Origin of the sequence: Pseudoalteromonas marina (assembly GCF_000238335.3) — a bacterium.
Lineage (GTDB): Bacteria > Pseudomonadota > Gammaproteobacteria > Enterobacterales > Alteromonadaceae > Pseudoalteromonas > Pseudoalteromonas marina.
Map to the genome: position 1 here is coordinate 1,557,130 of NZ_AHCB03000005.1, position 57,671 is coordinate 1,614,800.

At 39.6% G+C, this 57,671-nt stretch carries 44 protein-coding genes (1 of these 44 running past the window's edge); 13 read left to right on the top strand and 31 right to left on the bottom strand.

The genetic code is table 11. The features are described 5' to 3' along the window. The 4 genes from PMAN_RS07240 to PMAN_RS07255 form a co-directional block, all read right to left on the bottom strand. On the bottom strand, positions 1-1,020 hold the 5' portion of the coding sequence (locus PMAN_RS07240) for a lipoprotein-releasing ABC transporter permease subunit (RefSeq protein ID WP_010557436.1). Its footprint begins 225 nt before the window's first position; only the first 1,020 of its 1,245 coding nucleotides appear in the window; the start codon lies at positions 1,018-1,020; the stop codon falls past the left edge of the window. Then, positions 1,010-1,708 carry a lipoprotein-releasing ABC transporter ATP-binding protein LolD gene (lolD, locus tag PMAN_RS07245; protein ID WP_010557437.1) on the bottom strand — a complete coding sequence of 233 codons (699 nt, stop codon included), beginning with the start codon at positions 1,706-1,708 and terminating at the stop codon, positions 1,010-1,012. Before lolD ends, PMAN_RS07240 begins: the two co-directional genes overlap by 11 nt. After that, entirely contained in the window at positions 1,701-2,927 is a 1,227-nt protein-coding gene (locus PMAN_RS07250) for a lipoprotein-releasing ABC transporter permease subunit (RefSeq protein ID WP_010557438.1), read from the bottom strand. The genes lolD and PMAN_RS07250 overlap by 8 nt, the downstream gene beginning before the upstream one ends. 137 nt (positions 2,928-3,064) lie before the next feature. Next, complete coding sequence (locus PMAN_RS07255) at positions 3,065-3,937, bottom strand: LysR family transcriptional regulator (RefSeq protein WP_010557439.1); 873 nt, start codon at positions 3,935-3,937, stop codon at positions 3,065-3,067. 131 nt (positions 3,938-4,068) lie between these two features. Here PMAN_RS07255 and PMAN_RS07260 point away from each other — a divergent pair, with 131 nt between their 5' ends. Both PMAN_RS07260 and fghA read left to right on the top strand, forming a co-directional pair. After that, entirely contained in the window at positions 4,069-5,190 is a 1,122-nt protein-coding gene (locus PMAN_RS07260; RefSeq protein WP_006794756.1) for an S-(hydroxymethyl)glutathione dehydrogenase/class III alcohol dehydrogenase, read from the top strand. A gap of 68 nt (positions 5,191-5,258) precedes the next feature. Continuing rightward, complete coding sequence (fghA, locus tag PMAN_RS07265) at positions 5,259-6,101, top strand: S-formylglutathione hydrolase (protein ID WP_010557440.1); 843 nt, start codon at positions 5,259-5,261, stop codon at positions 6,099-6,101. Here fghA and PMAN_RS07270 read toward each other — a convergent pair. Beyond that, positions 6,055-6,432, bottom strand: coding sequence for a hypothetical protein (locus PMAN_RS07270; RefSeq protein WP_010557441.1), 378 nt, complete (start codon positions 6,430-6,432; stop codon positions 6,055-6,057). The two genes, fghA and PMAN_RS07270, sit on opposite strands and share 47 nt — an antisense overlap. 244 nt (positions 6,433-6,676) lie before the next feature. Between PMAN_RS07270 and PMAN_RS07275 the strand changes: the two genes are divergently transcribed. Continuing rightward, complete coding sequence (locus PMAN_RS07275) at positions 6,677-7,093, top strand: MgtC/SapB family protein (RefSeq protein WP_006794759.1); 417 nt, start codon at positions 6,677-6,679, stop codon at positions 7,091-7,093. 64 nt (positions 7,094-7,157) lie between these two features. Here PMAN_RS07275 and PMAN_RS07280 read toward each other — a convergent pair whose 3' ends face one another. Beyond that, positions 7,158-8,180 (bottom strand): energy transducer TonB, encoded by a 1,023-nt coding sequence (locus PMAN_RS07280; RefSeq protein WP_010557442.1) that lies wholly within the window; start codon positions 8,178-8,180, stop codon positions 7,158-7,160. A gap of 163 nt (positions 8,181-8,343) precedes the next feature. Continuing rightward, on the bottom strand, positions 8,344-10,251 hold the full coding sequence (locus PMAN_RS07285; RefSeq protein ID WP_010557443.1) for a beta-ketoacyl synthase: 1,908 nt from the start codon (positions 10,249-10,251) through the stop codon (positions 8,344-8,346). Between the two features lie 124 nt (positions 10,252-10,375). On the opposite strand from PMAN_RS07285, the gene PMAN_RS07290 reads away from it, so the two are divergent. Further along, on the top strand, positions 10,376-11,386 hold the full coding sequence (locus PMAN_RS07290; RefSeq protein ID WP_010557444.1) for a GlxA family transcriptional regulator: 1,011 nt from the start codon (positions 10,376-10,378) through the stop codon (positions 11,384-11,386). Positions 11,387-11,398: 12 nt separating this feature from the next. Here PMAN_RS07290 and PMAN_RS07295 read toward each other — a convergent pair whose 3' ends face one another. The 4 genes from PMAN_RS07295 to PMAN_RS07310 all read right to left on the bottom strand — a co-directional run bounded on the left by PMAN_RS07295 (position 11,399) and on the right by PMAN_RS07310 (position 15,652). Beyond that, positions 11,399-12,427 (bottom strand): GGDEF domain-containing protein, encoded by a 1,029-nt coding sequence (locus tag PMAN_RS07295; protein WP_010557445.1) that lies wholly within the window; start codon positions 12,425-12,427, stop codon positions 11,399-11,401. Positions 12,428-12,615: 188 nt separating this feature from the next. Further along, positions 12,616-13,128: an MgtC/SapB family protein gene (locus PMAN_RS07300; RefSeq protein WP_010557446.1), complete on the bottom strand. Its 513-nt coding sequence runs from the start codon at positions 13,126-13,128 to the stop codon at positions 12,616-12,618. Between the two features lie 16 nt (positions 13,129-13,144). Beyond that, positions 13,145-14,254 carry a GNAT family N-acetyltransferase/peptidase C39 family protein gene (locus PMAN_RS07305; RefSeq protein ID WP_010557447.1) on the bottom strand — a complete coding sequence of 370 codons (1,110 nt, stop codon included), beginning with the start codon at positions 14,252-14,254 and terminating at the stop codon, positions 13,145-13,147. 3 nt (positions 14,255-14,257) lie between these two features. Beyond that, positions 14,258-15,652, bottom strand: a complete 1,395-nt coding sequence (locus PMAN_RS07310) for a RimK family protein (protein WP_010557448.1) — start codon at positions 15,650-15,652, stop codon at positions 14,258-14,260. A 317-nt stretch (positions 15,653-15,969) separates the two neighbouring features. Here PMAN_RS07310 and PMAN_RS07315 point away from each other — a divergent pair, with 317 nt between their 5' ends. Next, positions 15,970-16,308, top strand: a complete 339-nt coding sequence (locus PMAN_RS07315) for a zinc ribbon domain-containing protein YjdM (protein WP_010557449.1) — start codon at positions 15,970-15,972, stop codon at positions 16,306-16,308. Between the two features lie 68 nt (positions 16,309-16,376). On the opposite strand, the gene PMAN_RS07320 is transcribed toward PMAN_RS07315, so the two are convergent. From PMAN_RS07320 to PMAN_RS07355, 8 genes are all read right to left on the bottom strand, one after another. After that, on the bottom strand, positions 16,377-16,778 hold the full coding sequence (locus PMAN_RS07320) for a hypothetical protein (protein ID WP_010557450.1): 402 nt from the start codon (positions 16,776-16,778) through the stop codon (positions 16,377-16,379). Positions 16,779-17,403: 625 nt separating this feature from the next. Next, the gene (locus PMAN_RS07325) at positions 17,404-17,937 is read right to left on the bottom strand and encodes a hypothetical protein (RefSeq protein WP_010557452.1); all 534 of its coding nucleotides are present in this window, start codon (positions 17,935-17,937) and stop codon (positions 17,404-17,406) included. A 76-nt stretch (positions 17,938-18,013) separates the two neighbouring features. Beyond that, positions 18,014-18,637, bottom strand: coding sequence for a hypothetical protein (locus PMAN_RS07330; RefSeq protein ID WP_033035007.1), 624 nt, complete (start codon positions 18,635-18,637; stop codon positions 18,014-18,016). Positions 18,638-18,687: 50 nt separating this feature from the next. Then, a complete protein-coding gene (locus tag PMAN_RS07335; protein WP_010557454.1) occupies positions 18,688-18,984 on the bottom strand; it encodes a hypothetical protein in 297 nt (98 codons plus the stop codon). Positions 18,985-19,223: 239 nt separating this feature from the next. Next, on the bottom strand, positions 19,224-19,700 hold the full coding sequence (locus PMAN_RS07340) for a GreA/GreB family elongation factor (RefSeq protein ID WP_010557455.1): 477 nt from the start codon (positions 19,698-19,700) through the stop codon (positions 19,224-19,226). A 117-nt stretch (positions 19,701-19,817) separates the two neighbouring features. Continuing rightward, positions 19,818-20,750: a protein translocase subunit SecF gene (secF, locus tag PMAN_RS07345; protein ID WP_010557456.1), complete on the bottom strand. Its 933-nt coding sequence runs from the start codon at positions 20,748-20,750 to the stop codon at positions 19,818-19,820. Further along, the gene (gene secD / locus PMAN_RS07350) at positions 20,743-22,581 is read right to left on the bottom strand and encodes a protein translocase subunit SecD (RefSeq protein ID WP_010557457.1); all 1,839 of its coding nucleotides are present in this window, start codon (positions 22,579-22,581) and stop codon (positions 20,743-20,745) included. The genes secF and secD overlap by 8 nt, the downstream gene beginning before the upstream one ends. A 111-nt stretch (positions 22,582-22,692) precedes the next feature. Further along, a complete protein-coding gene (locus tag PMAN_RS07355) occupies positions 22,693-23,154 on the bottom strand; it encodes a hypothetical protein (RefSeq protein ID WP_010557458.1) in 462 nt (153 codons plus the stop codon). Between the two features lie 94 nt (positions 23,155-23,248). On the opposite strand from PMAN_RS07355, the gene PMAN_RS07360 reads away from it, so the two are divergent. The 4 genes from PMAN_RS07360 (at position 23,249) to PMAN_RS07375 (ending at position 29,543) form a co-directional block, all read left to right on the top strand. Beyond that, positions 23,249-25,027: an ABCB family ABC transporter ATP-binding protein/permease gene (locus PMAN_RS07360; RefSeq protein ID WP_010557459.1), complete on the top strand. Its 1,779-nt coding sequence runs from the start codon at positions 23,249-23,251 to the stop codon at positions 25,025-25,027. Between the two features lie 170 nt (positions 25,028-25,197). Beyond that, positions 25,198-27,276 carry a M13 family metallopeptidase gene (locus PMAN_RS07365; RefSeq protein WP_010557460.1) on the top strand — a complete coding sequence of 693 codons (2,079 nt, stop codon included), beginning with the start codon at positions 25,198-25,200 and terminating at the stop codon, positions 27,274-27,276. 188 nt (positions 27,277-27,464) lie between these two features. Further along, a complete protein-coding gene (locus PMAN_RS07370) occupies positions 27,465-28,178 on the top strand; it encodes a YebC/PmpR family DNA-binding transcriptional regulator (RefSeq protein WP_006794578.1) in 714 nt (237 codons plus the stop codon). Positions 28,179-28,211: 33 nt separating this feature from the next. Next, positions 28,212-29,543 (top strand): leucine-rich repeat domain-containing protein, encoded by a 1,332-nt coding sequence (locus PMAN_RS07375; protein WP_010557461.1) that lies wholly within the window; start codon positions 28,212-28,214, stop codon positions 29,541-29,543. Between the two features lie 66 nt (positions 29,544-29,609). On the opposite strand, the gene gap is transcribed toward PMAN_RS07375, so the two are convergent. The 5 genes from gap to glk all read right to left on the bottom strand — a co-directional run bounded on the left by gap (position 29,610) and on the right by glk (position 35,498). After that, complete coding sequence (gene gap, locus PMAN_RS07380) at positions 29,610-30,614, bottom strand: type I glyceraldehyde-3-phosphate dehydrogenase (RefSeq protein ID WP_008131573.1); 1,005 nt, start codon at positions 30,612-30,614, stop codon at positions 29,610-29,612. Positions 30,615-30,623: 9 nt separating this feature from the next. Continuing rightward, entirely contained in the window at positions 30,624-31,244 is a 621-nt protein-coding gene (eda, locus tag PMAN_RS07385) for a bifunctional 4-hydroxy-2-oxoglutarate aldolase/2-dehydro-3-deoxy-phosphogluconate aldolase (RefSeq protein ID WP_008131571.1), read from the bottom strand. 33 nt (positions 31,245-31,277) lie between these two features. Continuing rightward, complete coding sequence (gene edd, locus PMAN_RS07390) at positions 31,278-33,128, bottom strand: phosphogluconate dehydratase (RefSeq protein ID WP_010557462.1); 1,851 nt, start codon at positions 33,126-33,128, stop codon at positions 31,278-31,280. 328 nt (positions 33,129-33,456) lie between these two features. Next, positions 33,457-34,473 (bottom strand): LacI family DNA-binding transcriptional regulator, encoded by a 1,017-nt coding sequence (locus tag PMAN_RS07395; RefSeq protein WP_010557463.1) that lies wholly within the window; start codon positions 34,471-34,473, stop codon positions 33,457-33,459. Positions 34,474-34,505: 32 nt separating this feature from the next. Continuing rightward, positions 34,506-35,498 carry a glucokinase gene (gene glk / locus PMAN_RS07400; RefSeq protein WP_006794584.1) on the bottom strand — a complete coding sequence of 331 codons (993 nt, stop codon included), beginning with the start codon at positions 35,496-35,498 and terminating at the stop codon, positions 34,506-34,508. Between the two features lie 291 nt (positions 35,499-35,789). Between glk and PMAN_RS07405 the strand changes: the two genes are divergently transcribed. From PMAN_RS07405 to PMAN_RS07415, 3 genes are all read left to right on the top strand, one after another. Then, positions 35,790-36,806 carry a LacI family DNA-binding transcriptional regulator gene (locus PMAN_RS07405; protein WP_010557464.1) on the top strand — a complete coding sequence of 339 codons (1,017 nt, stop codon included), beginning with the start codon at positions 35,790-35,792 and terminating at the stop codon, positions 36,804-36,806. Positions 36,807-37,107: 301 nt separating this feature from the next. Then, positions 37,108-40,290: a TonB-dependent receptor gene (locus PMAN_RS07410; RefSeq protein ID WP_006794586.1), complete on the top strand. Its 3,183-nt coding sequence runs from the start codon at positions 37,108-37,110 to the stop codon at positions 40,288-40,290. Between the two features lie 71 nt (positions 40,291-40,361). Then, a complete protein-coding gene (locus PMAN_RS07415; RefSeq protein WP_010557465.1) occupies positions 40,362-42,269 on the top strand; it encodes an alpha/beta hydrolase family protein in 1,908 nt (635 codons plus the stop codon). A gap of 287 nt (positions 42,270-42,556) precedes the next feature. On the opposite strand, the gene PMAN_RS07420 is transcribed toward PMAN_RS07415, so the two are convergent. The 6 genes from PMAN_RS07420 to PMAN_RS07445 all read right to left on the bottom strand — a co-directional run bounded on the left by PMAN_RS07420 (position 42,557) and on the right by PMAN_RS07445 (position 54,672). Continuing rightward, positions 42,557-44,971: a glycoside hydrolase family 15 protein gene (locus tag PMAN_RS07420; RefSeq protein WP_010557466.1), complete on the bottom strand. Its 2,415-nt coding sequence runs from the start codon at positions 44,969-44,971 to the stop codon at positions 42,557-42,559. 9 nt (positions 44,972-44,980) lie between these two features. Then, positions 44,981-46,480, bottom strand: a complete 1,500-nt coding sequence (locus PMAN_RS07425) for an MFS transporter (protein ID WP_010557467.1) — start codon at positions 46,478-46,480, stop codon at positions 44,981-44,983. Further along, on the bottom strand, positions 46,473-48,332 hold the full coding sequence (locus tag PMAN_RS07430; RefSeq protein WP_010557468.1) for an alpha-amylase family glycosyl hydrolase: 1,860 nt from the start codon (positions 48,330-48,332) through the stop codon (positions 46,473-46,475). Before PMAN_RS07430 ends, PMAN_RS07425 begins: the two co-directional genes overlap by 8 nt. 88 nt (positions 48,333-48,420) lie before the next feature. Next, the gene (locus PMAN_RS07435) at positions 48,421-50,277 is read right to left on the bottom strand and encodes a glycoside hydrolase family 13 protein (protein WP_010557469.1); all 1,857 of its coding nucleotides are present in this window, start codon (positions 50,275-50,277) and stop codon (positions 48,421-48,423) included. Beyond that, entirely contained in the window at positions 50,277-51,770 is a 1,494-nt protein-coding gene (locus PMAN_RS07440; protein WP_010557470.1) for a tryptophan halogenase family protein, read from the bottom strand. Before PMAN_RS07440 ends, PMAN_RS07435 begins: the two co-directional genes overlap by 1 nt. Positions 51,771-51,885: 115 nt before the next feature. After that, positions 51,886-54,672 carry a TonB-dependent receptor gene (locus PMAN_RS07445; RefSeq protein ID WP_010557471.1) on the bottom strand — a complete coding sequence of 929 codons (2,787 nt, stop codon included), beginning with the start codon at positions 54,670-54,672 and terminating at the stop codon, positions 51,886-51,888. Positions 54,673-55,332: 660 nt separating this feature from the next. On the opposite strand from PMAN_RS07445, the gene PMAN_RS07450 reads away from it, so the two are divergent. Beyond that, positions 55,333-56,955 (top strand): alpha-glucosidase family protein, encoded by a 1,623-nt coding sequence (locus PMAN_RS07450; RefSeq protein WP_010557472.1) that lies wholly within the window; start codon positions 55,333-55,335, stop codon positions 56,953-56,955. 68 nt (positions 56,956-57,023) lie between these two features. Here the strand turns inward: PMAN_RS07450 and PMAN_RS07455 are convergent, their stop codons facing one another. Beyond that, complete coding sequence (locus tag PMAN_RS07455) at positions 57,024-57,578, bottom strand: TIGR00645 family protein (protein ID WP_010557473.1); 555 nt, start codon at positions 57,576-57,578, stop codon at positions 57,024-57,026. Positions 57,579-57,671 lie beyond the last annotated feature (93 nt).

Sequence of the window (57,671 nt, forward strand, 5' to 3'; positions counted from 1 at the left end):
ACCAATGAACGAGCCAAGTAAGACACCCACAAACGCTTGCGTTAATCCCTGCATTACAAAGGTTGCTAAAATAGTGCTGTCTTTAGCGCCCATTGTTTTTAAAATTGCGATATTGCCTTCTTTTTCACGCACTTCCATTACAAGAGAAGACACAATATTAAAACTCGCAACAGCAATAATTAAAAACACAACAATATAAACAATGGTACGAACCATTTGTATATCTTGATATAAGCTACCTTGTGTTCTAAACCAACTAGAAATATAGACATAATCGCTAATGGTTTGACCTACATTAAGCGCTATTTGATGCGCTGAAAACACATCATCAACACTTAACCTTAAACCTGTAACTTGGGTTTCGTCGTAGCCAAGTGTTTGCTGCGCTTTGCTTAAATGTATAAAAGCAGCCGTGCTGTCAATTGGGCCGCCCATTTCAATAACACCTGCAAGGCTCAGGGTAACGCGTTTAGGTGCTAATAACTGACCACCTGCTTGCCCAACCTGAGGAATTAGCAAAGTAATATTGTCGCCCACTTTTGCGTCAAGTTGCTTTACTATTTGTTGGCCTAAAATAACCTCTTCAGAAGATAATTGGCTCACTAATTTACCTGTTCCAAACTGGTTAACTGCAGAAACATTGCCCTCATAAGAAGGGCTAACACCGCGTATTTCGACCGCTTTTAATTGGCTTTTATACTGCGCCATACCATTAACCGCGATAAATGGGGCTGCTCCCGTTACATGCGGCTGACTTTCTATATTAGCTACTTTTAGCTGCCAATTAGCAATAGGTCTGCTTGGTGCAACATATTCAACCTGAGGTACTACGCTTAGTAAACGATGGACTAATTGTTGTTCAAAGCCGTTAATTACTGAAAGGGCAACAATTAAAACAGCGACCCCCAATAAAATACCTATAGTAGACGCTTTAGCTATAAAACTAACAAACCCGTTTTTTTCGTCTTTATGACCTGAGTATGCTCTAAAACGTTTACTTAAAAATGCACTAAGCAACATATTGTGACTCTTTTACCGATAGTTTACCGTCATCTAAGTAAGCTATTTTACCTAGTTTATCAGCAAGCTCTAAATCATGAGTTACCACTACAAAGCTCGTGTTTAAACTCTGGTTTAGCTCATTTATTAAATCATAAATTTTAATCGCATTTTGCTTGTCTAAATTACCTGTTGGCTCATCAGCAAGAACCAACGCAGGTTTAGTAACCAAAGCACGGGCAATAGCAACTCGTTGACGTTCTCCTCCTGAAAGTGCAGAAGGTTTATGATCACTTCGATGTGCAAGACCCACTTTTTCAAGCATGTCGAGCGCCTGTACTTTTGCTTCTTTTGCCGTTAAGCCCTTTATTAACAAAGGCATTGCTACATTTTCTACAGCACTAAACTCCATCAATAAATGGTGAAACTGATAAATAAAACCTAAATTTTGGTTTCTAAAAGCTGCTTGTTCAGTACGAGATAACTTAGCAACTTCTTGGTTTTTAATTTTAGCAACACCTGCAGTGGCAGTATCAAGCGTACCGAGTATATGCAAAAGCGTACTTTTACCAGAACCAGAACTACCTACAATAGCAAGCATTTCACCTTGCTGTAGCGCTAAATCTACGCCCTTTAGCACTTCAACTTGGTTGTTGCCATCTTGGTATACTTTGCTTAAATTTTCACAACTAATTACTAAATTATTCATAACGCAACACCTCTGCTGGTTTTACTTTTGCGGCTTTGCGCGCAGGATATAAGGTAGCTAAAAAGCTCATAGCAATACTGGCAAACGCAATTATTACTAAACTAAGCACATCAAATTTCACAGGTAGTTCAATGCCAGCAAGTAGACTCAGGCCAACTAATTCAAGAAGCTCATTTATGTATAAACTCAGTAGCACCCCAAAAAAAGCGCCAATTAATGTTCCAATAACGCCATTGTAAAGACCTTGAACCATAAATACTTTTTGAACCTGCGATGGTGTAAGCCCAAGTGTTTGAAGTATCGCAACTTCCCCTTGTTTTTCACTCACCATCATTGTTAAGGCAGATACAATATTAAACACAGCCACCAGCACAATAAGTGCAAGTAACATGGACATGATCCGCTTTTCCATTGCTACTGCGGCAAATAACGTGCCCTGGCTGCTTCGCCAGTCTGAATAGTTGTAACCTTTTAATATAAGTTGGCTTGCGTCCGTAAATTCGTCCAATTCAAAGGGTTCAAAAAGTGACACACTTAAATTTGGGGCAACATTTTTATTTAACTTTAAAACACGCTGAAGCGATGGCCCACTTGTGAAAGCGAGTGCCATGTCTATTTCAGAGCCCGTTTCGTATATTGCTGCAACTTTAAATAAACGCTGGCTAGGCACACGCCCCAAAGGAGTATAAGTAGATGCATTTGGCATGATCACACGAAGTTTATCACCTAAACCAACACCTAACTTCCGACTCAAATAGCGGCTTATAGCAATGTTATAATTACTATTAAGTACTGTTTGCCAATTGCCTTGTACTATTTTCTCAGTAACTTTGTATAACGCACCGTTATTGTCATATAAACCTTGCAGTAATACACCGTGAAGATCTTTATTGGTTTGCAAAATAGCTTCGCCTTGGCGATACAAATTAACATGTTTCACATATGAAGATTTAGTGAGATCTGCCTTTAAACTCGTTATTTGCTCTGGGGTGTGCTGATCAGATTTAACCTCAATGTGCGGAATAAGGCCAAGCATATTAGTTTTTAAGCTATGCTCAAAACCATTCATTACACTGCTTACGGTAAATAAAGCCATTAAACCGATAGCAATGCCGGCAATAGAAAAAAAAGAAATAAACGATATAAACGATATAAACGCATTCCCTTTTGAGGAGCGGCTGTATCTAAGTCCTATAAATAAGCTAACCGGTTGAAACATATAATTTAAAACATTTATGCTAAAAGTGTGGGGCTATAGTAGCACGAACTAAGATGAATTGAATATGACCATAAATGTAAGAAATAATTTATAAATCTGAGACTTGGCTGATTTTTCAGCAATTCACTTATAGCAATTTATTCTTTAAGGCCAGCAACTAAATAGTCGAGTAATACACGTACATTGGTGGCTACAAACTGACGTGGTGGATAAACCCCCCACACACCTTCTTGCTTGGGTTGGTAAGACGTTAAAATAGGCACTAACTCACCACTATTAAGCTCATTATCTATGTAGTAATCAGGAAGTTGCACAATACCTAAGCCTTTTTTAGCACCATCAACAAGTGCCCAACCACTGTTGCAATGTAATCTACCAGCAATTTTAATGTGTTTTTCACGCTCATTTTCGTTTACACGCCAATAACTACTATTCCCTACTAAACACTGGTGGTTATGTAGCTCACCTAAGGTATGTGGCTCACCAAAGCGCCTTAAATAAGCAGGCGATGCACACATAATAAAGCGCCGTTCACTTAACCGTCGCGCTTTTAAGCTCGAATCTTTTAAATGGCCTAACCTTATTGCTAAATCAAACCCGCCGTCAAGTAAATCTTCTTGTTCGTTACTTAGGTTTGCAATAACTTCAACATCGGGGTGATCGTGCATAAAATTGTGCACAATAGGCATAATAAAAGTTTCGCCGAACATTACCGGGGCTGTTAGTTTAATTTTACCTTTTGGGGTTGTTTGATGTGATGCAAGGCCCTGCGTAGCATCGTCCATTGCATGCTGTAAGTGCTTTATTTGATGTAAAAATATCTCACCTTCTTTGGTGAGAACAACTTTTCGTGTGGTGCGCGTTAAAAGCTGGGTATTTAAACGTTGCTCAAGGGCGGTTACATGACGGCTAATATGCGCAACCGAAAGGCCCAATATCCTAGCTGCAGCAGTAAAGCTTCCTTCCTCACCGACTGCTATAAATTCGTCAATCCCATCCCAACGCGCCATTATTACCATACTGTAAAAGTGTTTTAATAAATAAGAGATTATCATTATATGAGAAACAAATACAATAGTCCCATCACCCAAACAAAATGGGTCTACAATTGATATTAAATAACACTACTAAGGATAAACACATGTCTGATTTTATTAAATCAAAAGCGGCGATTGCTTGGGGCCCTAACCAACCTTTAAGCGTTGAAGAAGTTGATGTAATGATGCCTAAAAAAGGCGAAGTAATGGTAAAAATTACTGCTACTGGTGTTTGTCATACCGATGCATTTACGTTATCAGGTGAAGATCCAGAAGGTATATTCCCAGCTATTTTAGGCCACGAAGGCGCAGGCGTTGTTTATGCCGTTGGCGAAGGTGTAACAAGTGTTGAAGTGGGGGATCATGTAATTCCACTTTATACCGCTGAATGTGGTGAGTGTAAAATGTGTACATCAGGCAAAACTAACCTTTGCTCTGCAGTACGCGAAACACAGGGTAAAGGTTTAATGCCAGACGGCACAACGCGCTTTTTTAAAGACGGCCAACCAATTTATCACTATATGGGTACGTCTACATTTTCTGAGTACACAGTACTTCCAGAAATTTCACTCGCCAAAGTAAACAAAGAAGCCTCTTTAGAAGAAATTTGTTTATTAGGGTGTGGTGTTACAACCGGTATGGGTGCTGTAACTAACACTGCTAAAGTAAAAGAAGGCGATACAGTCGCGATATTCGGCCTTGGCGGCATTGGTTTATCAGCCATTATTGGTGCAAAAATGGCGGGCGCGAGTCGTATTATTGGTGTAGACATTAATACCAGTAAATTTGACCTTGCTACTAAGCTTGGCGCAACCGACTTAATAAACCCTAAAGATTTCGACAAGCCAATTCAAGAAGTGATCGTTGAAATGACTGACGGCGGCGTTGATTACTCATTTGAATGTATTGGTAACGTTGATGTAATGCGCTCTGCCCTTGAGTGTTGTCATAAAGGTTGGGGGGAATCGGTAATTATTGGTGTAGCCGGTGCTGGCCAAGAAATTTCAACTCGTCCTTTCCAGCTTGTTACTGGTCGTGTATGGCGTGGTAGTGCATTTGGTGGCGTTAAAGGCCGCTCGCAACTTCCTGAAATAGTCGAGCGCTATATGGCAGGCGAATTTGCCTTAAACGACTTTATTACTCATACAATGAGCCTTGAAGAAATTAACGATGCATTTGATTTAATGCACGAAGGCAAGAGTATTCGTACTGTAATTCATTACTAATAAGCACTTAGTAAGCGACTTGATAAAAAGCCGTAATACTTGAACGTTTACGGCTTTTAAGGATTATTATGTTAGAGAATATCTCAAGTACAAAAGTAGCCGGTGGTTGGCATAAGCAATACACTCACGCTGCAACAAGTACCCATTGCACAATGCGTTTTGCGGTATTTTTACCACCAGGTGCAAGTGAAACAAACAAAGTCCCTGTGCTTTATTGGCTATCGGGTTTAACCTGTACCGACGAAAACTTTATGCAAAAAGCGGGCGCGTTTAAAAAAGCTGCTGAGCTGGGTATTGCAATAGTGGCACCGGATACAAGCCCGCGTGGCGATAACGTACCCAATGAAGATAGTTATGACTTTGCTCAAGGTGCTGGTTTTTATGTTAATGCTACGCAAGCGCCCTTCAACACACATTTTAATATGTACGACTATGTAGTTGATGAGCTACCAGCACTTATTGAACAGCATTTTCCGGTAACAAGTACTAAAGCCATTAGTGGTCATTCTATGGGTGGGCACGGTGCTTTGATGGTTGCTCTTAAAAACCCGCAAGCCTATGTAAGTACCTCTGCTTTTAGCCCAATAGTTAACCCAATAAATTGCCCATGGGGCACAAAAGCGTTTACTGGTTATTTAGGTGACAATAAATCACTTTGGGCACAATACGATACCTGCGAGCTTATGAAACTAGCAAAGCAGGACGACTACCTACCTATGCTAGTATCGCAAGGTGATGCCGATGGCTTTTTAGAGGAGCAACTTAAACCACAAAACCTAGTGGCTATCGCTCACGATAAGAGTTACCCGTTAACGCTTGAAATGCAAGAAGGTTACGATCACAGTTACTTCTTTATAAGTAGTTTTATTGACCAACACTTATTATTTCATAGTCAGTTTTTAACTGCGTAGCCTCGTTAGTGTGTAGTTCTGGCTTATTTAGTTCTACACACTCTTTTAAACTTTTACTCACCTTCCTACACACTTGGCGTTGTTGATCATTCTCCAAACTGACAAAGTTGATCAATGCAGAATCAATGTTTAAACCTAACTTTGTAAAAGAAAACCCTTCTCTATCTTTTGGAATGGGTTTGAATGGATCTTTGTAAGGGTCTGAACGAGCTTTGCTATTCATATTTTGATTTAATTTTTCGTTATTTTGAGCATGCCCATCTATTAAAACTCCGGCCACCGTGCAACCACTTAAGTACACACTTATTAATAGTGTTAGTAATAGCTTCATAATCCCCTCCTCTAAAAATATGTATTTATACTATACGTTTACAAAATTAAGACTGTAAAAAGTTGTAAAACCAATTTAAACACACCTATAAACACATTAAGTAAAAGTGATAAACCAATGTGTACATTTTACTAGATATGCTCTCAATTAACCTGGAATAAAAAACAACACATTGATTTTAAATGTTTTTATATTTGGCGCAGCAATTGCTTTTGTAAGTTAAGTTTTTTAATTGAGAATCGCAATGGAATTTGATTTACAGTGGAATGAAATCTTAGATAACTTAATTCATTTAGGTATTGCCTACGCCCTAGCCTTGCCAATGGCCTACGATAGAGAGCGAAGTAAAGACGGCGCTGGACTAAGAACATTTCCGTTAGTTGCAGTTGCATCGTGTGGCTACGCACTTATAGCCATGTCGGTACTAGACTCATCTGAAGCACAATCTAAAATGCTACAAGGAATAATAACAGGCATTGGTTTTATTGGTGGTGGCGCAATTTTGAAAAATAACCAGTCAACATCAGGTACTGCAACGGCAGCGAGTATATGGAATATGGGATTAATTGGTATTGCTGTGGCAAATAACCGATATGAAGTAGCCATTTTGCTAGCTATTATTAACTTTATAACGCTCAGGTATGTAAAAAAATTGAAGTAATATAGCTTAAGAATAAAAACCCCATTATATTGGGGTTTTTTATTAAGACTATTTTGTTAGCTATTTACAAAAAAGCATAACCACTTTGTTTTAAAGTGACAGTTTGTGCTTGGGCACTTTTAATTAATAACCCGCAACGTAAATCATCTTTTGAAATGACAATTTTATCAATAGCGCTTGTGTTGTAATTTACCACTTTATTTTCACAGCGCAGCTGAACCTTGCTTAGTGGCATTGTTGATTCAAGCAGTACCTCACTTTTAGACAGTAAAGGCATAACAGCTTGATCTGTCTCAATAGCTATTTGTTGGTTTATATCGCCTGAATTTTTATAAATATCATTAACTTGAGCTAGCAACTGCTGCTTGTTTTCATCTGTAAAAACAAAGGCTTTAATATTTCCTAGGGCTTCAATTGCATCATAAGCGCGCACATAGTCCTGTTTAGATATAAACCATTGCAAGGCATTTTTTACCACTCGCACTTTAATCTGATCAGGTAAATTATCTCTAAATAAAAATGCATTATTAATATGTTTATCAAAGCCAATCCAATCTTGGGTAAAGTAGCTATGCTGACTTTTTAGCCATGAAAGTAATACTATTTCAACAGTATTTTTAGCATGGTCGCGTTCTAGCTCTATTATTTTACTTTGCGCTTCATCTAATTTTTTTTCATTAATTAAATTACTTGCCGTTTCATAATCATTAAAAAAGCCATGCGTTGCTTTGTCGTTAGTGTACCCCAAGTGCAGGTTTTGAGAAGTCACTGTAATAAGCTTGGCACTAGGCACAGCTTTACCATCGACCTGAGCACTCTTGTAATTTAGTTTTGACACATACTCAACAACTTCTCTTTTGTATTTGTCTTGCCCGATAGATGCAACAATTTCAATATCACTAACTTGACCACTTTCATTCACAACATAACTACTTAAATTTAAGCCTTCAAAGCGTGACACACGAGAAGAGGTATTTGTTTGTTTATTGTAGTTGTCCTTAACAACTTCAGCTGGCACAAAATCTGCCATTACTGGCACACAAGTTAACGCAGGTAATATAGAAAGAGCTATAGAGAGTTTTTTCATTTGATTATCCATCCTAGAACGCAAAGTATCTATTATAGAAACAAACATTATAAAAAGATGCAAGCTTATATTTATAACTAACCAAAATTTAACTATAGACTAATAAACTCATAAATATAAAAAAGGCGCTTTATTAAGCGCCTTGGGTTTCAAGTATGTGTGCTTAAAACATATCTTGATAGGAGTTGGTTGTATTAAACGAAATTGCTTTATCAAAACCGGGAAGCTCTATTCCGTCCTCGCCAATTACAATGTCGTTATCGTCAATGGCGCCATCACCAAAACGGTATACTAATTCGTACTTACCAAGGTCAGCTTGCGCTTTATAGGTATTTTGCGCAGCAACAACGGATGTGTTTTTATCAGCGTAATCACTCATCGCTTTTTCACCATGGCGTTTAGCAAGCATTTGTAGTGTTACTTTAGCGCTTAGTACAGTAGCTGTGGCGTTATTACCGCCAAAACCTTTTGAGTTTATAAAGGCTATGTCCATGTCGCCACAATCGTAATGGTAGTTACGTATATCTAAGTGATCTGCATGAACATCGTCGGCCACTTTATCTATGGTAGTAATACCCGGCATAATATTATGGCTAAATACCCCCAGCGCAATAGCAAGCTGATCGCCACTGGCGGGGGCAATTGTATGACCAACATAGGCTTTTGGCGCCGTTACTTTCCAGCTATCAATGGCAAAGGTTTGTGCCACTTTATGGTAAATAAGAGATTCTGTTACTCTATTTTGCGGCGTGCTAGAACCATGCGCTAAAATAAAGCTACGCTTTTGGAGCGCCTCTTTACCTAATAAGCTTGTTGCCAGCGCTGCTGATTTTGCCATTGTAATGTAATTACCCGGACCCGGCGAGGTGATTGATTTTTTAATACCATCGGCATTTACAAATACATCAGGTACTGAGCCCATAATATCTGCACCTAGTTCAAGTGCTAACGCATCGTCCATTAAAATGGCCACTTGAGCGCCTTCACCTAATGTAAAACCACAGTTTTCACCGAATGGGCGGCTGCTTTTACGATAATTTGGCTCTTGTTCACTGCTTAAATTATCTAAACGGCGCAGGCCTTCAACATTAGCAAGGGCGCTCATATTACCAAAGCCTTCTACTACTTCAGGCGTAATAGCGCATTCAACACTTGCTACCACCGCAACACGGGTGCGCCCTGCTTGAATATCGTTTACTGCAGCGCGTAAGTTATATAAAAATGTGGCACATGCACCCGAAGTAGAAAACGTAGTACCTACATTACCTGTAACGTAGGCATTTATAAAATCAGTCGACATCGTGTTTAGGCCAAGTGCTAATTGCTTTGTACTAACACGATCGCCCTGCTGACGGGCTTTAACTAAACCACCCAATCCATTATCGTCCATTTGGCCAATAACCGAGGCTGAATAAGTGCCAATTTTATCTGGCTCTACGCTATTCATTATGCGTTGCCAGTCAAGACCAGTTGATTTAATAGCATCGTTTGCAGCAAATATGGTGGCTTGCAAACCGCGTGGCTGATAACGGCTGTTATACATAATTGATGGATCAAACCCGGTAGGAAACTGCCCCGCCGATTTAATTGGGTTATCACGGGTAGAATCAAGCTTTACATCTAGCTCTGCCGCTATAGTCACTTTTACCTTTTTACCTTCAAGCTCTTGTACTTTCCAACTGGCAGGTACTGGACTTGGTAAATCGCGTGCGCGAGTTTCAAATACAATCGCGTTTTCATCAGATGTCTTTAATGTCATTTTTTGCTGCCAAGGCGTGGCATCTGCATCAAAATGTTCTTTTTCGATTTTACGAATAAGTGTGCCAGCAATAATTTGCTCACCAAAGCGTGCTTCTATGTCGCTTTGCTCAACATTATTACCGTTTGTGTCATGTAATTGACCATCAACAACGCGTACTAAGTTCATTAATGTGGCGAGGCCTAAAAATGTTTCACTACGATCTTGTGCGTTTAATGCGTTTAACACGATACGGCGGTAACCTTGATGAAAAGAAGTACGGCCAGCGGCGTTAATACCACCCATGCCTACTATTACGGGTAATGCTGTCATAATTAACCTTTAAAACGTGTTATAGGAGAAGCAAACAGTTTAATTGGATTAACCACAGCACTTTGTGCTTTAATAGCCAAATATTCAGCATTAAAAGCCAAAAAGTACTGGTCGGAGCATTCATATGCATAAAAAATCAGTAAACCCGGCGTTAAATATTGCCATAGCAGTGTACCCGCATTTACTTATTACCAGTTTAACACTGCCTATTGAAATGCTAAGAGCCGGCGAAGCCTACGCAAAAGGCCACTTAGACCAAACTGACTTTAGACCGCTTAGTATAAATTTAATTGCTAAAAGTAATGAGCCAATAAAAAACCGTACTGGCCTTGCTATAGTCCCGGATTGCACTACTGCTAACGCACCGTATAACGATTTAATTATAGTCCCCGGCATATGGCGAAATCCTCGCCCTGTAGTACGTACTAATAAAGAAGTGGTTGAATGGCTACAAGAAAGCTTTGAAACTGGCAGCCATATAATTGGTGTAGGCACGGGTAATTGCCTAGTTGCAGAAGCGGGTTTACTTGATGGGCACCCTGCAACAACTCATTGGCATTACGCAAAACAATTTAGCCATGACTACCCGTTAGTGCGCTTAAAGCCCGACTTTTTTATAACCCAGTCTGAGCGCATGTATACGGTAGCAAGCTTAAATGCTCTTGCCGATGTGATCGTACATATTATTAGCCAATACTACGGCAAAGCCGCTGCGCAGCACGTAGAACGTAACTTTTCGCACGAAGTACGTAAACCCTACGAAGATCAGCGCTACCTTGAAGGCGCGGTTGACCGCCACCCAGATGAACTCATAGCGCAAATTCAGTTTTGGCTTAAAACTAATTTAGCCAGCGAGTTAAACTTACAGGAAGTAGCCGCCCAATTTAGTTTGAGCTACCGTACATTTACACGACGCTTTAAACTTGCAACTAATCAAAGCCCTATAGAATATTGGCAGCAATTACGGGTTGAAAGTGCTAAAGAGTTATTGGCGTCCTCTAATTTAACAATACAAGAAGTGGCACTTGAGGTTGGCTATAACGATCAAGGCCACTTAACTCGCGTGTTTAAAAAAGTGCTAAGCCAAACGCCAAGCGAGTACAGAAAAGTGGTTAGAAGAAAGCTATTTGGCTAACAAATACGCTTTTTAATTACCTAACATTGAATTATTTATACTACAAACAGCACAATTTCTTCCGTTATCTTTTGCTATGTATAAATAACCGTCAGCTGCTTTAAGTATTTTAGATAAATCAACAAACGAATCTGTAACCAGTTCCTCCAAACCAATACTTATTGTAATTTTTAAACTATTTTTCTCATAAGTAAAATGATGACTTTCAACCGTTTTAATTAAACACTTTATTAAGTCATAAGCGGCTTGTAGATCAGTGTTTATAACCACTACAAATTCCTCACCGCCCATTCTAAATACATTATCTTCTTTAAATTTTTCTACAAATAACTCAGTTAGTTGCGTTAAAACAGCATCACCTGCGTCGTGTCCATATTTATCGTTCACCTTTTTAAAAAAATCAATATCAATTAGTGCTATGCATAAAGGCTCATCAATAATTGTTTGTTTACTAAAGCGGCTTTGTAATGCACGTCTATTAAACGCTTTTGTTAACGGATCTCTTAGTGCCAAATTTAAAATTGTTTCTTGGTTAGAATACCTCATCGCTTCATAAATATGCGAAACGGTCCATATAGTCATATACGAAAGGCCTAAGTTAACAATTAAGTGCAAACTATTCGCACCACCTAAACTGAGGAAAGAATATAAAGGAATTACCGACGCAAACAGTAAGCAAAAGCTACTTATAAACCCGTGTTTTTTACCAAATAACAAATACGCCAAAATGGGAAATGTACAAATCCAATGCGTTATACCCTCATCTGTTTTTAAAATATAAACAGCTAAAAATACAACAAAAAAATAAGCATAGGCTACCGCCCATCTATGCCAAACCTTTGAGGCAGATATACACGTTTTGTAATACGTGTAAAAACAAAACACAGCGAGTAAAACTTCTATCGCTCCTAATATGTAAACCTTCGAAATAATTATATTTACGTAAGCTACAACAAGCGCAACTAGCGCTATTATTAAACTCATTCCTTGAAGAACTTTTATTCTTACCTCTTGTGTTTTATCGAATGAATGACGGTTCATAAAATCCTTTTATATTGCTAACTATTTGTTCATAAATATATTTATCAATATTAGATTAGATACAAGTAAATTAACAGCACGCATATGATTAGACTTTAATCGAAAAGTTATCCGCTGAATAATAGGCCAGTTATAATTTTAAAAACACAATGTACATTTAAGTCATAATAAAACAAAACGCCACTAAATTAGTGGCGTTTTGTATCGTTGAAGTCTTTTCGGTAGTAACGCTTTTGATAGCTTTTTACTCTAGTGTGGACGCCTTTACTTAAGCTTTTAAATTTTGCCTCAAGTACATCTACACCGTATAAAATACCAACCACCAGCACTGAAAGTTTAATAGCAGCAGCTAGATTATCGGTGGCTATCATTACGCCAATTGAGGCAAGCACCCAAATGGTTGCAGCTGAGGTAACCCCTACAACGGCTCCGTCTTTTGCAAGCATAACGCCTGCGCCTAAAAAGCCAATGCCTGTAATTATTTGCCCCACTACACGCGAATGATCAATTACATCCCCTTGTAAGTTAAACGCGGTCGATAAAAACAAATACGTGCCCAGCGTAATTAAAGCTGAGGTACGAATACCCACAGGTTTACCGCGTAACTGGCGCTCTAACCCAATTATGGCACCGCAAAAAGCGGCGGTGCCAATGGCCGCCCACGAATAAGGGGCTACATCAATTAAATCTAAAAAAGTCACTTTTAACGAAAACCTATTAACTATTAGCAATGGCCACTGCGGTTCTTAGCCGTTGGCCACCAAATGCTGACATTTTACTAAAATCACTGCGCGCTATAGGTACGTACTGGCAATCTATAGCGAGTTGTTTGTCGCTTCCTGGCTCGCAAAATGGGTCATGAACATACACGCAGTGCTCATCAAGGTGGGTAACGCAAACCCAATGAGGTGATTTTTTACCATCAAAACTGTATGTGCTAATTAATAACAGCACACTAAAGCCTTGGCTTAACCACTGTTCAATATGCTCAAGCTCAACATCTTCATGCACAAGCGGTATATTTGCTTGCGCCATACCCTCTACAAATTGTTGGTGTACTGTTGAAAGCACCACTTTTTTGTTTTCATTGCGTACGCCATCTAAAAACAAAGGCTCTGTGGTATTTACCATTACCTCGCTTTTAAAGCCGCGCTTATTAGCGGCAAGTGCTAAACCAAACGGATGGCAACCACCATGACCCGATGTCATAAAAATGGTGGTGCCTTCGCGCCAAAGAGCCAGCTCATGCGATTGGCTAAGCTCCGTTGTTGGCTCAAGTGCCCCCATTGCCATTAATAGCGCAGCAGGCCCACAGGTAAACTCGGTAGTTTGCTGATACCACGGCGTTAATCGCGATACTTTTAGCTCACTCGTTTGGCGAATATTTTTTTGCATTCGTAGTGCATCGCTGTGATCGTCATAATAATCGCTATATTGACCAAACACTCTGTAACCCAAGCTTTTGTATAGCCCTATCGCACTTTCGTTATTTACGGCCACTTCTAATCGTAAGTAAATTCGCCCACGCTCGCAGGTTTGTTTTTCAAGCGCAGCTAATAGCATTTTAGCAATGCCTTTACCTTGCATTGTGGGTTTTACAGCAAGCGAATATAAACGCGCCAAACGCGTGCCTTTATGACACCACACCAGCCCATAGCCGCACACTTGCTCGCCATTATCGGCAATTAGCAAAATACCGTGCTTAGCATTTAACCAGCGTTTTAAGCTACGCGGGCTCAATTTATCGTTATTAAAGCACGCGTTTTCAAGGTCTATTAGTGCGGTTAAATCACTGCTAAGTGCTTTTCGAATAACAAGGTTACTCATGTATTAGCCACGGCCTCGCGCTTCTAAGCGTTGTTTAAATTCATCCATAATGATCATGTATAGTTCGTCGCCTAAATAGCCATCTTCTACTTTGTGATCAATACTTGGATTGTCATTTACTTCAAGCACATATGCTTTGCCTAGATGTTCTTTAACGTCTACGCCATATAAGCCTTTGCCCACAGTTTTACATGCTTTTAAAGCGGCATCTAACACGGCTTTTGGTAACTCAAAGGTAGGTAGCGTTTCAAAGCCACCAGAGAAAAACCGTTTAGCATCATGATTATAAATTTGCCAATGGTTGCGCGCCATTAAGTAGCGGCACGCATAAATAGCGCGGCCATTTAATACACCTACTCGCCAATCGTATTCTGTGTACATGTATTCTTGTGCCAGTACCAATGCGCTATATTCAAACAGCTCGGTTAGTTTAGTTTCAAGCTCACTGCGGTTTGCAACTTTAAACACCCCTTTTGAGAACGACCCTTCAGGCATTTTTAAAACAAGCGGATACGTAAAAGCTTCTTCTAGCTGCTCAAACGTTTGCGCTGATTGATCAGCCACTACAACCGTTTTTAAACTGGGCACTTTTTGGTAATTAAACGCATCATGTAAATACACTTTATTACAACAACGTAAAATAGACTCAGCATCGTCAATTACTACTAAACCTAGGTTTTGCGCTTTGCTTGCAAGGCGATACGTTGGGTGATCAATCGCTGTCGTTTGGCGAATAAATAACGCATCAAACTGGGCAATATTGTCTATTTCATCAAAACTGAGTGCTTGTGCATTAATACCATGTTTAGCCGCTGCTTTTATAAAACGGGCAATGGCATCTTTATCACTCGGTGGTACTTTTTCGTTATGATCAACCAGTATTGCCATATCCCATCTAAAACGGCGCTGCACATTTCCAATGCGCCACTGTGTTTGGGTAAACGTATTTAGTTTTGCTACAAAATTGCTATATTGCTCCTCGTTTAAAGAGCTTAGCGAACCTTGCTGTAACAAACCTTGCTCATCTACAAATAAAATAGGCGCTGGGTATTGTTTAAATACCGATTTAGCCGCTTTACTTTGTAATTCGTTTAGCGCATTACCAAAGTAAATTTCGCCATCAATTTGCCCAACATTTAACATAGGTGCGTGGCCGCCTCGAAGCGCGTTTATTGTTTTTACACTGGGTAATACTTGGTGCTTACGAGCCTCTGCAAGCAATGAGCAATAGTAACCCTTACTCAAGTATTGGCTTGAGTCGCATAAATTAATAATGCGGGTTTTAGGTTCATTATGTTTTGGGTAATCACGCAAGTAACTATTAAACGTAATCACATTTTCGAAAGATTGAGCAAGTGTTTGCTCATTGTTATCAACCACTATTAAGGTTTTAAACACGACTTTTCCTAGTTATACCAATCGGTAGTAAGCCAAATATAAATGCGTGCGATCTTTAAATTATCGCACTATAAATAGAAACACCCATCGTACTAAGTGGGCATTGCGCGTATCACTTAATCCGATGGGTGCTTTAACAAATACCTACTGTAAGTGTTAGCGCCTAAATTGCTTAGGCGACATCTGCTTTATATGCCCTTTTTAAAAACCACACAAACGAGATATTTTTAGCGTAAAGATAAAAAATATTGATTAACTATATTTTCCTATTAATGCAGATTAAAATACGCAAAATTACTATTTTATGAGCGTTATAAATGTCACACCCAGCCTGCCCACAGTGCCAATCTGAATATGTTTACGAAGACCAGCAACTGCTTATTTGCCCTGAATGCGCCTATGAATGGAACCCAAATAACACAGGCAATGAAGACGCAATTTTAGTTAAAGATGCCAACGGCACCCTGCTTAATGATGGCGATAAAGTGACCATAGCCAAAGATTTAAAAATAAAAGGCAGCTCACAAGTTATTAAAATTGGCACCAAAGCGATTGTTAGGCGTGTGCTTGATAAAAAAGATCACGAGCTAGATTGTAAAGTAGATGGTATTGGCGAAATGATGGTAACAGCAAAGTTTGTGAAAAAGGCTAACTAGTTTAAGTACGTCGGATAAGTGGCGAGGCCATTCTGCATGTCTCGCCACAACGAACTAATTAGTTGATTTTAGAGAGTTGTTGGTGAACATTCGTTATCAACCGCTAAACCCAAGTCTATGTGAGCGACAATATAGCCATATTCCTTCTTTGACAATTTGCTAGTTTTATATTGTTCTTTTGCCGACTTATGGTTCCATGATTCACCACATTTTGACTCTGGAATTTGAAGTTCTAGGGTAAGTAGGTATTCCTTTTCTTTCTCTATGGAATACCCTTTTTTCACAGAGCTTTTCGCGCAGAGGCTAAGTGCATATTCAACCGCAAACTTATCTACGCTTGGTAAGCCAACAAATTCAACATCACACCCTAAAACACGTTCGCCAGAGGCCTTCGTGTAATAAAGCTTTCCTGTAGTGCAAGCTGATAATAAAAAGAGCATCGCGTATATTGATAAAAATCTATGAATCAAAGTACTTCCTTATTTACTATTGTCAAGCTCTGCAGGCATTCGAAGCTTAGCGAAAATTGGTTCGCTCAAACTATTTATTTAGACTGACACCCATCTTAATTTCAAAGTTTAGGTGACTGTCTAATTAATTATGTTTATGCAAACTAGGGTGACAAACACAATAACTGGCGCAAACAAACAAGCTAAAAAAATGTGACCTTTAGAATCTGTCTTGTACTCGTAGTTCTTTTTTACAAAAAAAGGGTATAGCCTAGCGCTCATGCTGATTTGAACGAAAATATGCAAAGTTAAGATTCTCAGAGAAAATTTCACTGGTAGCATTTCCATTAGATTCAACGTAAGCACAATCAAAATAGGTATAATAAGCAGAGTAAAGAAGACCTTGAAGCGGTTGCCCATAATCCAAATCGTAACGGAATTTCGCTCATCAACTTCTTGCTGAGAATTAAGGTGCCGACCACATTCTGAGCAAACGAATTGAGATAGAGGAAAAGAATCGAAGTTCCCACATTCACTACTCCCACAAACTTTAAATGTTCGGTGTTTCATATATCAACCTAAAACGCCGTTGTAACTGGCTTATAATATTTGGCTAAAACTTGTCAGGTACGGACAAAGCCAACTTTTATTTGTCCTGATTAATTTGCTTGTTAGCTCGAATATACTCTAGCCCCAATTCTTTTTTGCATATATCTACGCTCTCAAACTTTTCATCAGAATAAAATAGTGCACCAATTATCTTATTATTTTTTGGGTTAAAAGACACACTTAACGAATCAACTCCCTTCGTTTCATTGCGATTAATTTTTAAAGTCAAAGATGTTTCGTTTTCTGTGCGTTGCATTTTAACGTGTGTAATAGAAGAAACTTGGTAAAAAGCAGGATACAGAATTAAGGAAGAACTGAACGCGTTAATTAAGGCTTGTTTATCATTCCACTCCGGAATTGATTTCTGATACCTTTCCATTGCAGTTAAGTAATCATGATATTCATCTATTCGATCAGCAGAGTGATAACTTTTAGATAGGTTCTTAACGTCATAAATATAATTATTGATTTGAATAAGCTCATCACTTGAGCATACGTTAGCGAAACCCCCTGCTGTAAAAGTCGAACCTAGTAGCAAAACTAAATGACTAAGTTTCATATTTGAAAACATACGCCTCCCTTCAAGCTAACAGGCAAAATTAAATAAGCTAAAATCGAGCGAAGCGACGAGCTTATTTAATTTTGTCCTAATTTGGCGCCTTGTTAGACATTTTTAAACAATCGCTAACTAGCCGCTCTCGATTCGTTAATGTAAATCTATCTAAATGAAAAAAGTATTTACCTTCATCACCGGAGGTGATGACTAATTGATTATCAGTTAAATCTACATTCTTAAACTTCATGATTGAAGATGTTATTAGCCCTAACCTATGACACTTCATGCTTTTGTCTTGGTAATTAAAACTTACCTGCAAAGAACTGGAAAATTTATAAACTATATATACTAAACAAAAAACAAGCCAACTATCAAAAGGATTAACGTCAGCCCAAAATTCAGAACCAAGAAGGATGGCGAATAATAAATCTATAAATAGAGCTATTACGAGCCAAATAGCTACATATTTTATTAAAAGCTTAGCTTTGAATTTCTCAGAATAGTTAATTTGCTTACAATAGCCAGTTTCACAATCTTGAACCTTATAAAGAGTAAATATTGCAGCAAGAAATATTACAACTTGCACAACAATAAACCCAATAGCCGAACTATCCATTAAAATCGTACTATTGTTACGACCTACTAAGAAAACTCCACCAACATAGTCAGCAAAAAGAACGTAGAATAAAATATAAGTTCCAGTTTTTAACATCATTACTCAATTGAATGTATTGTTATGTACGCATTAACCAGAACATTCATTAACTATATTTTCAGAAATTTTTTTGATTCTTTAAAAGACTTAGGTGTAAAGACCTCATCTGGGTCTTCTGTATTCGCACCATCAATTGTTAATTCATAGTAAGTAATTTGCCCTTCAGCTTTTTCTACTTCTACGGAGAGCAAATAACTAGTTAATGACCGATACTCTTCAAATTTATCAAAGAAGCAGGCCTCATAGACAGGAACGTCGAGTTTTTTACCATAACCCACCAATTTGATAGATTGGAAACCACATGCAGCTAACAAAGAACAAAGTAAAATTGAAATCAGTGTTTTCATATAACTCTAGGTGCTAACAACATATTGAACACCATTTCGGTGGTTTATAACACCCCAAAACGGCGTATATTATATCGCTCAATAATTCCACTAAGCAACTCTAATGTAAACAATTAATTACGTATGTTATAAAAATTCTGTGGCAAAATACACCAAAACGACTGTTAATAATGTTATGAGACAAATTGGCTTTGTCGGATGGCGCTTCGCTTATCCGACCTACATCTAAAACTAATGTTTTATAAAATTTCTACCACTTCATATTCATGGTTTTTGCCTGCGATGGTTAGGCTTACTTCATCATCAAACTGTTTGCCTAAAAGTTGTTTGCCCAGCGGGGCTTCGGGTGTAACAACTTGAATAGTGATATTTTTTACTTCAACCGTTAAGCCGCCTGCGGCTGGGCCTAAATAAAACCATTTTTGTAGGGCGTTTTCATCTTCTAGGCAAACGAGTGAGCTTATAATCACTTTATTATGAGTGGGCTCTTTAAAAATAGTTTCAAATTGTTTAATACTTTTGTAGCAATCGTTTACGCGCTCGGCTTGGCCTTGTGCTAAATAAGCGGCTTCGAGTCCTAGGGTATCGTACTGCGTTTCTGCAACGCTTTCTTCGTGAGTTGCGGCGTCGTGCGCGGCTTTTGCTGCTTGTTTTGCGCTGTTTAATTGTGCTTCAAGTGCAAATTTAAGGTGTTCTATTACGTGGGATTTATTCATGAAAGGCGCTAATAACCAATACGGTAAACTATGTGATTAATTTTACCGTTATAAGGCGCTTAAAACCATTATTTTAAGCACCAGTGTTTTAATGCAGATTTTTAAAAGCATTTATTGCTAGGGCATATCGAGCAACGCTTGCGTTTCTGCATCTTGTTTTTCTTCGTAATTTTTAGCACTTAACCCTAAAAGCTCGGGTAACGTGGCGGCAATACAAATAGATGAGAACGTACCTACTACAATGCCGGTAAATAGCGCGATGGCAAAGCCTTGTAATGGCGCGCCTGCGAGGAGCCAAACACTTGCAACTGTAGCAAGCGTGGTGCCCGATGTAATAAGCGTACGTGTTAAGGTACTTTTTATGGCGTTGTTAATAATACTTGCCGGGCTAAGCGCATTATTAGATTTAACACGTAAAAGCTCGCGTACTCTATCGCCTACTATTATAGAGTCGTTAAGTGAATAACCTATAATGGCGAGTAAACTGGCAAGTACGGTTAAATTAAATTCAATACTTAATAGCGAAAATAGCCCCAGTACCAGTAATAAATCATGCACTAGCGCAACCACAGAGCCAACAGCTAAACGCCATTCAAACCGTACTGCTAAATAAAGCATTACTGCAACCATGGCTGAAAATAGCGCTAAACAACCTTGTTCAAACAGTTCATCACCCACTTGCGAGCCAATATACGCTGATGACAAAACCTCGGCGTTAATGTCTGCATTTTGTGTAATGGCGCTTTGCCAATCACTACTGTTTGCTGTTGAATCGCTAGGCGCTTCGCGTAGTTGAAAGTGATTATTTCCTTGTGCGGTTAGTTCAAACTCGCCATTGTGATTTTTAGTAATAAATTGCTCAAGCTGTTTTAGCTCAACACCTTGGCTGGTGGTAAATTCTGTTAGGTAACCACCGGTAAAGTCGAGTCCAAAATTAAGCCCTTTTTGACTAAGCGTAAATACCGATAGCAGTACAAGTATGACGCTCAAAAGCATGCCCGAAAAACGCAGACGTGTACCCGCCTCGCCCTTTAAAAAAGTGTTAAGCATGTGCATTTACTCCTGCTTTTTTAGTCATTTTTAAATATACCGTTTGGCTTAGTACTTTTGATACGTAGACACCAGTAAATACCGAGGTTATTAAGCCAAGTGCCAATGTTATGGCAAAACCTTTAACTGGGCCGTAACCTATTCCATATAAAATAAGCGCGGTGATCATGGTGGTTATATTGGCATCAAATATGGTGTTAGCGGCTTGCTTGTAACCTTCTTGAATAGCTTGATAAGCAGAGCGGCCTTTTCTACGCTCTTCTTTTATTCGCTCAAATATAATAACGTTGGTATCTACCGCCATACCAATGGTGAGTACCAGCCCGGCAATACCCGGAAGCGTTAACACAACCCCTGGTAATAACGACATTAGCCCCACAAGCGACGTTAAATTTAATAACAGCGCGACGTTTGCAATAAGCCCTAAACGGCGATACCACAGCGCCATAAAGGCAAGTGTAATACCCATACCAAGCATTAATGCGGCCAAGCCGTTAGTTATATTTTCTTGACCTAGGCTCGGCCCTATTGTTTGCTCGTGCACTATAGTTACCGGCGCAGTCAGCGAACCTGCTCGTAATAACAGGGCTAAATCGGCCGCTGCTTGTTGGCTTTTCATATTGGTAATACTAAAACGTGAACTTAAATGCTGCGCAATATTAGCCACGTTTATAACTTCACTTTTTTTAACGGTTTCACCGTTTGCGTTTTGAGAGTACTCTGAGTAAACCGTGGCCATAGGCTTACCAATATTAGCTTTTGAAAATGCCGACATGGCATCGCCGCCTTGCCCATCTAGGCTAAGTTGAACCAGTGGCTTACCCCAGTCGTCGCGCCCTATGTTTGCATTATTAATGTGATCGCCTGTAAAAATTGGCACAGGATCAAGTTTGATTGTTCCGCCCGATTGCATATTAAAAGTTTGGCCACCCACTTCTTTTAACTGATAAAACCCAAGTGAAGCAGTTGCACCAATAATGCGCTTAGCCTCGGTTGGGTCTTGCACACCTGGCAGCTCAATACGTATACGCTGTGTGCCTTGCCGCTGTGTTACAGCCTCAGTAATACCTAATTCTTCTATGCGTGAGCGAAGTGTGGTGAGTGTTTGGCTCATTACTTCTTTGTCAAAGTTGCTACGCCCTTGCTCTGAATAGCTAAACTTGGCGTTTTTAACATTGCCATTATTGGTTGTTGTAACCGCTAAATTAGCAAAGCGACTTTGAAGCTCATCTATCACTGGGTTAAGTTTTTGCACCGCGTTAGGCAGCGCATTAATTTCAAAGCCATGCCCTGTTTGCTGCGCTTTAAGGCCGTACGCTTTTTGCTTTATAATGATTGATTTAGCTTGTTGATACGCACTGGTTAATTGCTCATCAATTGCTTTATCTAAATCTACGTCGAGTACAAATAGCACGCCGCCGTTTAAATCTAGTCCCAATTTTATTGGCGATAAACCAAATTCTTGCAGCCAAATTGGGCTTGTTGCATGCTCTACAATTTTAACTTGCGTGTTTAGGTACTGCGCCTTTATAGCCGCTTGAGCTTGGGCGCTTTTACTTGGCTCGTTTAACAGAATATTTATAGATGTTTTATTATTTACCCCTTGCTCTACTTTTAAGCCTTGGCTATTTAAAAAAGTAACTAATTCATTAGTACTGGGCACAGCTTGTGTTTCGCTATGTGGTGCGTTGCTTACATGCAACCACGATTTATTAGGGTATAAGTTGGGTAATGCGCTTATAGCTAATAAAATCAGCACAATTAGCATGGCTATGTAGCTTAATTTAAATTTAGCCATAAGTGGCTTTTGATCTTTTTTTACACTTAACATGTTTTTTCCTTATCACCAGTAAATTACTGGCAACGTACTTTTTAAAAGTACAATTAATCTCAAGGCTTAAACGTAAAACGTTAAAACCTAATAAAAATTAAATAAGAAAAATTAAGCGTGGTAGGTAGTTACTGCTTTGTAGAGTAAGTTGGCATCTTTCCAGCCACTTAAACGGGATTTTTTACTGTGATGCACAAGCGTATACCAAGGCTGAATAGCATTTACAGCTTGGGGGCGTAAAAATATTTGCCTAACAAGGTGCTGCGCAAAAAACTCAAAAACAACATCGTATTCTGGCTCACTTTGAACTGTGTGCAAAAAAAGTGACGCATTACTTGCTGTAAGCCTTGGCTGATGTGAGTCAAAATCGGTGTGTTGTGTTTTTTTATGCGCAGGTGCGTCTGCAGACTTTTTAGTAGGCTTTGTTTTAGTTATATCAATAGCATCTGTAAATAAAATGTGCGAACTGACAGCTGGATTCAAATTTTGTGTTACCTGCACAGCATTACTCTGCACACTAAACAGTGCAGCTAGAAGCAAAAAAGCAGTTATAAAAACACGAAATTTAAACATACTTAGATCAAACTAAAATAAGTGATGCCTAGTATATTAGGGCAACTATTTAAAATACAATGCTTAACAATTAAGTATTTAAACGAGAAAAATAATGCGCTCCAGACAAAACGTTGAAAAACGTGCAGACGCCATGAATTTAAAACAAAGCGTTAGAACGTTGTGGCCTTACATTACAAAGTTTAAAGGGCGCGTATTTATTGCGCTTTTAGCGCTTATCGGTGCTAAAGGCGCCACACTTTTAATGCCTTGGGTGTTAAAAGAAATTATCGACTCGGTTGATAAATCAATAAACCCAGTGTTGGTCATTCCCGCTCTATTATTACTTATGTACGGCGGTTTGCGTTTCGCTAGTGTGTTTTTAGGTGAAGTAAGAGACGCTGTTTTTTCACGGGTAACCGAACATGCTATGCGCAATATTGGCCTAAAAGTGTTTAAGCATTTGCACTCGCTTGAACTTGCATTTCACTTAGACAGGCAAACTGGTGGTATAAGCCGTGACATAGAACGTGGTACCAGTGGACTCAGCTTTTTAATGCGCTTTTTAATGTTTAACATTGTGCCTACCCTTTTTGAAATTCTCACCGTTGCTATTATTTTTGGGTCGCTATTTTCTATTTGGTTCGCGTTAATTACACTTCTTGCTGTTGGTGTATATATATTTTTTACAGTCACGGTGACACAGTGGCGTAATCGTTTTATTCGTGAATCAAACGCAGCTGATAACCTCAGTAACACACGCGCAATAGACAGCTTACTTAATTATGAAACTGTAAAATATTTTAATAATGAGCAGTTTGAAGCCAAAACATATGACTCATTTTTAGCTAATTGGGAAACCGCGCGTTTAAAAAATAGAATGTCTTTGCTTGCGCTTAATTCAGGGCAAGCATTAATTATTGCCAGTGCCATCACCGCGTTAATGTGGTTAGGTTCAAGCGAGGTAGTAACGGGGTCACTAAGCATTGGTGAATTAGTAATGATAAACGCGTATATGATCCAATTATTTTTACCGCTTAACTTTTTGGGTTTTGTTTATCGTGAAATTCGCCGCGCTCTTACCGATTTAGAAAACATGCTGGGCTTACTCAATAAAAAACCACAAGTCACTAATGCTCCAAATGCAAATACACTTAATGTCCCAAATGGGGAAATTGCCTTTAATAATGTGAGTTTTAGCTACAACGCTAGCCGCCCTATTTTAAATAATATTAGCTTTAAAGTGAAAGCGGGTAGCAAGGTAGCTATTGTGGGCGCAAGTGGTGCTGGCAAAAGTTCACTAGCGCGCCTGCTCTATCGTTTTTATGATGTAACATCGGGCAGCATTACTATTGATAACCAAGCTATTAACTCGGTCACGCTTAATAGCCTTCGTAAAGCTATTGCTATTGTTCCTCAAGATACCGTTTTATTTAACACAACAATTCGTGAAAACATTGCCTATGGCCGCCCTTCTGCAAGCGATAGTGATATTGATAAAGCCATTGAAATGGCTCATTTAAAAGATTTCATTAATACGTTAGCTGATGGCGATAAAACCCGAGTGGGTGAACGAGGTCTAAAAGTATCTGGCGGCGAAAAACAGCGTATTGCAATAGCACGCGCTATTTTAAAACAATCCCCAATTTTAATATTTGACGAGGCAACGTCGGCACTCGACTCTCAGGCCGAGCAAGCAATTTTAAAGGCAATGCATGAAGTAGCCAGCGAGCACACCAGTATTGTAATTGCGCATAGGTTATCAACCATTACTGATGCCCACACTATTATTGTGCTTAAGTCGGGCCAAATTGTTGAACAAGGGCAACATAACGAATTGCTGACCTTGGGTGGTGAATACGCACATATGTGGGCATTACAACAACAAGATTAACCTGTTTATTAATTTATGTTGGTAGCTTGTTGCTTGCGTTGCTTATTGGTTTTATCGGATCAGGCTGTGATTCACCTCAAAAGAATTGTGTGCCTGTCTTTTATACATAACAATCAAAATGATATTTTTATAACAAAAATTAACAAATTCATTATCCAGGGGGATAAACGATGAAAAAGAGTTTAATTGCAGCGGCTTTAGCTGCCACTTTTATAACAGGCTGTTCAGAGCCACAAACTACAAGCAGTCAAGTTCAAACTGCAAGCACAGAAAATACAGTTGTTAGCAATAAAGCTGAATTAGGTAGCTTTGGTGTTGATTTATCAGCGCGTAACGAAGCCGTTAAACCTGGTGATGACTTTTTCATGTACGCCAGTGGCACGTGGTACGACAACTACAATATGCCAGCAGACAAAACGCGTTATGGTGCGTTTTCGGCTTTAGCAGAACGCAGTGAAGACCGTGTTAAAAAAATTATTGAAGACATTGCAGCACGTAAAGAACTAAACGCTGAAGAGCAATTGGTTGCTGATTTTTATAATTCGTACATGGATACCGACACACTTAATGAACTTGGTGTTAAACCTATTCAACCGCTGTTAAATCAAATTAGTAATATGGAATCTACCGACGACTTAGCTTATGTATTTGGGCAATCGTGGTTATCGGGCCTTCGTACTCCTATTGGTGGTGGTATGTGGTTTAACCGTTTAGACCCAAATAAATACGAAATGTCGTTAGGCGCTGGTGGTTTAGGTTTACCAGACCGTTCATACTATTTAGAAGATGCTGAGCGTTTTGTTAAAACCCGTGAAGCTTACGTGGCTCATATTGCCGACATGCTAAAATTTGCCAATGTTGATAACACAACAGAACGCGCAAAAGCCATACTAGAGCTTGAAACTAAAATAGCACAAGGCCATTGGCCGCGCGAAAAACGACGTAATCGCGACCTGTCGTTAAATCAAATTAAACGTGAAGATTTAGTAGCTACATACCCTGGTTTTAACTGGGATGTATATTTTGAGCAAACGGGATACAAAGTTCCTCAACTTAATGTATCTCAGCCTGAACCGATTAAAGCCATGATTGAGCTTATCAATAATGAAGATTTAGCGGTTTGGAAAGACTACTTAACCTACCATGCAATTAGCGGTAATGCAGGTTTACTTTCTGAAGATATTTTTAATACACGTTTTGCATTTTATGGCAAAGAACTAAACGGCCAGCAAGAACCACGCCCTCGCTGGAAACGTGCAATTAACGAAATGTCGGGCACAAGCTCGCTTGGCTTTGCTATTGGTAAAATTTACGTTGACCAATACTTTCCTGAATCATCTAAACAACAAATGTCTGAACTGGTTGAAAACCTGCGTTCAGCATTAGGTGAGCGAATTGATAATCTTGATTGGATGGGCGCTGAAACGAAGGTAAACGCACGTGCTAAGTTAGCAGCATTTGTTCCAAAAATTGGTTACCCAGATGTATGGCAGTCTTACGATGGTTTAACTATTAGCCAAAACGATTTAGTAGGTAACGTTAAAAACATGCGTGAATTTTTCCGCGCTGAAAGCGTAGAAAAAGAACTACAAAAAACTGACCGTAACCGTTGGGGCATGACACCACAACGTGTAAATGCATACTACAATAGCTCGTTTAACGAAATTGTGTTTCCAGCTGCTATATTACAACCTCCGTTTTTTGATCCAAATGCCGATCCAGCGGTTAACTACGGCGGCATTGGTGCTGTAATTGGCCACGAAATGGGCCATGGATTTGATGATCAGGGTTCAAAATCTGATGCTAACGGTATTCAACGTAACTGGTGGACAGACGAAGACCGCGCTGCATTTGATGCAAAAGCAGACCAACTTGCCGCACAGTACAGTAAATACGAACCTATTGAAGGTAACTTTGTAAATGGGCGTAATAGCCTAGGCGAAAATATTGGTGATGTGGGTGGTTTAGCCATGGCTTACCACGCATACAAACTAAGCCTAAATGGTAAAGAAGCGCCTGTCATTGACGGTGTAACTGGCGATCAACGTTTCTTTTTAGCTTGGGCACAAGTATGGAAAGAAAAACGTACTGAGCAAAGTATGTTAAACCAACTACGCGGTGGTACGCATGCACCAGGTCGCTTTAGAGCACAAGCACCACGTAACCACGATGCTTGGTACAAAGCATTTGACGTTAAACCTGGTGATGCCTTGTATTTGCCAGAAGAAGAACGCGTTCGTATTTGGTAATTACACTAATACGTATGTAAACAAATACTAAACAGCCCGCAACAGCGGGCTGTTTTATTTTATGCAAATGGCTATTTTAACTTTTTTACTATTAATGTTCCCCATTCCGTACTAGCCCTTAATGCCATTTACCTTTAGAATACGGTCTATTATTTTTCAGTTATTTATAAAATTAAGGCGAAACGCAGATGGGAAGAGCTTACCAAAACAAAAAAGATTCAATGGCTAAAACTGCGGGTGCTAAAACTAAAGTTTACTCTAAGTACGGTAAAGAAATTTATATTTGTGCTAAAAATGGCGGTGTAGATACAGATGGTAATCTATCATTACGCCGTTTAATCGAACGTGCAAAAAAAGACCAAGTGCCAGCACACGTAATTGAACGCGCAATTGAAAAAGCAAAAGGCGGCGGCGGTGAAGACTACGCAGCAACACGTTACGAAGGTTACGGCCCTGGTAACTGTATGATTATTGTTGACTGTTTAACCGATAACAACAAACGTACATTTGCAGACGTACGCGTTTGTTTTACAAAAGCAAATGCTAAAATTGGCGCACAAAATTCGGTGTCACATTTATTTGACCATTTAGCTATTTTTGTTTTTGATGGCGACGATGATGAAGCTGTTCTTGAAGCGCTTATGATGGCTGACGTTGATGTAACCGATGTAGAAGTAGACAGCGGTAAAGTAACCGTATTCGCACCTCATACTGAATACAACAACACACGTACTGCATTAGAAGAAATGGGCATTTCTGAATTTGACGAAGACTTAATTGCGTTTGTACCACAAGTAGAAGCGCCAATTGAAGGTGAAGATGTTGAAGTAATGGAGCGCTTTTTAGCAATGCTAGAAGATTGTGACGACGTACAAAACGTTTATCATAACGCGCAATTCTAAACCTCATCTACATGTTAATTAAAGCCAACAGCCATGTTGGCTTTTTTATTTACAGGGCTTTATAAATTAATGAATACCCTTTCAAAGCTAAAGGCTGGTAAGTTAGCCGGTGCAAAGCACTTACAGCTGGTTGAGCAATTATCTGAGTTTCCCACAGACATTTTTAAGCTTGCCGATACACTTGAAGTACTTGATCTTTCTAATAATAATTTAAGTGATTTACCAGACGAGTTTGCGTGTTTGCATCGCCTTGAGCGTGTGTTTTTGTCGTTTAATCAATTTAAACATATACCCACAGTATTGGCTAAATGCCCTGCTTTAATTATGGTTGCGTTTAAAGGCAACCAAATATCGCAGTTTGCACCAAACAGCCTGCCAAAAAATATTGAGTGGCTTATTCTCACCGATAACAACTTACACGAATTACCTGACGATTTTGGTAATTACAGCCAGCTTAAAAAGCTTGCACTTGCGGGTAATAACCTAAAAAAATTACCGATAAGTATGGCTAATTGCACTAGCTTAGAGCTTGTAAGGCTCTCTGCAAATAACCTAACAAAACTCGATGATTGGCTACTAGAATTACCAAAACTTGCTTGGCTTGCTTTTGCAGGTAACAACTTTAATAAAGCGCAGTGCTTAACTAAAAGTACGTTGAAAAATACCCCACTTGAAAATTTTCAGCTTAAAAAAGTAATAGGCCAAGGCGCATCGGGTGTTATTCATCTTGCAAAAACAGAACATAATAATGTTGCAGTGAAACTTTTTAAAGGCGCGATCACCAGCGATGGTTACCCACTTGATGAGGTGAATTGCTGCCTACAAGCTGCTAATCATGCAAACTTAATAAAGGTATTAAGCTACATAGAGCAAAGTGAACAACTTGGCTTAGTAATGGAGTTAATAGATACCAATTATACTAATTTAGGCTTACCACCAAGTTTAGAAACATGTACACGCGATACGTTTAATGACGGTTGCAACTACTCTATTAAAGCTGTTTATAAAATAGCAAAACAAATGGCAAATACGCTTACTCACCTTCATACGAATAAGGTAAGCCACGGCGATATTTACGCCCATAACACCATGATAAATGAACACAATGACGTTTTATTTGGCGATTTTGGAGCAGCAACAAACTTAGCCATGCTTAGCGAATATCAACAACAGCAAATACAATTAATAGAAGTCCGCGCTTTTGGTTGTTTAATAGAGGATTTACTAAGTACTGTTAGCGCAGCAGTTAAGCAAGACGAATTGTTTGGCAAAATGTCCGATATAGCAACGCGTTCTACCAACAGCGTTATTGCATCACGCCCTAGCTTTAAAGCATTAAGCACCTTATTAAACGAATTGGTATAAATTAAGCAAAAAAAAGCCTGCATAATGCAGGCTTGGTTGGATAAAGCTAAACTTTTACAGGGTCAATTATAAGTACTGACCTAATGCTTTAACTTGGTCTAACATGCGGTTTGAGAAGCCCCACTCGTTATCGTACCAAGCCATTACTTTAACTAGTTTGCCTTCAGCTTTTGTTTGCGTTGCATCAAAAATTGATGACGCAGGGTTGTGATTAAAATCAATAGAAACAAGCGGAAGCTCGTTGTATTCTAAGATATCTTTCATTGAACCTGTTGCTGCGGCTTTCATTACTTCGTTAATTTCTTCAGCAGTTGTTTCGCGCTTAGTAATAAACGTAAAATCAACTAAAGAAACATTAATAGTAGGTACACGTACCGACATACCGTCTAATTTACCCGCAAGCTCAGGAAGTACTAAGCCAACAGCTGCAGCAGCACCTGTTTTAGTTGGGATCATAGATTGTGTTGCACTACGCGCACGGTATAGATCTGGGTGGTAAACGTCAGATAAGTTTTGATCGTTTGTGTAAGCATGAATTGTAGTCATGCTACCTTGCTCAATACCTACTGTGTCGTTAATTGCTTTTGCAATAGGTGCTAAACAGTTAGTCGTACAAGATGCGTTAGAGATAATGTTGCTATCAGCGTTAATTACATCGCTGTTAACGCCGTGAACTACTGTTGCATCTAAATCTTTACCAGGAGCAGATACAATAACTTTCTTAGCGCCAGCTGTAATGTGCTTAGCAGCGTCTTCACGCTTAGTGAAAAAGCCCGTACATTCTAAAACAATGTCTACGTTTAACTCTTTCCACGGTAGGTTTGCAGGGTCACGCTCTTGAGTAAGTGTAATTACGTCATCACCAATTAACATGGTGTTATCAGCAAGTGTTACTTTTTTAGAAAATTGACCATGAACTGAGTCAAACTGTGTTAAATGTGCATTTACATTAGCCGGTGCTAAATCGTTAATTGCTACAATTTTAATTTCACTGTTTTGTGCTGACTCATAAAGCGCACGTAATACATTGCGACCGATACGACCATAACCGTTAATTGCTACATTAATCATTTGAGACTCCTATTTAAGTTCACTTGCTTGGCGAGCAAGCGCTTCAATGGCTTGCCAGTCTTTATTTTCAATTAGTTGTTTGTCTAGCATCCATGTACCACCAACACAAATAACATTGTTAAGTGCTAAATAGTTAGGTGCAGTTGCTAGGCTAATGCCACCTGTTGGGCAAAAAGTAATATGTGGTAATGGTCCGCCTATAGACTTAAGCATTGCCGTTCCGCCTGCAGCTTCAGCAGGGAAGAATTTTAAATACTTAAAACCATGGCTTGCTAACTGCATTACTTCGCTCGCAGTTGCAGCACCAGGTAAAAATGGAATGTCTGACTCTTTTGCAAGTGCTAATAACTCGGTGCTCACACCTGGGCTAACCATAAAATCTGCACCTGCAGCCACTGATGCTTCAAAGCTTGCTTTATCAACTACAGTTCCCGTACCAACAAAAGCTTCTGGCACTTCAGCTTTCATCAACTTTACAGCTTCTGCTGCAATTGGCGTACGCAGTGTAATTTCAAGTGCTTTTAAGCCACCGTTGTATAACGCTCTAGCAAGTGGTGCAGCATCTTCTAATTTTTCGATTACAACCACTGGCACAACGGGTGCCGATGCTAAGATTTTTTCAATACTCATTACTTGTTCCTCATTACCCAGTACGGCTAATTATTATTCAAGTCCAAAAGCACTCGCGCCTAAATCGGCACTGCTTACGATATTTCTAAATCCAGTAAATAACTCACGTCCCGTACCAAATGTTAGGCTTGGCTGGCTAATTTCAAGCTCACGTTTTGCAAGCTCGTCGTCGCTAACATGTACTTTTAAAATTCCGTTAGGGGCATCTAAAGTAACTAAGTCGCCTTCTTGAATTTTTGCAATTATTCCACCCTCAACGGCTTCTGGTGCTAGGTGAATTGCAGCTGGTACTTTACCTGATGCACCCGACATACGACCGTCAGTTACAATAGCAACTTTAAAACCTTGGTCTTGAAGGGTTGCCATTACTGGCGTTAATTTATGAAGCTCTGGCATACCTTTCGCTTTAGGGCCCTGCTCTTTAAGCACAGCTATAAAGTCTTGGTTTAACTCACCGCGGGTATACGCGTCTTGTAATGCTCCTTGCGAGTTGAAAACTTTAGCAGGTGCAGTAACGACTTGATGCTCCTCAGCTACAGCAGACACTTTAATAACCGCTTTACCTAAATTACCAGTAAGCAGTTGTAAGCCACCTTGTTTGCTAAATGGATTACTTACAGGACGAAGCACTTCTTCATCAAGTGAATTAGCAGGACAATCAACCCATTTCACTTTGCTTGGACCATTTGAATCGCTCATGATCAGGCTTTCGTCTTTATCTAAACGCGGCTCTGTCATATATGGCGCAAGACCATCGCCAAGCATTGTCTTAACGTCTGTATGTAAGTAGCCTGCGCTTGCTAGTTCGCGCATTAAGAAGCCCATGCCGCCGGCTGCTTGAAAATGATTTACATCCGCAGAGCCGTTAGGGTAAATGCGTGTAAGAAGTGGAACAATTTCTGATAAATCAGACATGTCTTTCCATGTAACTTGAATGCCCGCAGCTTTTGCAATAGCAACTATATGGATAGCATGGTTAGTAGAGCCACCTGTTGATAGCAAGCCAACTAAACCATTAATAATGGTTTTTTCGCTGATCACATCTGCTAAACATGGGCTTTCTTTATCATCTGTAAGCTGCTTAAGCATGGTTTCTACAGCATTACCTGTTAGTCCATCGCGAAGCTCTGTGTATGGGTTGATAAATGAGCTACCTGGAAGGTGCAAGCCCATTATTTCCATTAGCATTTGGTTTGAGTTAGCAGTACCGTAAAACGTACAAGTACCCGCGCTGTGGTAAGATGCACTTTCAGCTTCTAATAAATCTTCGCGGCTAACTAGGCCTTGTGCAAACTTTTGGCGAATACGTGCTTTTTCTTTATTTGGGATACCCGACTGCATTGGACCTGCTGGTAAAAAGAACACAGGTAAGTGGCCAAATGACAATGCGCCGATTAATAAACCTGGGACAATTTTGTCACATACGCCTAAACAAAAAACGCCATCAAACACATCATGTGAAAGTGAAACAGCGGTAGACATTGCAATCACATCACGAGAAAAAAGCGATAATTCCATGCCGTCACGCCCTTGCGTAACACCATCACACATTGCAGGAACGCCACCCGCTACCTGAGCGGTTGCGTCAAACTTAGTTGCAATGCTTTTGATTACGTCTGGGTAATCTTTGTAAGGTACATGCGCAGATAGCATGTCGTTGTATGAATTGATAATAGCTAAGTTTGGCACTTCATCTGCTTTTAAGCGCGCTTTATCGTCGCTGCTACAAGCTGCCATTACGTGGGCAATGTTGCCACAACCTAATCCCGCACGAACTCTTGTTTGTTTTTTTGCATGCGAAATACGATCTAAATAATCTTGACGGGTTTTTTTACTGCGTTCAATAACGCGTTGGGTAACTTCTTGAATTCGAGGATGTAACATAATTAACTCATCTCTATTAGTTAGAGGATAAAGGCTCAGTAGCAATTACAGACTCCACGTAAATAACTGTACTGAGCATCTTTGATTGACCCGTTCAAAGGTACGATATCAGGGAGCCTCTCACAACAAACCTGACACCGGTGTCACTGTATTAACTCATAGCTATGACACCGGTGTCAACCCTGATTGCTAAAATTAATTTAACTTTTTATCATGACCAATTAATGAACACTTAAATTCTTGTGTACATGCACGCTTTTATCAAGCTGCGGGCAAAAAAAAGCCTGAATAAGCGTCACTCTTATTCAGGCTACTGTGAAAAAGTATTTTATTGGTTTACGCGAGCTGTTGATTCACGCGTTATTAAACGCGATTCAAGCGTAATTTGAAAAGGCTGTTCTTGAGGCTCTGTAATGTGATTAATTAATTGAGTAACAGCAAGCTTTGTCATCTCTTCTACTGGTTGGGCTATGGTTGTTAACCCTGGCCATATGTGGCGTGCAATAGGTGCATTATCAAAACCAGCTATAGATATGTCGTCAGGTACACGCAATTGCCTTTGTGTTGCAAGTTTAAGTACTGCAGCTGCCATGTAATCGTTCGATGCAAATACAGCCGTAGGCCGTGGCGACAAGTCTAAAATACTGCGGGCGCTGTCTACACCCGAGTGGTAACTAAAGTTACCCTCTTCAACTAATCGCTCGTCAAACTCAATATTATGATCGGCTAATGCACGCCTGTACCCTTTAAAGCGCTGCTGTGTTGCACTGTGGTCAGGGTGACCTTTAATAAATGCAATTGACTTGTGACCAAGGCTGATTAAATGTTCTGTAATTTCAAATGCGCCCTGCTCGTCGTTACTACGAACAGAAATAGATTCATCTTGTAAAATTGCGGACGCTACTCTAGCAAACGGGATTTTTTTAGCTGTTAAAAACTCAACCAACTCAGGGAAATCACCAAAAGGTGGCGTAAGTACAATACCATCTAAACGAGATGTTTGAAGTAACTGCTCAACATTGCTAATTAAAGCCTCACCTCTGCATTCGCATGGGTGAATTAGCAAGTTGTAATTATTTTCTTGGCAAGCGGCTAAAGCCCCTGTTTGAACACGGGTTATGTAGCTTTTACTTGGGTTGTCGTATAAGCAACCAATAATAAAACTTCGATTTTGTGCTAATCCGCGCGCTATAGGGTTTGGCGTGTAATCCAACTCTTTAAACACAGCGAGAACTTTTTCGCGAGTGGCTGCACTCACGTTGGGCTCGTTATTTAGAACCCGCGATACTGTCTTTTTAGATACGCCAGCATGACTTGCTACGCTGTTGATTGTTACTTTTTTCATCACTCTATTTTCCACATGCAATCAACATAAAACTAATTGGCGTTGTGCAAACACGCCGCTGCGCCAATTAAAGGTATGTTGTCTTGTGTCACTAATGTAACAGGTATTTGCCCTGTGTATTGCGACATAATCCCTTTTTGCGAAAAGCGTTCAACAAAACGGCTTTCCAGTAAACGAGCTTGCATACGCGGTAATATTCCGCCACCTATAAATAGGCCACCCAATGCGCCATAAGCTAGTGATAAATCACCTGCTACGCTGCCAATCCAATCACAAAATTGATTCAGGGTTGCATCACACACATCACATTCGCCACTATTTGCTAAGCTGCTAATTTGTGCAGCATCAAGATTTTTAGGCGACTGCCCTTTAACTGCAGCCATTGCTTTATATAAGTGGGTAATACCAGGGCCTGAAAAAACGGTTTCGACAGACACGTGTTGATGCTCTTTTTTTAGTTCTTGAATTAACAAGGCGTCAAGCTCTGTTACCGCTGCAAGCGATATGTGCCCACCTTCCGAACTTAAAACAGAAGTAGAGTGAGATGTTCTGACTAAACAAGCCGCCCCAAAGCCAGTTCCGGGACCCATTACACCAATATTTGCATTGTCATCAGCTTGACCTGCTTTTATAACAACATTTTGAGATGGGCTTAAGTAAGGTGCAGCGTAAGCAAAAGCAGCAAAATCATTAATAACATCAAGCTCATTTAACTCAAAATAAGCCTTAAAATCGTTAACACTAAAGTGCCATCCTAAATTTGTTAAATGCACTTGCCCTGCTTTTATAGGGCCAGCAACCGCCAAACATGCGCGTTTTGGTACAATATGTGGTACGGTTGATAAGTAATGCTCGAGTGCTTTTTCAAGTGAGCCAAAATTGGCACTAGGAAACGTATTATTATGCTCAATTGCAAATTGATTTGTTGTATCATCAAACGATGTAATTAAAGCAAAACGAGCATTAGTGCCACCAACATCGGCAACTAAAATAGGATCAAATTGGGTAGAAGAGTTTAGGCTCATGGTGTTATCTCTTTTGTTTAAGCAATCAGTGCTTTTTGTTCTACAATAGTAAACCATTGGTGTAATTGCTTTAGGCTATCACCCTAAAGCGGCTATCAGAGAAAAAATGCTGCCTGTAGCAATTACAAACAGCCAATTCGTTTTGACAACAAAATGATAAAACATAAATATTATGACACCGGTGTCACAGTCAAATCAATAAATAATTTACATTAAACACAAAAAGCTTGAAATATTTAATTAATAAACGAAAATGGCACTATTGTGTATTACATTAACTAAGTTGTGATAATGAAAGGTAAAGCTACATCATTTGATATTGCCCACTATGCAGGGGTATCTCAATCAACTGTATCTCGCGCTTTACGAAATAGCCCGCTTGTCAACGAAGAAACACGTAAACGTGTTCATGACATTGCAAAAAAACTTAATTACAAGGTCGACAAAAACGCAAGCAACTTGCGCACGCAACAAAGCAGCACACTCGCACTTTTATTATTTGAAGACCCCACCTCAGACGAATCACAAATTAACCCGTTCTTTTTATCTATGCTCGGCAGTATTACACGCGCGTGTGCAAAAGAAGGCTACGATTTATTAGTATCGTTTCAATCAGCCAGTGCAGATTGGCAAGCCGATTACGAAGATAGCCACAGAGCCGATGGCATTATTTTGCTTGGTTATGGCGATTACATTGATTTTCAGCCTAAATTTAAAACACTGCTTGAGCAAAACACTAAATTTGTATGTTGGGGGGCAACGGTAGATAACAGACCTGATTTAACCGTGTGCTGTGACAATTACGGTGGTGGTAAACAAGCTGCGGCTCATTTTATAGCTCACAACAGACAAGATTGTGCATTTATTGGCGATGCTTCTGACCACAGTCCGGAATTTTTTGCTCGTTTTCAAGGGTTTAAGGACGAGTTAGAAGCTAACAACATCGCAATAAATGAACGTAAAATGGCTAACGCTATTTCAACGGAAGAATCTGGCTATCATGCAACTCGCTCGCTCATTGCCAATAATATTAAATTTAATGCCTTGTTTGCAGCAAGCGACTTAATTGCAATTGGTGCTATCAGAGCACTCAAAGAAGCAAACATTAATGTCCCTAAAGATGTCGCTGTAGTCGGGTTTGATAACATAGCTATAGCCAGTTTTGTAAACCCACCACTGACAACCATAGAGCAGAATACAACTCTTGCAGGGCAAATGCTCGTTGAAAATTTACTTAAACTAATCAGAGAAGAAGATGTGCAAAGCACCCTTTTACCCCCTGTGCTAATTGCTCGCGGATCGAGTTAAATATTAAGAAAAGTCATGAAATTTAAACAAATGTAACACCTCCCTGATTTACATTTGTTTACAAATTGCAAGCCAAATCAACACAATAATTTAACCATCAAAAACAATACCTTACATTTACCCCAGTACTTTAGAGTACACCAATTATCATTCTTAATCATTATAACTGTTGAAATGCAATGTTTTTTGAATTGGACCGATTTACATAACAAGCATCATGATGTAAATTTATTGTGACTTATCTATCTTTTTATATATAAGTTGTTAAACATTATAAAAAAAATATCACAGGGATTTTAATATGTTCAAAACCAAAGCTCTATCAAATGCAGTAAGGTACTCTTTATTGTTAGGCTCTGTAGCACTTGCCCCCAATGTATTGGCGCAGGAAGAGTTAAACGCAGACGTAGAATTAGAAGAAGAAGGTCCTGAGAGAATTGTTGTTACCGGCTCTCGTATACGAAAAGCAGAATTTTCTAATGCGTCCCCAATTCAAATTATCAATGGCGATTTATCACGCGAAATGGGGTTGTTTGACGCAGGCTCTATGCTGCAATCCACAAGCCAAGCTGCAGGTACACAAATAGATAATACATTTGGTGGTTTTGTATTAGATAACGGTCCGGGCGCTGCAACAATCGGGTTTCGTGGTTTAGGTGCAGAGCGTACTCTTGTACTAATTAATGGCCGAAGAATGGCTCCTGCTGGCGTTGGTGGTGCACCAACTTCTCCAGATCTTAACTTAATACCAGGTGTTATGGTTGAACGAGTTGAAAACTTGTTTGACGGTGCATCAACTGTTTATGGTTCTGATGCGGTAGCCGGTGTAGCTAACGTAATATTGAAAAAAGATGTTGAAGGATTCATTTTCGACGCATCGTACCGTCAGCCTAAAGGTGAAGGCGGAGAAGAAACTGTACTATCTGGTATGTGGGGTAAAACCATGGACAATGGTTTTATAACAGTCGGTGTTGAGTACTCTGAGCAAAAATCTCAATCTCTATCTGGTAACCCTTTTGTTAAAGGCTGTGAAGAGCGTATTTGGGAAGCAGAAGATGGAAGCATTGTTACGCGCAATAGTGGCTATGGTCCAGTTGCAAGTGGTGAAGACTCTTGTGACATATTTCCTTTAACGAATCGCATTAGTGTTCCTTCGTTTTTTGGAAGTGTTTACTACACACCTAATTTTACGAATACTGGGATACCTAATTTTAGTGAATCAACTGTTCCTGCAAGCCTTGAAGGATTTTTTCCATCTTGGGTAGCGGGTGATTTTGATGGTGATGGGATTAATGATGGTGTATTTGTTGATGGTGATGGTGATGGTTTCCGTGATGTTGACTTCCAAAACCCACTATATGCATTCCAACAATCTGATTATTACAAAAGCGGTGATTACAGAAGTAAAAATGAACGCATCTCGTTAATGCTAAACGGTGAATATAACTTTCAAGATGATAACGATACTACATTTTATTACGAAGGTTTATACGCAAGTCGTAAATCACCAATTTTTAGCCCAGGCGCACAAATTTTTGAGTATGTACCAGAAACAAACCCATACAACCCTTGTGGAACAAATGGCATTGATTGTTTTGGCGTTTTAGGTGTAGGTCCTGGAGGCCCTGAAACAGTTCGCCCTATTATAAATATTCGTGGAGATCGTGACCGTACTGATGTTGAAGTTTCTCAATATCGCTTAGTCTCAGGTGTAACGGGTAACTTAGGGATGTTTGAGAATGTCGGTTTAAACAACTGGTACTATGATGCATCCGTATCTTACAGCGCATCTAAAGGTGATGATCACCGTGTGGGTATTGATGAAGAACGATTACTTTACTCTCTAGAAACATCTGTACTCAATGATGACGGCACTGTTACTTGTGGTACAGGTTCTGATGGCTGTGTTCCTGTAAATTTATTTGCTGATAGTATATATCAAGAAGGTGGCGGAACGCTTTCACCTGAAGAAGCGGCGTACTTGTTCATTGACCGTGATATAGAGACTAAGGTAAACCAATTCGTATTCAATGCGTTCATGGGCGGTGATTTCTTTGCATTACCATGGAACGATGAAACTGTAGCTGGTATTGTTGGTGTTGAATATCGACGTGACGAAATTGAATCAAACCCGAATGCTGCAGCAGCTCAAGGCTTGCTTTGGGGTTACTTCTCTGACCAAGGAGCAGATGGTGCACGAAATCTAAAAGAGGTATTTACTGAAGTTGAATTCCCTTTGCTTAAAGGTCTTAAAGGTGCAGAAGAATTAACGTTTACGGCCTCTGGTCGTGTTTCTGAAGAGTCTTTTTACGATGCTGAATCTACGTACAGTATCAAAACCATTTATCGACCTGTAGATTGGTTCACACTTCGTGCTACGAAAGGTACTTCATACAGAGCACCAAATTTACGTGAACGTTTCTTAAATGGTACCTCTGGTTTTAATACAGTTGCAGATCCATGTGTTGTACCTGAAGATGCACGTGATATTGATCCATTAAATCCAGGCGCTGCAGCGACATATAATGCAGCTGAAGAAACTCGTGATGCTGCGGTATTGAACGCTTGTCAAGCATCTGGTGTTGATCCTACTTCGCTTGGCTTAGGTCAAGACGGCACAACAGTTTACACTGCAGGATATAGTGCTGAAATAGAAACTGGTGGTACTACAGAGCTTCAACCTGAAACCTCTGTAGCAAAAACATACGGCTTTATCTTTGAACAACCATTCAGTGAAGCGTTTGATTTAACTCTATCATTGACGCGCTTTGATATTGAGGTTACCAACAGTATTGCAGAGCCAAGTGCAGGATACAGCATTGCACAATGTTACTCTGCAGACGGTAATGAAGCATTCTGTGACAGAATAAACCGTAATGCTAATGGTCAAATTAGCTTGGTTGATGCTAGCTTTATTAATATTGGCTTAATCTCATCTAAAGGTTTTGACTACAACGTTTATTTCGAAACTGATACTGTTATAGCCGAGCAAAATTTAGGTATTACTCTAGACCTTCAAGCAACACGTATGACTGAACAAGTATACGATGTGCTTGGTACAATTGACGATAATATGGGTGAACCAGATTCACCAGAATGGCGTGGTACAGCTCGCTTACAACTGAAATACTCTGATTTTAGATTTAACTGGGAAACTCGTTTCATCGGTAAAGGTCGTGAAGATGAAGATGATTTAGGTGAGTTTGAAGAAGGTACTGCAGGATGTCGTGGTTTAACTGATGCTAATGGTGAAGCACTTAAGTGTCGCCCTGTTGGTTTCACTGATGACTACTTTGTGCACAACGTTGGTCTTACATGGTCTAACGATGCATACAAAGTTAACTTAGGTGTCCGTAACGTATTTAATGAAGCGCCACCAAAAGTAGATCCGAGTGGGTCTTTCTCAAATACTAACATCCCACTGGGTGTTGGTTACGATACCTCTGGTCGAAGCCCTTACATCAGCTTTACAGCATCATTCTAATTTAGAATGGCTAAGTAAATTTCAATACAAATGGCCTAAAATTTTAGGCCATTTTTTTTGAAGGAATAAAAATGAAACTAAAAAAAAGAATATTAGTAGGATTGAGCTTGCTAAGCCTATCTTCTTTCGCTAATAGTGAAACTGAAGATACGACGCAAGTGAGCAGTATCGATGCTTTCTCAATGTCGGCTGCTATTAGGAGCGTTGTAGCATCACCAGATGGTAATAAGCTTGCTATTTTAAGAGCGACTACCAAAGATGGTGATTATATTATTGAGATACGAGATCCTAATAATCTAGAAGCAGAACCTGTAAGATTAGGTGCTGATAAGATGTTGATATCTTCCATCGTATGGTTAAACGATGAAAAAATTGGCGTTATGTTTAGGCAAATACTTGAAGATGGTAGTCGCAAATACTGGGTAAACAAATTTGCAATAACAGATGCAGATGGTAAAGGTGACTGGTTATTACCGTTTAAGAAAAAGCGAAATGTTCAATTTAATATAATCAATATACTTCCAGACAAAAAAGATGAAGTACTCGTAGAGGTTGATATTAATAATAACTACATTCCAGATGTAGTCCGATTTAATATTAATACTGGACGAAGTGTTACTGTAATGCGTGGTAATGAAAAAGTATCAGGCTCGTTTTTATCTGATTACGATGGTGAAATAAGAATAGCCCAAGGTTGGAATAAATCTGATAACGCAATTGATTATTACGCACGCGATAAAGGCAGTGATGACTGGAAAGTAATTAAGCAAGTTAGCCCTAAAAAGCGTGAAAGCTTTGAGATATTAGGATTTGCGAAAGGTAACCCTAACGAAGTTTATGTAAACGCTAACTTGGGCGAAAATACGACTGGTATTTATATATACAATATCAAAACAGGTCAGTACACTGACCGACAATTTGGTCTTAAATCTGTAGATACCGATGGTGTCGTACTTGATACCGACGGCACTTTACAAGGCTTTCGCTATACAACCAAGCAACCTAAGTTTTATTTCACAGATCCTAACCTTCAAGCACTTAACGAATCTGTTTCCTCCCTATTTAAGGGTAAATTTGTACAAATTGTTAGTAGCTCTGAAAACGATAACGTATTAGTGGTTAGAGTATCTGCTGACGACAATCCTGGCAGCTATTACATTGTTACTAATAAGCAAAAACTAACTAAAATTGGTGATCGACTCCCGTTTATTGATAAGAGTAAGCTAGGAACCGTTAAGTATATCTCTTATAAAGCTAGAGATGGTCGTAAAATAAAAGCATATGTAACCATCCCGGCTACTAAAGGCCCTTACCCTGCGGTAGTGCTTCCTCATGGTGGCCCTTGGGTGCGAGATTCCATTGTGTTTGATGATTGGGCACAGCTACTTGCTTATCATGGCTATGTAGTTATTCAACCAAACTATCGTGGCTCTACTGGTTATGGTTTAGAGCATTGGATGGCTGGTGATAATAACTGGGGCTTGAAAAAACAAGATGATTTAGACGATGCTGCGCAGTACTTGATCAAAAAAGGCTTAGCGACAAAAGATAAACTTGCTTTATTTGGCTGGAGCTATGGTGGTTACGCTGCATTTGCTGCATCTATGCGTGAAAACAACATATACAAATGTGTTGTTGCCGGTGCTGGGGTAAGTGATTTAAGTCGTATAAATGCAACCCTTAACGAAAATCGCTTTTTAAGTATTTTACAACGCCCTACTATTTCAGGTGTATCCCCTGTAGAACAAGTAGAAAAGGTAAATGTTCCTATATTGGTTATACATGGTGATATAGACAGTCGTGTTCCAGTAAAACACAGTAGAGACTTCGTATCAGAGCTTGAGAAGTATAAAAAAGACTTTAAATATGTTGAGCTAGAAGATGCCGATCACTTTTCCGATACGCTTTTCTACGATCATAAAAAAGAGTTTTATACAGAGTTGTTATCATGGTTTGATAATAAATGTGGTCTCAAATAATATAAATAAAAAAGTGGCATTCATTTTATTTGAAGAGCACTTTTTGTGTATTAAGTGAGGATATAGAAAAAGGGCTTCTAAATTTATTTAGAAGCCCTTTTTCCAACTACAGTATTTTATACCGTTCCTCAATAATACTTGATCATTTTTTTGGGGCTAAACGTGTAGCTAACGGTGTTAAAAATTAGCTATTTAGAACAACTAAATAGCTAATTTTTCGCCAAGCTATCAACGCGTTTTTCTAGCCCTCAAATAAATCACTTAATTATGCGAATTGGTATGATGTATTATTTCTTTAGCGACTCTTCAACAACTGGGTAATGATCCCATACTTGTTTATCACTTAGTGAGCGCACTAGCTTAACGTATTCAGCATGAGTCCATGCCAGTGGGGTTGCTGAATTAGTACCTTCGCCTAGTTCATAACCCGCTTTGTTGACACCTACACCATCCCAGACTTGCTCAGGCAGCATCATGCCTTCATTCGCAAACTGTTCTAAACCTTTTACGTAACTATTTCTAATATCAGCCTGCTTAGCATCATTCAATGTTTTGGTAGCGTTGGCTGCCGCTATTTCGTAATGGCCGCGTTCACCGGTGAAGAATGGCCACACACGACCACGTTGCCCTCGTGTGTTTGCGCCACCTTCTGCGTAATTAGTGCCTGTTACCTCATCTTCGCCGTAGCCGTCGTTACCGTAACGGCGGTAGCCTGCAAATGTCCCGGTCCCATCTTCAAAACTAAAGCTATATTTAACTTGTAGGTTATCTTCAAGCGTTTCGTCATCGTACTCAGGCAGTGTTTTAACAATACTTTCGTCGTTAGCACCGCGAACGCCATAGCGAACTAGCTCTAAAAAACCGCCATCTAAAATTTGCTTTTTATTAAACCCTTCACGGCCATTATTGGCGTTAATTTTAGTGTTTGAATTGGCGTCAGTGTCCTGACCAATGCGAATAAAATATTCACCATCGGTACTTTCGCCTTTTAAATTACCCTTTGTAGTAAACATTTGCGATTCTATTTCGCTGTTATACTTTTTAGCCGTTTCTAAATAACGCTTAGCGTTTTTATCATCACCGCTAAGTGTTGCTATGTCGCTTGCTGTTATTAGGCCTGCAACAATTGCGGCAGTAGTAGAAGGAGAATATCCTTCTTGCTCTTCCCAGCGCTCCTGCTGTGTTGCCGGTGGGGTGATCTGCGTGTCGTTCCATAAAATTTTAGCAAGGCCTCCATCAACTAAAAAGTCAGCTGCAGGTTTTAACATTTTGCCGTACCAAGTTTTTAGCTCTTCATCGCTAAGTACATTAGCTTGGTGAAGTTTCCAAGCAAGCATAATAGGCATGGCTGTTTGGTCAAGCTGTACACCAACCCACTCAAGTTCACCATCAACATGTGTTTTTTGTAAAAACCAGCCAGTATCACCATTGTTACCCGGTGTACTGCTGTTAACTTGTACTTTTTCAAGGTATTCGAACGCTGTTTTAGCTGTAGCGGTATCGCCTAGCGCCATAAAAGCCATAGCTACTTGATAAAAATCGCGTACCCATACCGCTTTATAACCCGTAGAGCCCTCTTTAGCAGATACGGTTTCGCCCCATGGGTTTGACAGTGACGCAATAAGCGCACCGGCGTGTGTTTTATCTTCTTGTGCTTTTAATACCATGGCACTGGTGTATAAAAGTTTGCCGTTATCGGCTGTTTGTTCAGTCATTGTATTTAGTGGTTTAAGGCTTTGTAGGTAATCTTGCCAACCTAGCGCGTCGCCTTTACCGTTGTAGTGATCGAGTACGGCTTGGTAACCCTTAGCCAAACTTTGTTCGCCTTGCTGAATACTTTGCTGCTGGGTTTTTCCAAAGCTTAACGCTAAATCAAATGTGGTGTTGTTACTAATATCACCGAGTTCTGCAAGCATGTTTACATTACCTGAAACTTCACCGGTATTTGTATACTGATTATTAATTACTTGCGTTGTTTTAAGTGCACTTATGCCATCACTTTCACCTGTAAAGCCAACGGTTTTAGCTTTAAAAGGTGAACTTGATTGTAATGTTAAATAGTTATCGCCTTCCCATGCGACAAGCCCTTGATCTGTTGTTTTAGCAAAGTCACCTAACCCATTATTGTTAATGTACGGGTTAACCTTAACATAGGCTTTTAGACCCTCTAATTGAGTATTAAACACACTTCGTACAAATAATGTTTGTGTATCTGGGTCGGTAAATATGTGCTTTTCTAAGCTAAAGCGGCCTTGCTTATCGGTACTTGTTACCTTATAAGCAAGCGAAAGCGGTCTGCCTTGCTCATCTTTGTATAAGTAATCAATGCTTACGTCTAAGTCATCTGCTTCGGTAACGGTGAAATCATTACCTGTTACTATAAATTGCATGTCTTTTATTTGCGCTTGGTGAATAAGCCCAAACATGGTTTCGGTGATCATTCCTTTAGCAATAGAAAACCATACTTTAGACACATTGCCTGTTGCGGCTGTATCGCTGTACTGCCCTTTTTTATATTCTTCAAACGATGTGCCAATACCTGTTTTGCCTGCATACGCCCAAAATGGCTCTACCCCTGGGGCGCCTGGTGCCGATGTAACTTTTGCTGAAGTACTTTCATTAGTTGTGCTTGTGTTTTGTGCGCCACAAGCCGTTAAACCTAATGCTAAAAGTGAAGCGGTTATAAGGTTGTATTTTTTCATTGTGTGTCCTTAATTAGAATTTTTAACGCGCATTACGGCTACAGCGGCAACCACAAATGAGGCTGCACCAATTAATAGGGCGTAAATAGGCTGGTTAGAAAATACATGGCGTAAAATAAGCCCTAAAATGCTAGCGGCGAGTAACTGCGGTATTACAATAAAGAAGTTAAAAATGCCCATATAAACGCCCATTTTATTACTTGGTAAGGCGTTACTTAACATGGCATAAGGCAGCGATAAAATAGACGCCCACGCAAACCCTACGCCTATCATAGGTATAAGTAACATTTTAGGGTCTTGTATAAACATAAAGCTTGCAAGGCCTAACGCGCCTAGCAATAAATTAAAACAATGTGCGCCTTTTAAACCCATTTTTTTTACTAAAAACGGAATACACATAGCTGCAATTGCGGCAAAGCCATTATAGGCTGCAAATAAAATACCCACCCAGTCTGCACCATCGTTAAATGCTTTAGAGGTAGCATCGCTACTGCCATAGTGAAAACTTGTTACAGCGGAAGTGGTATAAATCCACATAGCAAATAAAGTAAACCAGCTAAAAAACTGCACCCATGCAAGCTGCTTCATAGCCTCTGGCATAGTAAATACATCTTGTACTACCTGGTAAAAGCCACCTTGTGTTTTGTTGGCGCTTTTAAGCGCGGCTGCAATCCACTGCACAATACCAAAGGCTAATAAACCACCAGCAAGTAGGTATAATTCTTTTTCAAGGGATAAGCCCATGACTAATGCAAGAGTTGCTAAACCCAGTACCACAAAAATAATGGCACCTTTATTAAAGTTAATATCAGCAATAATTGCAGTCGTAGATTTTGCTGTTTGCTGTTCAAATTCAGCAAGTTGTTCTGGGCTATATTCCTTTGTGCGTGCCACAGTCCATAAAACAGCAACTAATAAAACCACCCCACCCCAGTAAAATGAGTATTTAACAGATTCAGGAATTTGCCCAGCCGCTGCAGTATTACTGACATCAAACCAGTTGGTCATCATCCATGGTAGCGCCGAGGCTAACACCGCACCAATACCAATAAAAAAGCTTTGTAAACCGTAACCTGTCGCGCGTTGTTTCTCTGGCAGGTTATCGCCAACAAGCGCTCTAAACGGTTCCATTGTCACGTTGATTGAGGCATCCATAATCCATAACATACCCGCAGCAATCCAAAGTGTTGGCGAGTGCGGCATAATAAACAACGAAAGTGTTGTTAACACAGCGCCCACAAAGAAAAACGGACGACGACGGCCAAAGCGCCCCCACGTTTTATCGCTCCAGTAACCTATAATAGGCTGAACAATTAAGCCTGTAAGCGGAGCTGCAACCCATAAAATAGGAATATCATCAACTTGTGCGCCTAATGTTTGAAATATTCGGCTTACATTGCCGTTTTGCAGAGCAAAACCAAACTGTATGCCTAAAAAGCCAAAGCACATGTTCCATATTTGCCAAAAACTTAAATTTGGCTTATCGGTATTATTATTTTGATTATTCATTATTAGCCTTATTTGTTAATACTGCGCTGCTAAATGCATCAAGTGTCAAGTTAAATGTGGCGCCTTGTGAGTGTGTTTTAAGTTCCACTTGGTGTTGCTCAAGTAAATCAACAATTAGTGAGCTTTCTCCCAGTTTTGTTACTTGCTCATGAGATAAATCAACGGAGATACTCTGTGTTTGCTCACTGAAGTTACTTAGTACCAAAATTGTTTGCTGCCCTAGCGTTCGGCTAAACCCAACAATACGATCGCTACCTGTAAGGTTAAGCTTTTGCATATCGCCGCCTACAACAGCAGGTAAGCTATTTAAAGACATAATTGCTTTATAGTACTCACGCAAAGCAGCTTGTTCGTTAGTGAGTTTTGCGCCATCAAACTTACCGTTATTCATCCATGCTTGATGAGCGGGTACGCCTATGTAATCAAAAATACTTGTGCGAGTAGGCGATCCAAAGCCGGCATTTTCAGATCCATCCTCACCAACATCTTGGCCAAAGTATAATAAGCTTGGTGCACGACTAATTAAGTTAGAAACCACCATGGCGGGTTTACCCCAAACTGCATTTCCTGCAAAGTCTGGGCTAGCGATACGTTGCTCGTCGTGATTTTCTAAAAAGTGCAACATGTGTTGCTCTATGTCTGCAACGGTTTTATGCGCATCAAAAATAGTGTTTGCTAGCTGCTTGCTTTGCATAATGGCCTTTAACGTATCGTAAAAGCCCACTTTGTCGTAAAGAAAATCCATTTTTCCTTGGTGAATATAGGCGCGATACATTTTTGGGTTGTAAACTTCAGCCAGTAAAAAGGCATCTGGCTTTTGCATTTTTATTGATGAATTCAAAAAACTCCAAAATTCGACCGGTACCATCTCGGCCATATCATATCTAAAGCCATCAACCCCTTTGTCGAGCCAAAACAATGCAATATCTCTAAATTTATACCAGCTATTAGGGAGTTCTTTATCCTGCCAAAACGCATAATGAACACGGTAATCTTTCGTTTCTATGTTTTTTGGTAGTGTTGGAAAGTCGTAACTGCCGTCTGGTTTAACACCGTAATTCACTTTTACGGTTTCGTACCAATCGTTTATGTCAGGTTTTGGCGCTCGTGCACCATTACCGGTCCATTTTGCTGGGTTTTCATCAAAAAATCCGTCCGCAAGTGGATGAGCATTGCCACCTAGGACTTGGTAATTAACATCTGTAGGTACTTGAAAAGACTTTCCTGGTACATAGTAAAAATTATTATTTTTATCGTACACTTTACTGGTGTCATCTTGCTCACCAAAGTCTTTAACACCTTTAGGTTTACCTAGCGATTCATAATTACGTGCCACATGGTTAGGCACTATATCAATAATGACTTTCATGCCATGGCTATGTGTACGTTCAATAAGCTGGGTAAACTCTCCCATGCGGTTTGTTACATTAACAGCTAAATCGGGGTTAACATCGTAGTAATCTTTAATCGCGTACGGTGAACCTGCGCGACCTTTTATTACATCAGGGTCATCTTTTGAAATACCGTAGTCGGTATAATCGCCCACTAACGCGTGGTGTAACACACCGGTATACCAAACGTGCGTGGTACCTAGCTCTTTAATGCCTTTTAGGGCTGCGTCGTTAAAGTCGGCAAATTTACCTACACCGTTTTGCTCTTTAGTGCCCCATGGCACATTGGCTGTCTCGGTATTACCAAACAAACGGGTAAAAACTTGATACACAACTGGCTTGGTAAGCTCATTTTGCGTATGTGCAGGTGTTTGCTGTTGTTCAGGTTTATTATTTTCTGAACACCCTGTAGCAATAAGTGCACTACACAGCACTGCGGGTATATAAACTGATTTTTTCATTGTGTGTCTTTTTTGTCAGTATTGTTATTAACTTTATACTAAAGATTACTGCAGCAACCATACAGTTGCTGCATACGTATTCAGGTCACTATTGTGGCTTATTGATAACTAATACAGTTGCGCTCATAGCTGATAGTTCAATGGTTTTGCCAAGCTTTTGTGTTTTTTGAGTAAATAAATTAAATGCTGTTGTGCTCTTAGGCATCACCTCTTGCATATACTCAATATTTTTTTGTAGTGCCTCTGTGTTTTTATTCATAAATACCAACACAGTTTGCTCGTCGCTAATACGTGAATAACTATAAACCCCTTGTTGAGGCGTAAAGTGTACAAGTTTACCTTTATCTAGTGCTGAGCTGTTTTTTCTAAAGTTAAGCAGCGTACTGATGGTGTTATGCATCTCTTTTTGCTTTTTTGTTAAGCCCTCTTTGGTAAAGGCGTTACGTGTTTGCCCATCAAACCCTCCAGGAAAATCAATTCTAATATCGCCATGGTCTTTACTTGGGGTGTTATCTAATAGTACTTCCGTACCGTAATACATTTGCGGTATGCCACGTGTAGTTAAAAACAAGGTCATCGCCATTTTTGTTTTGTCTACATCTTGACCAAGCTCAGTGTAAACACGGCTCATATCGTGGTTATCGGCAAACACCATAATGTTATTTGTATCAGGGTATAAAAAGTCATTAGCTAACGATTCATATACTTTAACCCAACCCGTGTTCCAACTTTCATCTTCATTTAGCGCTTGAATTACCGACTCTTGCAACGAAAAGTCCATCACGCTTGGTAAGCTTGATGTATAGCCATCTTGGTTATGCTTGCCACGTTGCCAGTAAGAAGCAATAGCAGGGTTAGACGTCCACTCTTCTCCAACAATATTAAAGTCTGGATACTCTTGCATTATGGCTTTTGTCCAATCACTCAAAAATGCTTTATCTGAGTAAGAGTAGGTATCAACGCGTATGCCGCTTAAATCGGCGTATTCTATCCACCAAATCGCATTTTGAATTAAGTATTCACTTAACAGTGGTTGGCGCTGATTTAAATCAGGCATGGTTTCTACAAACCAGCCATCGTTAAACTGGCGCTTGTCGTATTCACTGGCGTGTGGGTCTTGTATGGTTTGGCGCGCATGGCTGGTGGCATTCTTGCCTTTATTAAACTCACCATTAAAGTTAATCCAATCTTTAGTTGGCTTATCGTTAACCCAAGTATGCTCAGAGCCAAAATGGTTAAGAACCATATCCATTACAAGGCCTATACCCTGCTCTTTTGCTTTTACAGATAACGTTTTGTATAACTGGTTTGAGCCCATTCGTGGGTCAACCTTATAAAAGTCTGTAATTGCATAACCATGATAAGAATAATTAGGCATGTTGTTTTCAAGCACAGGTGTTAGCCAAAGCTGTGTGACGCCTAAGTCGTTTAAATAGGGAAGCGCGTTTATAACGCCTTGAATATCACCACCGTGGCGCCCACCTTTTATACTCGGGTTTGCTGCTTCTAACATGTTTGGGACGGTATCGTTTTCTTTATCACCATTAGCAAAGCGATCGGGGTTAATTAAATAAAGCGTATCAGCTGATGTAAACCCTTGACGCTGAGCGCTGTTTTTATCTCGTTCAAGAAGTGGGAACTCAAAGTTATTGCTTGTTTCGCTGCTATTAAACTTAAGCGTTCCGGCTTTAGCGGCGTCGGTAATGGTAATATTTAAAAATACATAATTTGGATTATCGGTACGGGTTACTTTATTTAACTTAACGCCGTTGTATTTAGCTAATTTAATTTGCTCGTTTGCAATGTTTTGCTCATGAACCATGATGGTAATCGTGTTTTTGTTCATGCCAACCCACCAATTAGCTGGCTCAACGTCAAGTGCGTAGCTAATGGTTGGTAAAGTACAGGCACTTACAAGTAAAAGCTTTTTTAAAAGTTGCATCATCAGGCCTTTTTAATTTTTGCTAAAAAATCTTTATGAGTTGGTAATTGATCTACCGTTGAGGTAATAAGCGTTTTTAGTGTTGAGAATAAATCGTTTAGTTGTTCACTACTGAGTGAGTCAACGATGTTGTTGTAATCCTCGGGAATAAGACCTTGCCCAATACACACCTGCTGCCAAGCCACTTCTGCAAATAGCTCGTCGTTTTCGCGCACTACCTTGCCTGTTTGTCTAAATAAATCTATTTTATGAGCTAACGATTGAGGTATATCCATTTGCTTACATTGGCGCCAAAATGGCGAGTCTACTCGTTCGGTTAATTTGTAATGCAAAATAATGAAGTCGCGAATATGTTCTATTTCAGTAACACTTTGCTTATTAAATTCAGTAACAAGCGCATCACTAATGCCATTATGAGGAAATAACTTAATTAAACGTATAACAGCACTTTGAATTAAATGAATACTGGTAGACTCAAGCGGCTCTAAAAACCCACTTGAAAGCCCCACTGCTACCACATTTTTATGCCATTGCTTTAAGCGTCGCCCAGTTTTAAATTTTATTAAGCGAGGATCTGTTGTAGGTTCACCCGGTAAGTTATTAAGTAAAAGTGCAGTCGCGCCCTCGTCAGATAAATATCGACTGCAGTAAACAAGCCCGTTTCCTGTTCTATTTTGCAACGGTATTTGCCACTGCCAGCCTGCGTTATGTGCAATAGAACGCGTATAAGGCCTTAATTCGTCACTTCCTGTTGATTGCACTGCTACGGCGCTATCGCATGGTAAATAATGCGACCAATCAACAAACCCTGTATTAAGCGTTTGCTCAATTAAAAGTGCACGTTGCCCCGTACAATCTATAAATAAATCCCCCTCTATTTGGCTATTATTATCAAGCGTTAGACTGTTAATTTGGCCTGTATTTGGGCACTGAGTAACACGCTCTATTTTTGCATCGATGTGTTTTACACCGCGTGATACTGCCAGTTTTTTAAGGTACTCAGCATATAAGGTGGCATCAAAATGAAAAGCGTAACTTATCCCAGGTAGCTGGGTATTAGGAATAGCGCTTAGTGGTGCAAACTTGTGCTTTTTAGCAGCTTGGTAATTAAGTGAAAAATCCCATAAAGAATCCTCACTACCACTAATTTGCCCTTTTACCCAAAAGTTATAAAAGTCACAAAACGGAAAGTCTTTACCAAACGAGCCAAACGCATGCATGTAACTATGTGATGGTGTTTTCCAATTTTCGAACTCAATACCAAGCTTTATAGAGGCATTAGTAGCATTTATAAAGTCTTGTTCATTAATACCTAACGCATTGTTGAGCTGAATAATGGGCGGAATGGTCGCTTCACCAACACCAATAGTACCAATACTGCGGGATTCTATAAGGGTGATGTTAATTACTTTACCTAATACTTTATTAAGTAGCGCTGCGGCTATCCAACCAGCGGTCCCACCGCCCGCAATGACAACGTTTTTTATTGGTTTCATAGTATTGCCCACTTTTACAAGCCAAAGCTTTGTTAAGTTTGATAAAATTTAGATAAAGTAGCTATAAAAAAGCCCTTGTAAAATAAATTACAAGGGCTTCTACACACAACGTTTATTATAGCTTGTAACTAAAGCCCAATAAGAACGTACGACCATAATCTTGGTAGTCACGTACTTGCAGCGCGTTATCGCCACTTAAAGTGGTAAACGGTTCTTCAGTAATATTTTGTACTTGGAAGGTTACATTTAAGCCATCTAAGCTATCAACACCTGCTTCGCCAAAATCAAAGCCCAATTGTGCATCCCAAATTGTTTCACCTTTAATGTCAACTTGAGTTGCAGCAAGACCTAATCCATTTACATTACCTTTAAAGTCACTACGTTTACGCATACTTGTACGCGCTTGGAAGCCATTACGCTCGTAGTAAACAGTCAAGCTATCAATTTGGTCAGATAGGCCAACAAGTTCATATTCATTCCCATTTTGATCTTCAACGTCTTGTTCAATGCCTGTATGGCTTGCAATTAAACCAAAGCCATCAAGTGAAGAATGAAATACGTTAAACGGTAGCGCAAGAGAAAGCTCGTAACCCCATAGGTCACCGCCGCCGCCATTTACTTTACCATTACCAGTACCTGAAGAAGTTGCTGGTATTTCACCCGTTGCAGGATTAGCTACGCCAGACATATCGACTGCGTAAGTACCATCAAATATCCACTGGTTGATATCTTTATAGAAAACCGCTGCAGAGAAGTATCCTTCTGCATTAAAGTAATTTTCGTAGCTGATATCAAAGCCTGTCGCTTCTTTTGGCTCTAGTTTAGGGTTACCACCTGAAATACTCCAAAAGTTACCATTATCATCTGGTTGTTGCCCGTATGATGCATTGATTGACGCATTCATATCGTTTAATAATGCGCGCGAAATAGTTTTAGCCGCACCAAAACGTAACGTTTGTTCTTCGTCGATTGCAAACGACAAGTTAATGCTTGGTAAAACGTGGCTGTAGTCGTGACTTACGTCTGTTGGTGTAACAACTACGAGACCGTCTACTGTGTTAGCAGCTGAACCCTGTGAAGACTGTTCAGTTTTAACATAGCGAACGCCCACATTACCTGTTACCGGAATTGATCCAATTTCTGCGTTAATATCAGCTTGAACAAAGAAGGCAGTTACTTTTTCTTGGACTGTCCACGACTGTGTTTTATGTTTTTGGTCTGTAAGGCTTTCTTGAAGTAAATCATAGTAACCATCGTTTATTAGGGCACGAGTATCGTAGGCAATCATATCGCCCATACCAATGAAGTCTAAGCTAGCTGAACCTAAACGGTACTGCTCTGGAACCGAAACCATACCTGGGTTAGATAGAGAAAAATCTTTAAGTGTTAAAAAATAACCTTCAGATAACTTTGATTTTTCACGGTCACGATAAGACATACCAAATTTAACAGCATTAACGTATTCGTTGTCTAGAATTTTAGTTGCAGCAAGTTTTAACGTGGTTAGTTCATCATTCACTTCTGGCGCATTGATGAAACCATCTTGTGCTGTATTTTGAAATGGTGTGTCAGTTAAACCATATTTGTCATTAAGGGCTTTACTTCCACCCCACGATAACGGGCCACCTAATTGAATTAGGTTATAGTCACTGTAATCTAGCTCATGAGAAAATTGTGCACCGGTATTACCACCATCAAGCATATAACCAATGTTGTCAGCAACACCATTAGCATCACCTCGACCTGTGCCTGAATAACTTTCAATGCTCCATAGCTGACGTTCAACCTCAGAGCGGCTGATATCAAACTCTGTGCTCCAACTGTCGTTAATATCGTATTTTGCATTAAAACCAAACTGCGTTAATTCAGCTTTTCGTTCTTGATGGTCGTTACGAACAACAACACGCTGACCTTCAGTCACAGCACTTGTGATAAATCCAGTTTCAGCATCAACTGTTGTTGAATCTGAGCTAATTGAACCTTGACCCCATGCAAATGGAATTTCGATACCGCGCAAAATTTGTTCATCTGAAAAGTCGATATAAAGCGCATCAAACGTCATATTTAATTTATCAGTCGGTGCAGCTTCTAATACAAGCATTGCTGAGTCACGCTCAAGCGTTGAAGAACGTACGTATGGTTTAGCACCACCTAAAATAGAATATGATTGACCATCTTCAGTAGTAAACTCTGGGTAACCCCATGAGTTCCAACGCTTTTCTTGGTTTGGAGAACTCATTGTGTTGTAAGCAAATGCTACACCAATGGTGTCATCTGCGAATTGGTCAATGTATGAGACCGTACCGCGGTAACCTTGATCATCACCGTCTGGATTAAGCTTACCAAAACCAGTTTGCTCAAGTTGACCATTAAACATGATTACACGTTCACCTTTACTTAAAGGTTTAACGGTTTGCATGTCGATAACACCGGCGATGCCTTCAGCTTCGATACTCGCACTTGGTGTTTTATAAACGGTAACGCCGCTCATTATTTCAGATGGGTAAAGGTCGAACTCAACGCCACGGTTATCACCAATTGATACTTGCTCACGACCATTAAATGTAGTGGCACTTTCGTTTTCGCTAAAGCCACGTACACTCACTCGGCTTGCACGACCGTCTAGGCGTTGAGCTGTTAAGCCAGGTAGACGAGCGATAGACTCAGCAATCGACGAATCAGGTAACTTACCGATATCTTCTGCAGAGATAGATTCAACGACTTCTGGTGAAAAACGTTTAGTGTTGATTGATTCTACAATACTGCCACGAAAACCTTTAACTTCGATAACTTCTACGTCATCATTTTTTAATTGTTTTTCTTCCGCTGCAGTTGCTGCAAAACTAGTGATGCCAGCAGCAGCTAACGCCAGAGTTAATATACTTGGTTTGAACATAGACATGATGTTTTCCCGTTACCCATATTGTGATACCCGCTCAATTGTTTAGTGATAGTAAACCGAGGCGAGCTTATTTTGTTGTCAGGATGGATATTAACGCTTGGTTTATTTTATTAACAAGTTTATGCATACGTATTCAAGCCTTATAAAACCAACATAAATTAACATAAACTTCACATAAACCTTGGTAACACACTGTTTTAAATGATATTTATTGGTGCAACAATTTTTATCCGAATATTACAATTATGCAAAATAGCCTAATGATTTAAACCTGCTTTAACAGCTTGTAATTATTAAGAAATAAATTAGATCTATGCATTATTGGCTAAATTTAACTAATAAATATCAATGTGAAATTGGTAAGACCATTACATGCAATCACTATTATAGTGCAACCCAGCTAAAATATGCACTTGCGAGGTGCTATGCCGTGTTACTTTTTAATTACATGCAATTGGTAAACAGATTCAATTTAATGGCAACGCTTCCTTAAAACTAAATAGACGCTTTTTGAAGTCACTCAAACATGCTTATTTTTGTGCATACGTATGCAGTCTTTTTACAGTATCTCGGCCTTCACGTATGCTTTTTGCAAATAACGTGATTTACCATAATCACATATAAGAATTTAAAAAACTGTTTGGAATGACGGAGAAAAGCATGGCCCAAAAGCAGTGGTATAAAGGTGCGGTTATTTATCAAGTTTACCCGCGTAGCTTTCAAGATAGCAACAACGACGGTATTGGTGATTTAAGAGGAATAATTAATCGTATTGATTATATTAAGAGCTTAGGTGTTGATGCTATTTGGATTTCGCCATTTTTTAAATCTCCTATGAAAGATTTTGGTTACGATATTAGTGACTACCGTGATATTGACCCTTTATTTGGCAATTTAAACGACTTCGACGAGCTTATTGAACAAGCACACGACCGCGATATTAAAATTATTATCGATCAGGTATTAAGCCATACGTCAGATCAACATCAATGGTTTTTAGACAGCCGAGAAAACCAAAGTAACGACAAAGCCGACTGGTATGTGTGGGCTGACTCTAAAGAAGACGGCACTGCACCAAATAACTGGTTATCAATTTTTGGCGGCGGTGCATGGCAATGGGAACCACGCAGAGGGCAATACTACCTTCATAACTTTTTAACTGAACAACCCGATTTAAATTTTCATAACCCAGATGTTAGAAAAGCAGTGCTAGATAACGTTGAGTTTTGGCTTAAAAAAGGCGTTGATGGTTTTAGACTAGATGCCATTAACTTTTGTTATCATGATGCGCAGCTTCGTGATAACCCTGCAAAACCAAAAGAAAAACGCCAAGGCCGTGGTTTCAGTGAAGACAACCCTTACGCATTTCAATACCACTATTACAATAATACCCAACCTGAAAATATTGAGTTTATGCAAGATATTCGTGCGTTACTTAATAAATACCCAGGCACTGTATCACTGGGTGAAATTTCGTCAGAGGACTCTTTAGCCACTATGGCAGAGTACACACAAGGCGGTGATAAGCTGCATATGGGTTATAGCTTTGAGCTTTTGACTAACGATTATTCAAGTGAGTATATAAGAACAACCGTGCAAACCCTTGAAAAAGGAATGACAGAAGGCTGGCCTTGTTGGGCGTTTAGCAATCACGACGTTGAACGTGTAGCAAGCCGTTGGAGTCAAAATGGCGAAGTTAATTCACAGCAATGTAAAATGCTCACCGCCCTACTCGCATCCTTGCGCGGTAGCGTATGTATGTACCAAGGTGAAGAATTAGGCCTAGGGGAAGCAAACGTAGCCTTTGAGGATTTGCAAGACCCGTATGGAATAACCTTTTGGCCAAACTTTAAAGGCCGTGATGGCTGTAGAACGCCGATGCCATGGGATAATGCCGATTTACACCATGCGGGCTTTAGTGACACTAAGCCATGGCTGCCTGTAGACGAGCAGCATAAACAGCAATCAGTAAAACAGCAAACACATGATCATGATTCTACCTTAAATGCTTATCGTGAATTTATGGCGTGGCGAAAAACAAAAACCGTGCTACTTGAAGGCGATATTGAATTTATTAACACACATGAGCCTGTACTTGCTTTTTACAGAACATTCGAAAATGAAAAAATGTTGTGTGTTTTTAATTTAAGTGGCACTGAAGCATCGCTATCAATGCCAACTGATGTATTAACAGAGTTTAGTGAGCTTAGCCACCATAAAGGCCATGTAACGAACGATGAATTACTATTAGCGCCGTTTGCATGCTATTACGCACAGTGCTAATTGATGCTAACCGCTAATTAGTTACAAAAAAGCCCATGTAATAACATGGGCTTTTTTTGTAGGTAAATTTAATGGTTATGGGTTTTACTATTGAGGTAATCGGTAAATGCAAACAACACTCCAGACATCACAAAAGTAACGTGGATTATTACTTTCCATAATAGCTCGTCGTTTGAATGCGCCTCTGAATTTATAAACACTTTTAATAGTTCAACAGCCGATATTGCAACGATTGCGCTGATAAGCTTCATTTTCAGCCCTGAAAACCCCACTTTACCCATCCAAGATGGCTTATCTTCATGATTATCTATACCTAGTTTAGAAACAAAGTTTTCGTATCCACTAAATATAATAATTAACAATAAGCCTGCAAGTAACGCTGTATCAACCAGCGTCAATATGCCTACTAGTAAATCTTGGCTTGATGCGGTAAAAGTAGCGATCCCCATTAAATAAAGTTGTTTAAAAAACTTTATTAATAACAAAATAACTGCAAACAAAAGGCCAACAAAAAAAGGCGCTAACAACCAACGTCCTTTAAAAATAAACGACTCCAATGCATGCTCTATTTTATTGGTTGATTGAATGTTTTTTTTGGGTGTAACGGGAGTGTTAGGTGTCATTTATTATTCTATGAATTAAAAAAAGGCGACAGTAACGTATTAATTAAGGTTATACAAATAATTATAAAAAAACGGCTCATAAATAAACTTATC

Coding starts and splice junctions, on each gene's coding strand:
- lolD (WP_010557437.1), bottom strand. CDS start 1,708: ATGAATAATTTAGTAATTAGTTGTGAAAATTTAAGCAAAGTATACCAA.
- PMAN_RS07250 (WP_010557438.1), bottom strand. CDS start 2,927: ATGTTTCAACCGGTTAGCTTATTTATAGGACTTAGATACAGCCGCTCC.
- PMAN_RS07255 (WP_010557439.1), bottom strand. CDS start 3,937: ATGGCGCGTTGGGATGGGATTGACGAATTTATAGCAGTCGGTGAGGAA.
- PMAN_RS07260 (WP_006794756.1), top strand. CDS start 4,069: ATGTCTGATTTTATTAAATCAAAAGCGGCGATTGCTTGGGGCCCTAAC.
- fghA (WP_010557440.1), top strand. CDS start 5,259: ATGTTAGAGAATATCTCAAGTACAAAAGTAGCCGGTGGTTGGCATAAG.
- PMAN_RS07270 (WP_010557441.1), bottom strand. CDS start 6,432: ATGAAGCTATTACTAACACTATTAATAAGTGTGTACTTAAGTGGTTGC.
- PMAN_RS07275 (WP_006794759.1), top strand. CDS start 6,677: ATGGAATTTGATTTACAGTGGAATGAAATCTTAGATAACTTAATTCAT.
- PMAN_RS07280 (WP_010557442.1), bottom strand. CDS start 8,180: ATGAAAAAACTCTCTATAGCTCTTTCTATATTACCTGCGTTAACTTGT.
- PMAN_RS07285 (WP_010557443.1), bottom strand. CDS start 10,251: ATGACAGCATTACCCGTAATAGTAGGCATGGGTGGTATTAACGCCGCT.
- PMAN_RS07290 (WP_010557444.1), top strand. CDS start 10,376: ATGCATAAAAAATCAGTAAACCCGGCGTTAAATATTGCCATAGCAGTG.
- PMAN_RS07295 (WP_010557445.1), bottom strand. CDS start 12,427: ATGAACCGTCATTCATTCGATAAAACACAAGAGGTAAGAATAAAAGTT.
- PMAN_RS07305 (WP_010557447.1), bottom strand. CDS start 14,254: ATGAGTAACCTTGTTATTCGAAAAGCACTTAGCAGTGATTTAACCGCA.
- PMAN_RS07315 (WP_010557449.1), top strand. CDS start 15,970: ATGTCACACCCAGCCTGCCCACAGTGCCAATCTGAATATGTTTACGAA.
- PMAN_RS07325 (WP_010557452.1), bottom strand. CDS start 17,937: ATGTTTTCAAATATGAAACTTAGTCATTTAGTTTTGCTACTAGGTTCG.
- PMAN_RS07330 (WP_033035007.1), bottom strand. CDS start 18,637: ATGATGTTAAAAACTGGAACTTATATTTTATTCTACGTTCTTTTTGCT.
- PMAN_RS07335 (WP_010557454.1), bottom strand. CDS start 18,984: ATGAAAACACTGATTTCAATTTTACTTTGTTCTTTGTTAGCTGCATGT.
- PMAN_RS07340 (WP_010557455.1), bottom strand. CDS start 19,700: ATGAATAAATCCCACGTAATAGAACACCTTAAATTTGCACTTGAAGCA.
- secF (WP_010557456.1), bottom strand. CDS start 20,750: ATGCTTAACACTTTTTTAAAGGGCGAGGCGGGTACACGTCTGCGTTTT.
- secD (WP_010557457.1), bottom strand. CDS start 22,581: ATGTTAAGTGTAAAAAAAGATCAAAAGCCACTTATGGCTAAATTTAAA.
- PMAN_RS07355 (WP_010557458.1), bottom strand. CDS start 23,154: ATGTTTAAATTTCGTGTTTTTATAACTGCTTTTTTGCTTCTAGCTGCA.
- PMAN_RS07360 (WP_010557459.1), top strand. CDS start 23,249: ATGCGCTCCAGACAAAACGTTGAAAAACGTGCAGACGCCATGAATTTA.
- PMAN_RS07365 (WP_010557460.1), top strand. CDS start 25,198: ATGAAAAAGAGTTTAATTGCAGCGGCTTTAGCTGCCACTTTTATAACA.
- PMAN_RS07370 (WP_006794578.1), top strand. CDS start 27,465: ATGGGAAGAGCTTACCAAAACAAAAAAGATTCAATGGCTAAAACTGCG.
- PMAN_RS07375 (WP_010557461.1), top strand. CDS start 28,212: ATGTTGGCTTTTTTATTTACAGGGCTTTATAAATTAATGAATACCCTT.
- gap (WP_008131573.1), bottom strand. CDS start 30,614: ATGATTAATGTAGCAATTAACGGTTATGGTCGTATCGGTCGCAATGTA.
- eda (WP_008131571.1), bottom strand. CDS start 31,244: ATGAGTATTGAAAAAATCTTAGCATCGGCACCCGTTGTGCCAGTGGTT.
- edd (WP_010557462.1), bottom strand. CDS start 33,128: ATGTTACATCCTCGAATTCAAGAAGTTACCCAACGCGTTATTGAACGC.
- PMAN_RS07395 (WP_010557463.1), bottom strand. CDS start 34,473: ATGAAAAAAGTAACAATCAACAGCGTAGCAAGTCATGCTGGCGTATCT.
- glk (WP_006794584.1), bottom strand. CDS start 35,498: ATGAGCCTAAACTCTTCTACCCAATTTGATCCTATTTTAGTTGCCGAT.
- PMAN_RS07405 (WP_010557464.1), top strand. CDS start 35,790: ATGAAAGGTAAAGCTACATCATTTGATATTGCCCACTATGCAGGGGTA.
- PMAN_RS07410 (WP_006794586.1), top strand. CDS start 37,108: ATGTTCAAAACCAAAGCTCTATCAAATGCAGTAAGGTACTCTTTATTG.
- PMAN_RS07415 (WP_010557465.1), top strand. CDS start 40,362: ATGAAACTAAAAAAAAGAATATTAGTAGGATTGAGCTTGCTAAGCCTA.
- PMAN_RS07420 (WP_010557466.1), bottom strand. CDS start 44,971: ATGAAAAAATACAACCTTATAACCGCTTCACTTTTAGCATTAGGTTTA.
- PMAN_RS07425 (WP_010557467.1), bottom strand. CDS start 46,480: ATGAATAATCAAAATAATAATACCGATAAGCCAAATTTAAGTTTTTGG.
- PMAN_RS07430 (WP_010557468.1), bottom strand. CDS start 48,332: ATGAAAAAATCAGTTTATATACCCGCAGTGCTGTGTAGTGCACTTATT.
- PMAN_RS07435 (WP_010557469.1), bottom strand. CDS start 50,277: ATGATGCAACTTTTAAAAAAGCTTTTACTTGTAAGTGCCTGTACTTTA.
- PMAN_RS07440 (WP_010557470.1), bottom strand. CDS start 51,770: ATGAAACCAATAAAAAACGTTGTCATTGCGGGCGGTGGGACCGCTGGT.
- PMAN_RS07445 (WP_010557471.1), bottom strand. CDS start 54,672: ATGTCTATGTTCAAACCAAGTATATTAACTCTGGCGTTAGCTGCTGCT.
- PMAN_RS07450 (WP_010557472.1), top strand. CDS start 55,333: ATGGCCCAAAAGCAGTGGTATAAAGGTGCGGTTATTTATCAAGTTTAC.
- PMAN_RS07455 (WP_010557473.1), bottom strand. CDS start 57,578: ATGACACCTAACACTCCCGTTACACCCAAAAAAAACATTCAATCAACC.